Below are 57671 nucleotides of genomic sequence, written 5' to 3'. Positions count from 1 at the left end.
TTCATTTGAACTTTAAACTTTGAACTTCTTAAGTGATGATTATCACCCCACCCGGTGGAGGCGAAGAAGATTCGTCCCGCCGACCTCCATAGACGAGCCGGCCATAACCACTAAGTGGTCACCTCTGTTTATCAACCCTTCGACTAAGAGTTTGTTTTCCATTTCTCGAATGGCCTCCTGGGTATCGCGGGCGAAATCCATCAGGATAGGAATGGTCCCCCAGTAAAGAGAACCCCGCCGGCACGTCTCCTCGTGCGGAGTGAGGGCTATAATCGGGCATCCGGGCCTGTATTTGGAGATAAGGCGGGCCGTAAAACCCGTCTCGGTGAAGGCGATGATAAATTTAGCGCCGATTTCCCTGGAGCTGTGATAAGCGGCGTGGCATATAGCCTGGGCAAAGGAAATGACCGTATCTGCCGGGACATCGCGGTGTCCTAAACGAAAGTACGGCGTTTTTTCAGCCTCCTCAATGATGCGGGCCATCATCTCCACGGCCTGGACCGGATACTTCCCAAAGGCGGTTTCCCCGGAGAGCATGACGGCGTCGCTTCCGTCAAAAATAGCGTTGGCCACATCCGATGCCTCGGCGCGGGTCGGTGTGGGGTGCACCATCATGGAATCAAGCATCTGGGTGGCCGTTATGGCCGGTACACCCTGCTGGTGACACTTTTCGATGATACGCTTCTGGAGGGCAGGGACTTTGGCCGGCGAGATTTCGACCCCCAGATCGCCACGGGCCACCATAATGCCGTCCGCCAGGGCTATTATGGCATCGAGCTTTTCCAGGGCCTCCGGCTTTTCCAGCTTGGCTATGACCGGAACCCGTTTGCCGCCTATCACTTCTTTTATTTCAATTATATCCCGTGGATCACGGACAAAGGAAAGGGCTATATAATCCACCCCGTTTTCCAGCCCAAAGCGCAGGTCTTCTCTATCTTTAGGCGTAAGCGACGGCTCTGAGATGCGTACTCCAGGGAGGTTGATCCCCTTGCGATCGTAAAGCACGCCGCCGTTTACTACCTCGCAGGTTACGTCTTCAGTATCCGTTTCCAGGACACGGAGTTTGATTAAGCCGTCGTCAATGAGGATAAAATCGCCGGGATGAACATCCCGGGCCAGCTTGCCATAAGGAGTAAAAACACCGGCCTCGTCCCCCGGCCTGGGCCTTGTGGATATGATAAAACGGCTGCCCGGTACGAGGTTTGCCGGACCGCGGGCAAAAGTTCCGATGCGTATCTTGGGCCCCTGGAGATCTTGCAATATGGCGATGGGCTTTTTTAATCTGGCGGAGACCTGCCGGATTAGGGTAATATTCCGTAAGTGGTCATCATGCGTGCCATGCGAAAAATTAAGACGGGCCACGTTCATACCGGCCTGAGCCAGTTGAGAGATGACCTCCTCGGATTGCGAGGCCGGGCCGATGGTGCAGACGATCTTTGCCTTGCGTTTCATATCGGCCATGATAGCCCAGACTATGACAAAAGTCAAAGATGGAGAAATTCCTGAGATATTTTTCTGAGGTTTCCTGAGTTCTCAGGGAACCTCAGTGTTTCGAGCGAAACTCGCTGTGCAAGCCGTGAAGCGAAGAAACCAGGATTCCCCAAAGAGCCATAAAATTATAAATGATAGCATTATGAGAATGTTTATTAAAAACCTCAGGAAACTTCACGATGTTTTTTACGATGTTTTTTATTGGCAATTTTTTGGGGGTGTGTTAGGTTTTATCCCTCTTATTTCTATCTGGAGGCTAATTAAATGAAGGAACAAGTGCAAAGCGTATTGGACAAAATCAGGCCGGTTTTACAGAAAGACGGCGGCGATGTCGAATTGGTGGATGTCAAGGATGGGGTAGTTTCAGTCCGCCTTACCGGCGCCTGTAAGGGCTGTCCCATGTCTCAGATGACCCTTAAAAACGGCATCGAAAAATACCTCAAGAAAGAGATACCGGAAGTAGTCAGCGTCGAGTCTGTTTAGCCGGTTATTTGTGGTACTTCTCGCCGGCCTTTATAGTGTAAGCCCGATAAACCTGCTCGAAGAGTATGAGGCGGCACATCTCATGTGTAAGGGTAAGTTTTGAGAGTGAAAGGATAAAGTGGCACTCCTTGAGCAGGGTGGGTGAAAGTCCCAAAGGGCCACCGGTTATGAAGACAATCTCTTCCCGGCCCTGCCTTTCGAGGTCAGTCAAAAATCGGGCCAGATCGACGGACGAAAGCTGTTTCCCTGTGCTGTCAAGGGCTATGCGATAGTCAGCAGGGCTTACTCTAGTCAGGATATCTCTACTTTCAGCCTCAATAACCTTGTTTGTGTCCGCTTTAGGTCCAATCTTCCCGGCTTTCACAACCCTGACCTCAGTAGAAACGTAGCGTCTCAGGCGATGCAGGTACTCATCTATCCCCATCTGGATAAATCGCTCTTTTGTCTTGCCCACAAAAAAGAAGCTTAGCTTCGTGGCCATAATCTATTGCCTCTCTGCCATATATAAATGCCCCCTCTCCCCTTTTGAACATGCATAGCGAGCGCATTCCCCGCAGCTTGCTGCGGGGAGCTTCAAAAAGAAGGGCACAGGATATTGCCAAAGAGAAAAATAATTCCACAAAAATGGAAAAAAAGTGCCCTTATTAAGGGAAAAATGTTTCTTAGGGTATAATATAGATAATCAAAAATTTATGCTAACCTATTGTATTTACATTATTTATTAATTAGGGCTGATTATCTGGCATTGAATTTGCGTTCAATATATACATCTATCTGATAAGGAAGTAAGGATTATGCGTAAAAGTTACATTTTTGTTATATTACTGGCCCTATTCTCTGTAGGGGCTACCCTATCATACACAGACGGCGAATCACAGGGATATTACTATAAGGTTTACTCTTCGGCCCAAGTCAAAAAGATGATGCGATATCACGGTACCTTAGCCGCTAAATTTGACGGACAGGCATGGTGGTTCCAGAAAAACGGGCGATGGATGCGGCTGGATACGGACGATGCCAAGAGAAGATGTATATAGTGTTCATCCGGAAAACCCAAGATTTCCGGCCTACGGTCGGCCTACGGCCGGATGGAGCAGTCAGCATGAAGCCGGTTCACCGTTCACTGTTGACCGTTTACCGAAAGAAAATGTCGGACAACGGTTAACGGATAACAAACATGTTGAACACTATCTAAGCCTTTTTCCGGTAATAAATCGGGATAGGCGAGCGCTTGTGCTCCGAGGTCGTCATCATGGTGTTAATTTTGTTTTTCACCTGCGAAGTAAGGTCAGATGTGGTTTTCCCACCAAGTCCTTTCAGATAATTATCTATCTCCTCATAGGTCACGCCCATCTCCGACTCATCTGTCTGCCCGGCCCAGAGTCCGGCTGAGGGCGGTTTGTCGATAATAACCTGGGGAACCTTCAGACTGCGGGCCAGCCCCCTTACTTCACGTTTCAAAAAATCTCCCAGGGGTAATATATCTACCCCGCCGTCACCATACTTCGTAAAGTACCCGACGCTGATCTCGCTCTTATTGCCGGTGCCGACCACCAGATAATGATTAAGGTTTGCAAAATAATAAAGCGTCATCATGCGCAGGCGTGGTTTAAGGTTGGCGTAGGCCAGTTGAGTCCCTTCGGGCAACATGGCCTTAAGGCTATCAAAAACGAGGCTGAGATCAACCGTCAGCGTTTTAATCTGAACAGCGTCTGCCACCAGCCGGGCATGGGCGATGTCCTCATCCAGACTGTGGCAGGGCATAATGAGGCCGAGGGCATCTTTACCCGTCGCCTCCTTGCAGAGGGCAGCCACCACCGCCGAGTCAACCCCGCCGCTCAATCCAAAAACAGTGCCCCTTCCCCCTGCCCTTCCGACTTGTTCCCTTATCCAGTTAGAAGCGGCCAGGGCCTGATTCTGACTCATAGCGCATAACCTCTCTTTTTAAGATGAATGTGAAGGATGGAAACAGCCGCCGGCGTGATGCCCGAAATGCGCGCGGCCTGTCCGAGGGAGCGGGGACGGATACGATCCAGCTTCTCCTGTACCTCCCGCGATATACCCGGAAGAGTTCTGAAATCTATATCTTCCGGGACCAGACAACCTTCCAGCTTCTTGAAACGCTCTACCTGCTCAGCCTGTCTCCGCACATAGCCTTCGTACTTAATCGTGACTTCCAGTTCGCCGGCCGCTTGAGGCGGCAGATCGGCTAAAACAGGATACAATGGAATAATATCCTTCAGGGACAACTCGGGGCGGCGCAGAAGATCAGCCAGCGAAGTGATATTTTTAAGCGGGGCGCTGTTACAGCCCCTCAGCCAATCGCTGTTGGCGGTATTAGGCGGGAGCTTAATCCCATGTAATCCGGCTAATGCCTCTTCTATCTTTTTCTTTTTTGCCTGGCAGATGGCATAGGCATCGTCTGTAACCAGGCCGACAGCACGGCCAAGCTCTGTAAGCCGTAGATCGGCGTTATCTTCACGTAAGAGGAGACGATATTCGGCCCGGGAGGTGAACATACGGTAAGGTTCATTGGTGCCTTTGGTAACCAAATCATCGATAAGCACGCCGATATAGGCCTGCGAACGATCCAGGATAACCGGCTCCCTGCCCTCCACATAACAAACCGCATTTATGCCCGCCATCAGGCCTTGGGCGGCTGCCTCTTCATAACCGCTGGTCCCGTTTATTTGACCGGCATGGAACAGCCCGCATACCAGCTTGGTTTCCAGAGACGGTTTTAGCTGTTGAGGATCAACATAGTCATACTCTATGGCATAGCCGGGCCGTATAACCTCCACCTTCTCCAGTCCCGGAATAGTCCGGAGCATGGCCAGTTGTATATCCACCGGCAGACTGGTGGCGGTGCCGTTAGGGTAAATCTCTGTAGTATCAAGTCCCTCAGGCTCAAGAAATATCTGATGGCGTTCCTTATCCGCAAAACGCACCACCTTATCCTCGATAGACGGGCAATAGCGCGCCCCCACGCCTTCTATAATGCCGGTAAAGAGCGGAGAACGGTCCAGCCCCTGCCGGATAACCTCATGGGTGCGCTCGTTGGTATAAGTTATATAGCAGGGCGCCTGTTTCTGTATGGCCCCCTTGCTTCGAAAAGAAAAGAGGTGCGGCGGGTCGTCTCCATGCTGGGCTTCCAGCTTACTGAAGTCGATGGTCTTACCATCTAAACGGGGAGTGGTTCCGGTCTTTAGTCTCCCGATAGTAAATCCCATAGCCTTCAGACACCGGGAAAGCCGCTGGGAGGGGGGATCGCCCATCCGCCCGGCCGCAAACTGTTTGAGACCGATATGGATGAGGCCGTTCAAAAAGGTGCCCGTAGTCAGAATAACCGCCTTCCCCCCGATCCTTTCGCCCACGGAGGTCTCAAGCCCCCTGACTGCGCCGTTCTCTACTATGAGGCTATCCGCCATGGCCTGCTTGATGTCCAGGTTGACCTGGTTTTCCAGGACCGACTTCATGCGCAGCCGATAGAGGAGCCGGTCCACCTGGGCCCGCGAGGACCAGACGGCCGGGCCCTTCTTGGTATTCAGACGCCGGAACTGGATGGCGGTCTCATCGGTATTTATGGCCATCTCCCCACCCAGGGCGTCAATTTCCTTGACCAGATGGCCCTTGGCCAGGCCGCCGATAGCCGGATTGCAGGACATAGCCCCGATGGTATCGATATTTATAGTAATGAGCAGGGTGGGATGCCCTAAACGGGCCGCGGCCAGGGCCGCCTCGCAACCGGCGTGCCCGGCGCCAACGACGATGACATCATAAACCCTGGGATACGTAGTGGACATGGGACGAAATTAAACAAAAAGTGGTGTTCTGTCAACTTTACATCAGTCTCGCCAGATGTCTTTAAAGGTCAGCGCCACTGCCGTGAGAAATCCGGCTATGCCCCCAATGAATAGAACACCTTTTTGATGCTGCCAGAGGTCATTGAAGGTATTCCATTCAAATACCGGATAGAGACGGTTTACATAAAAAAGAATAACGGGGTACACGGCTATCCCCAGGATGAGCACTACGGCTTCTAATATTAATACTCGTTTTCCGAACTGCCGCAGGTTCCGGAAAAGATTCTCCATTAGTTCCATCTTATGCACAACAGAAACCATTTCCTTCAGTTCCGATGCCATCTCATCCACGAGGGTTCGAGCCCGCTTAAACAGACTGGCCTCATCTCGTCTGGCCAGCGCCGCCGCATAATTTAACTTCTCCCGGATCTGCTGCAACCGGGGCTCTACGCCTTTGAAAAGCCCCTTAAGCGGGTATCCCTTCCAGTAGAGTTCATATCCTTTTATCTGATGACCATATAATAAGATTATCTTGTGAAGGCCCGCCCTCATATTGATAAGAACCTGACGACAACGGCTGGCAAGCGAACGGGCGATATCTTCAGCCTCTGTATAGCCCAAATAGCTGTTTTGTGCCATGAGTTGCCTCATCTTATCTGCCAGCGTCCTGTTTTCCTTGTAGGCCTCTTCTTCTTTTTCCAGCCAGTCATCAAGGACATTAATCGCGGTCTCGGCCCGTTGAACGGCATCGGTGGCGCTGAGTCGTGACTCTTCGAGCATCCCGGCCAGGAGCGGCTCCAGGATTCTCTGCATCGAAAGCAATTGAGGATCAATGAGGGCGGGCAGGAAAAAGTCTTTTTGTTGCAATATAATGTTTTTTAACCTGCTCATGGCCGAGTCGTAAAGGCCCATCTTAGTGAGCAGCGCCACCTTACGATAATGGGCCTCTACGCACTGGGGTTCAAGAAATATAATACTGTTTATCAGCTCCTCTGCCTTGCCATAATCTTCAAGTATCTCATGGATACGGGCAACCAAAAAAAGTGTATAAATGCGTTGTAAGGGATTATTTGAAAGTTCCCGCGCCCTTTCAAACTGGTAAAGGGCCTCATAATGGTTTTCCTTTTCCAGATGGAGAAATCCCTTGAGCATGTAAAGCCTGTAGTCTCTGCCGCTTTTATCCTCACCTGCTTTTAAAAAATACTCGGTTTTTTCCAGTTGGCCTACGCGGAGGCAATCCATGGCCAGCCACAACGTCCCGCCTTCTTCTTTCTGCCCGCTCTCGGCGCCCAGAAACCTATTCCAGCCGGTGGCCTCTGCACGCCAGACGCGCCGTACAAATCTCAGTTGATAGATCTCCATAAGATCAAAAAAGGCGTGATAAGCTATCTGCGCCTCATTCTGTTCGGAAATAGACTGCAGGTCACTCTCTTTAAGGTTAGCCAGACCTTCGTTGTATTGTTCCGGGTTATTGAATGCCCGGGAAAAACACCGGCTCACCCTATCAAGGGATAAGTGGCCTATTTGCGTGAGGGCCTTGGCTGGAAGTTGCAGATTTTTTGAGGGGCAGGCGCTTAAGTGGTGGCGGCGCGAGCCACAGTAAAAACACTCCCTTCTATTGCCCAGGGCCATGATCTCACGATGCGGGAAAAGCACTCTATCTTCTATAAGGTCCGCGCCATCTGTCTCCACACGGTAAATGTCCTTGCCGTGCGGAACCAGCTTAAAATCGCAGTCTCCCGGCCTGTTTTCCAGCCAGGAATCATAGGCCGGCTTTGTCAGGTAAACAACATCCGGTTTTAAGTTTTCCCATCCTATGGACAACGCTCCAACAAAGGAGTCATCTTTACAGTTAGTTGTATCTTTATGCAGAATAATCTGAAGGGGGAGGCTCTCCAGGGGTGTTTCCATTAAATACTTGCCCCGCAGGGCAACCAACAGATCAAGAAGGCGCGATAACGTCTCGGGCAGATCGTCATAGCAAGAAAAGATCATCTTATTTCCCAGGATCCTGGTTTCAGTGGCCCCTTCATTCAGGTAGCTATATACGGCCTGGAGAAAAAACAGCCACTTTTTGCCAAAAGCCTTCTCGCCAAGAAATGGGACCGGATTGACCAGAACGATAATGTTGGTTACGGGCAATAGATCTAAATCGTCTTCCCATAATACCCGATAGACCCCCTGGCCCGGCAAATCGGAGTCGTCACCCGGAGACACCTCTTCATAACGAAGCGGCAGCCCGTTGCCAATAACTAATGTTACCTCCTCACTCACATAGATAGTGCCTGATTCCGCCAGAGGTAGTATCTTGGCGGCGACATTGACTACATCCCCAAAAATATCTTCCTTTTCGATAAGGCCGTCACCGTAATGGATGGCTATACGGATACGTATTTTATGGTCTTCCTCCTGGCTTAAATTAAATTGGGCCAGTCTCTTCTGCATCTTTATCGCCGATTTTACGGCCTCAGCAGGATTTAAAAAGTAGGCCATGATAGAGTCGCCGACCGTCTTGACTACAAGCCCGCTGTGTTCCTTAATAATTGGGATGAGCATCTTATTATGCTCTTCGAGCATCCGGCGTCCGGCCATGTTGCCGTACGTCTTGAAAAAGAGGCTGGAGGCGACTATATCTGTAAAAACAACCGCTATCTTATGGGTAATCGGCGGTATTTTGGGGTCTGCAATGGCCATTTAAGACATCCTGTTTAAAGACAGTCCACTCCGGTGGAATGTATTCATCTGTTTTTATCGGCATCCTGGGCTAAGATTTTAAATTCCCTTACAAATTTATACCTTTTTGGTTGTATTCCTGACCCCAAAACTGATACAATTATTTTGCTGCGTCCGTCCATGGCGGCAAAATAGCCACAGGTTTCACGGAGAAAATTAAAGATTTTCCAAGGAACAAAAAAACGGTAGTGTCAGTTGATTATTGAACTTTGGGATTTGTCATTGATTTGAACTTTAAACTTATTAATACCTTTTTGTTTCTCTGTGTGCTCTGTGGTTAATCTGACAACACAAACAGCGCTCCCGGGAGATGATTATGAAGCCTGAAGACCTGGCTGCATCAATGAAGATCGACTTTCAAGCCGGACATATCCATCTGGGTAAAAATCGTTTTCTGCTCTTTTCCACGGATGGGCTGGGTTTTTTAAGAAAGGATCTTATTAATACCCTGGGCGACGAGATAACCAAGGGGGTCCTCTTCCGGTTAGGATACCAGGCTGGTTATGTAGAGGCTATCAATCTGGCCAAGGATTTTTCCTGGGAAAACGACCGGGAACGGCTGCAGGCAGTCTGCGATTTACACACTATAAAGGGCCTGGCCCAGCCGGTTGACATCAAAATAGAGGTTGCCCCTGACAAAAAACATCTCTATATGGAAGGAAAGTGGCTGGATTCCTTTGAGGTCGAACAACACCTCAAACATTTCGGGCTGGAAAAACATAGCGTATGCTGGACCCTGGAAGGTTTGGTATCGGGCTATGTCAGCGCCGTTATCGGCCATACCGCCCTCTGTTTAGAAACAGCCTGTCGCGGCAAAGGCGACCCTGCCTGTTCCTGGCAGGTAAAGCCGGCTGCGGAGTGGGGAAGGACAGGCAAGGAAATGTCCGATTTTCTCCGTTCCATTGATATCAGAGGACGTATAGACCTCTTGGAACAGATCGTTGATGAAAAAACCAGGGCCCTTAAAGAGACCCACGAATATCTGCTTAGGGCGGAAAAGTTGGTCGCCATCGGACAGATCTCCGCCAAAATTGCCCATGAGATACGCAATCCGCTGACCGTTGTCGGCGGTTTTGCCAATCTGATCCAGCGCCGGACCAGGCTAAAAATGCCGGAAAAAAAATATGTGGAGATTATCATAAGCGAGGTCGGCCGCCTGGAACGCTTTTTAAATGATGTACTGACTTACTCTACGGAATTTCCTATAGAACGGCGTCAGTTAAATATCAACAAGTTGATTATAGATGTGTTGCTCCTCTTTGAAGATACACTTGCCAAGAGCGGCATTGCCGTGCATCAATACCTTGAAGAAAACATGCCCATGGTATTAGGCGATAAGAAAAAGCTGGAGGAGGTTTTCATCCACCTGTTTTCCAATGCCGTAAGTGCTATGCCCAAGGGAGGACACCTCCGCATCATAACCAGCCACGTGTCGGATCCCCCGCCATCCCGCATGCGCATTGAGATAGCCGATTCAGGAGTGGGCATACCCGCCGATGTCCTGGACAAAATATTTGAACCGTTCTTTACTACCAAGACCATAAGCAGTGGCCTGGGGCTTACTGTTTCCCGAGAGATATTAAAAAGGCATAACGGTACTATAAAGATATTGAGTGAGGTAGGCAAAGGCACTACTGTATTTGTTGAGCTCATACTCTGACCTTACTCCCCCTTTACTAAAACGGGGGCATTCCTTAAGCCCCCCTTTGGGGAAAGACGGGGTCCCATCAATTCCCCCTTTGGAAAAGGGGGATACAGGGAGATTTTCAGATGAAAATATCCTTTTGGTTTAAGCTGGTTATCGCTACCGTCTGTGTGATTTCTGCATCTGTTTCCTTCGCCCAAGGTACGATATATAAATGGACAGACGAGAAGGGCGTAGTACATTACACAGATAATCCAGGAAATGTACCTTCCAAATTTAAAGGCCGCGCAGAGCAAAAAACCATAGATAGGCGGCTATCCCCGCCACCCGCACCGGAGAAATCAGTAGCGCCGTCCGTATTACCTGCGCTGCCGCATGTATCATCGGAGGAAAAGCCGGATACCCGCACCGATGTCAGGGGACAGAATAAAGAATGGTGGCTGGGGCAAAAGAAAAAGTGGCAGGATGAGGTCAAGCGGTTAACCGAGCAAGTTAAAAAAAATAATGAGGATATAGCGACCTTACGCCGGGGAAGGGTAAGGCAGGGAACACGCACAGAAGAGGGTATCATCCTTAACCAGGGCCCGCTCATTGATGACTACCGGGAATTAAAACGGTTGCAGGAGATCACGCCGGGACTGGAAGAAAAACTTCAAAAGGCCAAGTACATGCTTGAAGAGAACCTCATCCGGGATGCCTACCGCGCCGGCGCCCCGCCGGAATGGATTGAGGAACTGAAGAGTAAGTAACCAAGGGACGAGTCACATCGGACTTGCGTTCAACCAACTCATAACAGCAACAATACCTGTCACTGACGTAGTTGTTGCCCTTTGCTCACCCATAGAAACAAATACAGGTCCACTCACCTTTTGCGGTCTAGTTTTAGGAAAAAGCGCAAATGGAAGTCTATTATCCAATAGTGTGAAAAGTTTTTCTCAACCGAGGGAAATACTCTTCCACAAGACCGTGTTTTTTTACTTGTAATTCATAACATTTTAGAATATTAGATCAAAATCCTTGCAAGATCGCGCGGATAAACAATTTCCCTCACAGCAATAAATTTGGCATATATATTGCGTAAGCTTTCGGCATGCGTCTGACTTCTTCAAAAAACCATGTTTGTATGATCCTGCTTCTCTTATCGGCCCTTTTGCTGTTTATTCCTGCAGCAAGTTGGGCGTCTGTAAAAGGCGCCTGTGCGAATTGCCACACCATGCACAATTCGCAAAACGGTGCGGAAATATACACGGAAAGTGCAAAGCGCGGGGGTCCGGGCTACAACTTGCTGAACACAACGTGCATTGGCTGCCACTCCTCAACCGGCGGTTCCCCGACAAAGCCACTTGGGGAGAGTACGATCCCTATTGTTTACAATACGGTTGAACCCGCGCAGATGACGGCTGGGGGAAACTTCTACTACGTTCAACATAACGGCGACAATTACGGGCACAATGTGATAAGCGTGGATCAAACCCTATCTTCGGCGCCGGGTTCCTCGGAAACAGGCGTCGGCTGCGGATTCGGCGGATGCCACGCATCTCTCGCCAGCATCCGGCTTGGCCCCGGATACGACTGGTTCCATTATCCTATCCAGGGCAATGGGTGTATAGGTTGCCATGTGCCCAGACATCACGCCCCGGACCAGACTCCGGGCGGCGTGGTAAAAGAAGAAAACGGGTGTTATCGCTTCCTGGGCAGGCCGAGCTGGGTATGGGATATCCCGCCGCATTCCAGCCGACCGGGAGTGGAAGGGATTGAAGACCCTGACTGGGAACTGACGGTGGGCCAGGCAGATCACAATGAGTACCGGGACGCGGATAAACCCGCTGCTCCATGCTCTCCGGGCTCTGCAAATCCTATGGGTATCAGCGACTTCTGCGCCGGGTGTCACCGGGACTATCACAGTTGGGACCTGCAGAACCGCAACCGGGATGCGGCCGGAAGCTGGCTGAGACATCCGGCCGGAGATACCGAGATACCCAACGGGGGCGAATATGCCGCCTACACCGCCTATAATCCCCAGACGCCGGTCTCCCGTCCGGTTGTAAGTATCGTTTCCGGCACCGTAACCCCGGGAGTGGACAGGGTCATGTGCCTCTCCTGTCACCGGGCCCATGGCAGCCCTTATCCTGACATGCTAAGGTGGAATTACGAAAACATGGCAAAGGAAACCGGGTGCTACGTCTGCCATACCGCAAAGGACGATCAGCTCTAGCCCGGGACAAGGCTTAATCCTTGCTGCAATATTGCCGATAAGTAATTAAAGATGTTCCCGTCATAACTTCCTGTCTTCAGTGAGGGTTATAGTGCCGCGTCGTAAGAAACTATGGTTGAGCCTCCCGGTCTGTGCCCTTTCTCTTTGTCTCAGCATATTCCTGTGCAAGTCCCTTCCACTTTTTGCCGGTACCTACCTTAACTCGGCCCATGGAAATACTAGTTATGGGGTCAACCGGAGCGCGACCGCTACCATTGGTTACACCCAAGGCCATTGTGGCCACTGCCACGAACAGCATGGCAGTATTGATGGAGAAGAGCCTAATCCAGCCGGAGGAAGCGCCTCAAAATATGCCATCTTCGCGGATAATTTTACCAGTCAGACAGAGGGCTTTTGCTACTATTGCCATAAAGGGGCGGGTTCGGTGCAGGTATCCTTCGACCGGACAAATTATAGCTATAGTTACTGGTTTGGGGGAAATACGACACTCGCCACACCTAATAATATCTATGATACCTTTAACCCCGTATCCGGCTCTTCCCACAATCTCCAGGATGTACTTGACTTTGTAAAGACAAAGTGGCCGGACACCTTCGGCAACGAATCCAATCCCTGTAACGCCTGTCACAATCCGCATCTGGCCAAACGCTGTGGTCCCATTGTAAGACCAACTGATCGAAATAACATTTGGGGAGACGAATCCGGGGAGAAAATGAGTGATTATGCCACTGCCCATGGCGGGCAGTATCATGCCCCATACCGCTATAATACCACCTCCACCTATGAACCTGATGGCTCGTCCACTACCGATGGTTCTAATCTGCCGGATTATGTGACCTTTTGCTCTGATTGTCACAATGCGACAAATGACATCTATAGTACGACACTGGGCAGGAACCTCAAAAAAGTCGATTTTGGTCAAACGCAGCGAACATGTTACCTGCCCGGTGATTATCACGGGTCCATCACCCGCTGTTTTGGTGTGGATGGGAACACTACCGACCAAGGATGCGGATGTGCAGAGCCGGGCTGTTCCAACTGGGGCAGCCTGAAAGACCCTTACCATGCGGCCAATTACATTAATTTCATCCTCTGTTGTACCGACTGTCATGAACCGCATGGGTCGCCCAGTCCCTATCTTCTCCGAAAATCCGTCAACGGGGTCACTGTAGCGAGTTGGAGCGCTCCACATTCCAGATCCCTTTGCCTCGCCTGCCATAACCACAATTCCCATTGTGGCGGCACAGGGTCTTGCCTTAACTGCCATTATCACACCGCCTACGTCAGGTGTTGGGCCTGCACCTGGTGCGTAGGAGCGGGCGGAGTTCACGGACATTCATTTTAGCACCTCCAACTGATTTAGCTTGTACCTCACCAATTCCTTTTAAGGTAAAATTACGATCATAAGAGCCGTTGCGATGATTAACCTCTCCTTGGCCACGCTCGTAATGCTCTCCTGCCAAGAAAATGGGTAAGTCCCGCATGCATAAGCCCGGACAAAAGGGCTTACTAAACTTTTATCCATTAGTTTACAAAAGCCGAAAAACAGATATGACAGGCTTTAAGATGTCGATGAACTTTACTTATTGCTGATACCTTATGTCCGGCAGAGAATGGATTAGACGGGCGGTATACGTATTGTTTTTTCTTTCCGGGACCTGCGCCCTCATCTATGAAGTATTGTGGGTGAAGATACTGGCGCGGATTCTGGGAAATACTACTTTTGCCGCCAGTATTATCCTGGCCGCATTCATGGCAGGGCTGGCTATAGGCAGCTATAAATTAGGCAAGCTTATCGACCGGAAAAACAGACCGCTTCTGACCTATGCCATTATCGAAGCAGCTATCGCCTTCCTGGCCCTTAGCCTGCCTTTTCTCTTCTCAGCCCTTATCCCGGTCTATATATGGATCTGCCGCTTCATGGGAAACACTCCCTTTTCGTTCCGGCTGGCTCAAATTGTTTTCTGTTTCATTTTGATCCTTGCTCCTACTACTTTAATGGGAGGGACACTTCCCATCCTGTGCCGGTTCGCTGCAACCAGTAATGATAAGATTGGCCGCATCACGGGTGAACTCTATGCGGCAAATACCTTGGGCGCAGTTGTTGGTTGCTTCATAGGTGGTTTCTTTCTCATAGAGGTCTTTGGTATCCAAGGCACGACGCATCTCACAGTCGGCATGAATTTTGGAGTAGCCGCAATAGCCGGACTACTCTCGTTTGGTCTCCATAGATACAGCAACGTCGAAATCCCATTGGCGACCGCTTCTTCAAATAGAACCGGGCGCATGAGCTATGGTAACCAGAAAAGCAAATTCGGACCGGACAACATGATAGTCTGGGCTATAGGGCTTTCGGGTTTTACCGGCCTGGCTTACGAAATAGTCTGGACCAGGGTACTGGTCTTTTTCTCGCCAGGGGTACTGGTATATACCTTTTCAACCATGCTTACGCTTTTTTTGCTGGGGTTTGCCGTGGGGAGTTATATCGGGAGTTTCCTGGCCGACAAGATCAGACCCCTCAGGCAAACTCTCGCCGGACTGCAAATTACGCTCGCCTTCATCTCTGTCCTTTCGATTCCTTTAGTCGTGAGATTGAATTCTCTCCAGGAATTCGCCAAAGATTATGTTGAACTTATTCCTGATCCATACTGGCGCAGTATGACCTATTTTGCCCTCGCCTGTCTGTCATTGGTTTTCGCACCCTCCGTTTTTCTCGGTGCCACCTTCCCCATGGCAAGCCGTATCTATACCGACAATCTAAAGGAAATAGGGCACAAAATCGGGACAATTTACTCGGCAAATACGATCGGGGCCATCCTTGGTGCCATCATGGCCGGTCTGATTTTCTTGCCTGTTATAGGTACAAGGCGGAGTCTGATTTTCATAGCTTTGCTCAACATCATCGTAGCGGCTTTGATTCTAATGCGGTGCCTGGATCGCAGAGTAAGGGTAATTTTTGCACAAGTCACCGCAGCCTTCTTGTTTCTGGGCGGCTACTTCTGGATGGATCAAGACGCTTTTATCTCTATATTTTCTAAAGGGAATGAAGAAATCAGGACTGTCTTCGCAAGGGAGGGGGTCGGCGGAACCGTTACCGTGCACCGGTTGCCTGACTACTCTCTGCAACTGGCCATAAATGGAGCAAATGTCTCTGGGACGGACTTCAAGTTCAGGACATCTCAAAAGCTGCAGGCTCATATTCCGCTCCTGATACATAGCCAGGCCCGGGAAATCCTGCAAATCGGGTTTGGAAGCGGTGAGACAGCCTGTTCCGTAACCCGGCACAATATAGGCCACGTAGATAGTGTGGAAATTTCCCCGGAAGTGATAGACGCCGTTGGTTTTTTTACGGATGTGAATCAGAAGGTCCTCGATAAGTCCAAACTGAACTTGGTCATAGATGATGTGCGAAGTTTTTTAGTGAGAGGAACCCGAAGATACGATGTTATACTCTCTGATTCCATTCATCCAACTATCGCCGGCAACGGGTCGCTTTATACCGTAGAATACTTTCGCCTTTGCAAAGAGAAACTCAGAACTGGTGGAATATTCTCTACCTGGGCACCTCTCTACGAGCTTACTCCGGAGGATTTCAAGGTGATTCTCCGATCTATGAAAACGGTTTTCCCCCACGTGTATCTCTGGCATACACCGGCTGGCCGCAACGAATGGTGCATCCTTATGGGAATGATGCAGCCTCTCTCCATAGACTTGCGCAAACTGGAACAGCATTTCAACCGGAAAGCGATTCGGGAGGACCTGGCTGCCATCTCAGTCCTCGATTGTCGGCAGTTGCTAAGTTTCTTTTTGTTAGACAATGAAGGTATTTTGCAGCTCATCGGGCAGAAGGGACTATGCAACACGGATGATAATTCCTATCTGGAATACGCAGCAGCCAAGAAATACTTTGGCCCTGTGGAACGACATCGGGGAGTGAAAAGAATCTTGCAAGAGCTTCTGGTCAGGCGGGGCGATATAGTTCGATATCTAAAGACCGGTCCCGGTGATCTCGCCTTGAAACGCTATATTATGGAGAGGGATTATATACTGGCTGGACGACTCCTCGAACTCGACGGTCAGTTTCACCTGGCAAATATGATGTACCGGCGAGTACTGGAACTGAATCCGGTGTCTGAAGTAGCCCGTGATATGCTCGGCTGTTCGCATAATTCAAAGGCCATCCTGCTCAGGGCCTTAACGGAAAATCCCAAAGACTATACCATCTACCAGAATCTGGGCTTCTCCTGCTTGAACGCTGAAGATTTTTCCGCAGCAACAGGTTGGTTTAAGAAGACCCTCGAAACAGAACCCAAATCCATTGATGCCCATTTCGGACTGGCAAAGGCCTATTTCGGTTTGAATAAGTTTGACGAAGCAGTAGAGCAGTTGGATATTGCAACTAAACTTGGGCCTGTACCCTGGCTTTCTGAAAAGATTAGAAAGGGGCTCAACCTGATCTATGTCAAAAGGATGGTAAACTATCTGCCCAATAGTCCGGAAGCCAGACAAAGGCTGGGGCTCGCCTACCTGGAAAGGGGAAGCTTTGATTTAGCCCTGGCCGAATTGGAAGGAGTGGTAAGGCTTCAGCCCAATTCCATAATGAATCATCTCAACATGGCTACCTGTTATGAAAATGCCTTACAATTCGCTAAGGCAAAAAAGGGCTTTCTAAAAGTGTTGGAATTAGACCGGGCAAACCGAGTAGCCCCAAAATGTCTGGACCGGTTAAGCGGGCGTACGAGTGCTGAAGACATCATAGCCTATGCTACCGCCCGATTGAAGGAGCCAAGGAATCTGAGACCTCCGCCTTACCGGAGCATCCATAATTATAGCAGCGCTCTGGATTTTTGGAAGCAAAGGCGGTTTATAGAAGCCACGCGGGAACTTGAGAAAGCAGTGGGATACTGTGAAGACCATCTCCCGGACCTGGTCAGTTTGTATAAGATTCAGGGATTGTATGATCATGCCATAGAGGGACTTCAGACCATGGCCAAAAGCAATCCCGAAGACCGCGCATTAAAAAGAGAGCTAATGGAACTTAATCTTCTGAAAGAGCTAAAAAAAATTCAGAAAGGCCCGGACGCGAACCAGAAATACTGTCAGATCCTGAGTGTATTGGCAAATCTATACTGGCAGGGCGGAGATTTCGAAGAGGCCGAAGAGGCCCTGCTGAGGATTCTGGCTCTTGATCCGAATGCAGCAGTCATCCATCTTAATCTGGGCATGTGTTACGAGGCCACGGGACAATTGGCTAAGGCTTTGGATTTTTATAAAATGGCGCTAAAGCTGGATCCGCATCTGGGACCCGCCAGGAATACCTTACTCCGACTGATGGATACAATAAGAAAATACGGCGGGAGTTCCATCAAGACTTCTTTACATCAGAGGACTCTTTATGAGCTCTAGACGAACTCTCACAAATCCTTTACATTTTATTGGGCCCTTACCCCGGTAATAACCGGCTCTTATCCTGATAAAACACGTTACGATTGCTCCGCAGTTAAAATCTATTTTCTATTTCCTTGCGTATTCTCTCATCTTCCGGAATGCTCTCATCGAGTATCAATATCTGATGGCTGACTTGCTTGATTCCACCGCCTGGAGTCACGATTACGTCAAAGCGGCCCAACCAGTGGCCTTCCTGCTTAGGAGAACATATGTAGGCATCTTCTATCTTCCATGGTTTGCATAAGGCGCCGCTTCCGCTTTCAATAATGATGTCCAGGCCGTCAATCTCTTTAGCGATGTCCGTATCCACCTTGGTTCCCAGATTAGACAGCATCACCACAAGGGAACACTCCTTCTTCAGCCTGGAAACAATGTCCCTAATCACGATCCCGGCATCACTTACTATAATATCTGGATGTCCCTCAACGTGTCCTCTTCGATCGTTCATAAGGCCTAGGACACCTACCCTACACCCACAAACATCTATGACAACGAAGGATGGAGGCAAAGTTAGAGCCGGATCGGTGCCTTTTAAATTTGCGGCTACAAAAGGGTACTTTTTCCCCTTTATCCTGGCCATGAGAAAATCGCCATCCGCCCAGTCTTCCAGGCCAATATTTATGGCCTGGTAACCCATGTCCAGATAGCTTTCTAAGATGAATTCCGCCCTTTCCCCGGCCAGCGGCAACTCACCCGGGGAATACTTGCACCGTCCAAAGAGGCTGTCGCCGGCATCGAGCAATAAAACACAATTACTGCGCTCCCTTATCTGCCTGATAGCCCCTGCCCGCCGGGCCAGACCGCCCAGCATACGATCGCCTCAACCCGGACAGGGTTTGACATGCCCCCATGTATTGCCCGAGTACAGTATGGTCAGGTGGCACTCATTACCACCTGCATTTTGATCAAAAGCGAGACACGGGGCGCTGTAACAGCATAGAACCAAAAGAAAAAAGAAAGACACAATGCCAGACTTCATAACGCCTCCTACGGTGACAGACAGCCCGTTCAATCAGGGATGTATATTCATCCATACTTTACGGCGCAAGCCTGCAAGAACTTGACCCCAGCGCAACTATTTTCCACTGATCACATATGAAATATTCTTTATTCACTTTTTTATTGACTTTCAGCCAACATGCCGATAAGTAAAACAACGCTTATATCAAGAAAGTTTTCCAGACTAACATCAATGCACTGCTCCGTGCGTCTTAAATTGTTCCCAGGTGGTTGCCGCGTCATACTCCTATGTCTCGGCCTGTTGTTATCCGGGGCCGAAGCGCTCTTTGCCGGTACCTACTTTAACTCGGCCCATGGGAATACCGGCTGCGGAGTCAACCGGAGCGCTACCGCTGCCATTGGTTACACCAAAGGCCATTGTGGCCACTGCCATGAACAGCATGCCAGTATTGATGGAGAAGAACCTAATCCAGCCGGAGGAAGCGCCTCAAAATATGCCATCTTCGCGGATAATTTTACCAGTCAGACAGAGGGCTTTTGCTACTATTGCCATAAAGGGGCGGGTTCAGTCCAGGTATCCTTTGAACGAACAAACTATAACTATAGTTACTGGTTTGGGGGTAATATAACTCTCGCAACACCCAATAATATCTATGATGCCTTTAACCCCGTATCCGGCTCTTCCCACAATCTCCAGGATGTACTTGACTTTGTAAAGACAAAATGGCCGGACACCTTCGGCAACGAATCAAACCCGTGTAACGCCTGCCATAATCCCCACCTTTCCACGCGCGGCTACCCGATCGTAAGGCCCACAGACCGCAACAATATTTGGGGCGACTCGGCCGGAGAGAAAATGAGCGACTATGCCGCGGCCCACGGTGGGCAATACCAGGCTCCCTACCGCTACAACTCGACAAATACATATGAGCCGGATGCTTCTGCTACGACCGACGGCTCCAATCTCCCCGATTACGTGACATTCTGCTCCGACTGTCACAACGCGACTAACGTTATTTACAGCTCGAATCTAATTAGAAATGTGAATGGGATAGGCTGGTCCGAAACAGCGCGGACCTACAACTTGAAAGCGGATTACCATGGATCGGTTACGCGCTGCTGGGGCGTGGATGGGATGGTTGACGCAACGTGCGGCACAAGCGGAGATCCGCCTGTGCCTACGCTTAGAAACTGGGGATCTATAAAAGACCCCTACCTTACAGCCAATTACATTAATTTCATCCTCTGCTGTACCGACTGCCATGAGCCCCATGGCTCACCCAATCCGTTCCTCATTCGCAAGTCGGTAAACGGAGCCGATCCTGCAATCTGGAGCAGCATAAACTCCAGAGCATTTTGCCAGTGTTGCCACGTTCATAACGCGCACTGCGGTAATCTTGGAAGCTGTCTAAACTGTCACGCTCACAACGCCTATGCCAGATGTTGGGCCTGTACTTGGTGTGTCGGAGGAGTGGGAGGGGCCTCTGGCCACTCTTTCTAACACTGGAAGTTGGAGTCTTTGACCGACACTGATTGTCCGTTGTTCTTAGAGATCAGTTCTACATGCAAGGAAATTCCGTCGATATTATTAGGTATGATTTTTTGATGGGGTATGTTCAGGTTTCTTAGGGTCCTGATCTGTGAAGCAGCCATTTTAGCGGCCTTCGGTTTCGTGAACTGTGACTCAATGTCATTAACTTAACGAACGGATTTGTAGCATGGATAAAAGCCTTGTTTTTTGATGCCCTTTTTCCTCGAGAATTTTCTGTCGGGCCTGATTGGCTCAATGGTTTTAATGAATAAATCAAGGAGATCTGAAATCAGCCCCAAAATACTCGAGCGGTTGAAAAACAGGACCACTGTATCTTTCATTTTAGACAAAGCCTGAGTCAGATTGACCTGATATGAGTACTGCCTTTCCTGGGTCTGTTGCTCAACCACAAGCATATCGTACACTGCAACAACATATGGAATTGTACGCCTTGTCATTATCATAGCTCCAGTGCCCCTTGCTGGGGTGCGCCGCCTTGCAGCACTTTTGGTATTGGCCACTCATTCTAAACGGGCAAGGTGATTGTCAGCATCCTTTTGTGAAAATCAGAATGCGATCCAATCAGTCAGTCGCCGGTCATGTGATGGTATTGAATATGATGAAAACGTGTTATGGGTATCATTCACAATCCCACAACTGAAGGCCGCCTTCCAGGGCAGAAAAACCTGTGAATGACTACCGGGAATTAAAACGGTTGCAGGAAATCACGCCAGGGCTGGAAGAAAAACTCAAAAAGGCCCAATTCATGCTTGACCAGGGCCTCATCCGGGATGCCTACCGCGCCGGAGCCCCGCCCGAAGGGATCGAGGAGTTAAAGGGCAAGTAAGCGAAAAAGCATGGACTAAAAAAAAGTGGGCGGGATTTCTTCTGAACTGATAAATCCTTTTAGCTCTTCATCGTTGTAAAAGGCACGCTCAAAGAAGAGGCCGTGGGCTGGGGCAGTAAAACGGCTCAAGTTCACCGGCTCCACAAAAAAACGCCGTACCTCATCAACACTGAGGCTGCCATTCCCCACGGCAACCAGCACGCCGACGATCCGGCGGATCATCTTCCAGAGGAAATGGGAGCCGACAATACGGAAAAGGATGATGTCGTCAGTTTCGTGCAGCAACGTATTGTTGACCATAACCAAGGGAGACTTCTTCTTGATGGCCTGGTGGTCGGTAAAGGAGGAAAAGTCATTCATCCCGGTCAGTAAGGTTGACGCCTCCCGCATGACCGGCACCTTGAGGGGGTCTTTCACCCACCAGGCGTAATGCCTGCAGAAGACGGTTTTACGCTTGGCAATCTGATACAGGTAACTGCGTCCCACGCAATCATGACGGGCATGGAACTGGGATCCCGCCCTTTCCACTTTCAGGACATTTATATCCTGGGGTAGAATGTCATTGAGCCGCCGACCGATCTCCTGCGGGCTGAGATCGGTCGCTGCCTCCAGGTGGGCAACGTACTCCAGGGCATGGACGCCGGCATCGGTACGCCCGTTGCCCTGAATATCCACCTGCTCCCCGAAAAGTTCGCCTGCGCACCGCAAGAGACTCCCCTGGATGGTTTTTGCATCCTTCTGCTTCTGCCAGCCACTGTAACGGCTGCCATCGTACTCCAGAATGAGTTTAAATCGTTTGTGTTTCGTGGGCATACAAATATTACCGCCTTTTCCTTAATGAGCAGGGGGGGAAACTTTTAATCTGGAACTCAGAAAATCAGGAAAAGATAGACCATGTTTATTTGGGTTTGCACTTCCCTGAGTTCCTGATTTCCAGATTTGATATGTTTCTTTGCACTTTTTATCATGCATTTTCAAAACGCTAATTTGTTACGTTCAATCTGCCCGGAGGAAGAATGGATTTCGTTAAGGACTACAAATATAATCGAGCGGCTCAATAAAGAATTTAAACGTAGAACGCGGTCTATGGAGATACTGGCCGGTGAGTCTTCCTGCTATCGGCTTCTGGCATTTATATGTCTGAAGATGGAACTACAATGGAGGTCTAATCCCATAGGAAAAGTGCGTAACAACCTGCCGTTCTTGTCATGCCATAGGCAGATTCGCCGGGGCGAAAAAGAATTGGCTAATAAGAATTTTACACAAAAATCTTGACAGTACCGACCGAGGAACTGAATAGTAAGTGAGCGAAAATGCCTTAAAGTTATAAAGCAATGGACAACCCTTCTCCTTTTCAGAGATTCAGTGCAAATGCGATGGCACGTCCGGCTTCAATCATCTTGTTTGCCGGGAGAGTTGTGATGAGTGAGCCTATCTTGCCTCTCGATACAGTTTGGATATGATCACAGTTCACAACACAATCGTGAGGCAGCCCGTCTTGTCGAGAAAGAAAGACCTCGCTTGGGATGTCCCTGATGGTGGTAGTAATAGGCGCTATGGTGACTTCACCGAGATAGTCAAGAATGGAATCTCGCGTCAGTATGAGCACGGGACGCTTTTTATCAGGATGGAGGAACTTGTACCAGCGAACTTCTCCCCGTTTCATTCACCCCCCCACGCCTGTTCATCTTCCCACAAGCTGAACTCGCCCTTCTTGACGGGTTGCGCCTTGTATCCCCGGCGGTGCTTCTGCTCGAGACTTGCTACACTGTAGCGCGTGAGCGCATCACGCAACGCATCCCTGGTAAAAGCCGATCGTGATGTGTGAAGCCGTTTCGCAGCACGGTCTACCGCCTCTACCAGATCGTCATCGAGTGTCATCTGCACAGTTCTCATAGTAACTATCGGCCCTCCCTGTATGTGGATTACCATAGCTATGGTAATCCACATAAATAACCATGTCAAGAAAATCTTTAACGTCTTAACCTAAGGGTCAATGCGCTTTGCCATTTTGTGTTTCAGCACACCCCGCACCGCTTGCATATTCCCACCTGGCAGGGGATGGTCTTTTCCGCCTTGAGGGCCTTTTGGTATTCTTCCCACAGGTAGTCTTTATTTATGCCGTGATCGATAAAATCCCAGGGAAAGAGTTCATCCCGATCCCGCTCGCGTGAGACAAAGAAATCAGGATTTAAGTCCGCCTCTTTATAAGCCTTCTTCCAACTACCTGTCTTTAGTGCCGCCTCCAGGAAGGACCCGACCCGGCGATCTCCCCTGGCCAGGAGGGCCTGCACGTAAGCCCACTTGGGCACATCAAACGTGGTTCGAACGTTTCCCTCATGGCTTAATCCATTCTTAATAATCTTGACTTTATCCTGTAACGACTCCAGTTCATCCATAACCACCCACTGGAAAGGCGTCCAGGGCTTGGGCACAAAACAGTTAACACTGAGCGTTATGGCGCCCATGCGCCTTTTATCCCGACCCACTTTAAGGACATGATGTTTTATCTTCTTGGTCAGATGGACGATGGCCTCCACATCCCCTCTTTCTTCGGTCGGCAGACCGATCATAAAATAGAGCTTGAGATTCAGGATGTCCCACTGCGACAGTCTCTCGGCGGCCTCCAATATAGTGTCTTCATCCAGTCCCTTATTAATTACACGCCGCAGGCGCTCCGATCCGGCGTCCGGCGCTATGGTAACCGTCTTTAACCCGGCGGTTTTAAGGGTAGCCAGGAGTTCCGGCGTCAGGCAGTCCGCCCGCAGAGACGAAAACGAGACCTCCTTACCGTGCGCGATAAGATGCCCGCAAATACGCTCTATGGCCCCGGCATCGGCAATCTCTACCCCTACCAGACCCACCTTATCAATATCTCCGGCCCCGGCAATTACGCTGTCTATGACCTCTTCAGGCCAGGGCCGGGGCGGACGATAGATAAACCCCGCTGCGCAGAAACGACATCCCCTCGAACATCCGCTCCCTATCTCGATGAGAAATTTGTCTCCAAATTCGGTGTTGGGGGTAAGGATAATAGTGTGTCTTTCGGCGGCCTTTCCTGTAGGGACACTCATCCTCTTTACTCTCCGCGGCAGTCCTATGTCCGGCTCAAAGGATATTAACCGTCCCCTTTTATCGTAGCCCGGATGATAAAATTGCGGGACATAGAGGCCGTCAAGGCGGGAGGCCAGTTCCCGGAGCGCCTTCCGGCGACCCCGCCCGGCGAACTGCGTTTCTATCAACAGATCGAGAAAAGGCGGTATGGTCTCTTCCCCCTCGCCCAGTAAAAAGCAGTCTATATATCCGGCCAATGGCTCCGGGTTGAGGAAGGTTGCTACCCCCCCGGCCATGACCAGGGGATGGTTATCGCTGCGATCTTCCGTCCGTATGGGGATGCCCGCGGCCCGGAGAATCTTGAGGACATTCAGATAATCGTTTTCAAAAGAGAGGGAAAATGCCAGGACCTTAAAATCGGCCAGGGGCCGGCGGGACTCTATGGAAACAGGAGGCTCGCCCTCCTCCGGCAGGAAGACGCGTTCACAGACCACGTATGGATTCCGATTAAAAAGGGCATAAACAACCTGATAGCCCAGGCTGGACATGCCCACATGGTAATGGTTGGGATAAATGAGGGCTACGGGTAATTTACCGTGCCATTTCTTCCTGATTACTCCCTCTTCGGCGGCGAGAAGTTCCTTGCTTAAAATCTGCTTTTTGTACAATGATTTCCTTTAAGAAATTCAAGGTTCGTAACAAGTTAGCGTTTTGAGAATGCATGATAAGAAGTGCAAAGAAACATATCAAATCTGGAACTCAGAAACTCAGGGAAGTGCAAACCCAAATAAAGAGGGTCTATCTTTTCCTGATTTTCTGAGTTCCAGATTAATAGCCTTTTCTGAATGTAGGACGGTTTCAAACACCTAAGGTGTTACCGCCTTCGCTTTTTTGCCTCTGTGTTCTCTGTGGCAATCGTCAAAATCAGTCCGCCTGCCGGCGCAAAAATGTCGGCACATCCAGTTCTTCTTCATCCATGGCCGCGGCATCGGAGAAACTACGTTTTCGCTGTAAGTTAGTATTTCCGGGCAGTACAGCCCTGGGCTGAAAACGCTCCACGGTCTGGCCTTCCGGAGACGAAGACGGCCCTCTGCTCCCGAGCCAAGGCCGGGCCGGAGCATCCTGTTTTCTGGGCTGAAGCCGCGGCAGAACGGTCTGAGGCGGGGATGCCTCCTTCTCGCTTTCTTCCTCTGTATGGATGCCGGTGGCGATGACCGTGACGCGGAGTTCATCACCCAAGGCATCATCCAGAACCGAACCGAATATGATATTGGCATCTTCATGCGCCTCTTTCTGGATAAGGGAAGAGGCGGCATATACCTCATCCATGGTCAGACTCTGGTTACAGGAGATGTTGATCAAGACTCCACGCGCTCCGCTTATGGATATATCTTCCAGGAGGGGGCTGGAAATAGCCTTCTGAGCGGCCTCAATGGCCCGGTTTTCGCCGGAGGCAATGCCGGTGCCCATGAGGGCCAGGCCCATTTCCGACATAATGGTTCTGACATCGGCAAAATCCACGTTGATGAGACCGGGCACGGTAATTACATCTGAGATCCCTCTTACGGCATAAAGAAGCACATCGTCGGCCTTTTTCAGCATTTCGAGGAAAGTAGCATTCTTTTCTGCAAGACTCAGGAGGCGGTCATTAGGGATAGTGATGAGGGTATCCACATGTTTTTTTAATTCGCGGATGCCGTCTTCGGCCTGCCGCATGCGTTTTTTCCCCTCAAAATGAAATGGCTTGGTAACTACAGCTACGGTGAGGGCGCCCAGCTCCTTACCGATCTGGGCCACAATCGGCGCGCCGCCGGTGCCGGTCCCGCCGCCCATACCGGCGGTAACGAAGACCATGTCACTGCCGGCCAGGGCTTCGCGTATCTTGTCTATACTCTCCAGGGCGGCCTGGCGGCCCTTGTCCGGATCGGCCCCGGCCCCCAGCCCCCGGGTTACTTCCGTGCCAAGCTGGATCTTAATGTCTGCGCTGGCCACTTCCAGGGCCTGGGCGTCTGTGTTGGCGGCTACAAAACAAACGCCCTTTAAGTCGGACCTGATCATATTTCTGACCGCGTTTGTGCCGCCGCCGCCAATGCCGAAGACCTTGATTTTCGCCGCGTAATCATCTTCTGCAAACGTAAAGAGCATAACCCCCTACCCCCTTTATATATGAATGCTATAATATCTTATCTTTGAACCATCTTTTCATCCGGTTTGTGACCCGGTTAAAGATATGCTCGTCCCGGATGCGGAATTTTCTTTCCGGTTCATTATTGAGTCCGTATATGAGAAGACCCACAGCCGTCGCATACATGGGACTGTTTATTACATCCACCAGCCCGGTAACGCCCTTGGGATAACCAACGCGTGTCGGTAAGTTGAAGATCTGTTCGGCCATCTCCGGTATGCCTTCCAGCAAGGCTGAGCCGCCGGTAACTATCAGACCCGCGGCAACAAGCTCCTTAAAACCGGAACGGATTATCTCCTGATCAATCAGGCTAAAAACTTCTTCTACCCGCGGCTCCAGTATCTCACTCAATATATAGCGCGAGACGATGCGCGGTTTCCTGCCGCCTACGCTGGGGACTTCGATGGTCTGATCTTTCTGGATCATGGTATTCAGACAACAACCGTGTTTGACCTTGATTTTTTCCGCCTCGGCCATGGGTGTGCGCAGGCCCACGGCAATATCATTGGTCAGGTTGTTGCCGCCCAGACCCAGCACCGAGGTGTGCCTTATACTGCCGCCGGTAAAAACAGCTAAATCGGTGGTGCCGCCGCCAAAATCGATCAGCGCCACCCCCAGGTCTTTTTCTTCATTGCTCAAAACCGCTTCCGCCGAGGCCAGAGACTCCAGCACTATATCGCAGACATCCAGTCCGGCCCGGTTGCAACACTTTATTATGTTGTGCGCCGAGGTAACGGCCCCGGTTATAATGTGCACCTTGGCCTCCAGGCGAACACCGGTCATGCCTAAGGGGTCAAGTATGCCGTCCTGATCATCTACAATATATTCCTGCGGCAGGATGTGGATGACTTCGCGGTCCATTGGTATAGCTACGGCCCGGGCCGCGTCGATCACCCGGTCTATGTCATTCTGCCCTACCTCGCGCCCTTTAATGGCAATCACGCCGTGGCTGTTAAACCCTTTGATGTGGCTGCCGGCGATACCGGCATAGACGGACTTTATCTCACAGCCCGCCATCAATTCTGCTTCTTCTACGGCCTTCTGGATAGAGTTGACGGTGCTTTCAATATTAACCACCACACCCTTGCGCAGGCCGATAGACGGATGGGATCCGACTCCCACGATCTTTATCGTATTTTCTTTTACTTCTCCTACTACCGCACAGATCTTGGTCGTGCCGATATCCAAGCCGACAATAATATCCCCTTGATCTTTATCCATAATTAAATTCCCCTAGGATAGGTTGATGGTCTTCCGGATCATAATTTTTCCATTATAATACTCGCAATCCACATAGCTGACCGAATTATAGGCCTCCTTCAAATAAAGGTCGTAAAGGACCATTTCCAGTCGCCTGAATTTTTTTGCCATATCTCCCATCCCCATTCTTATGGGAAAGCGGCCGTCTACTGTATGTAGAACCAGGCCCATCCTGGGGTCTATGTGGATTTCGGAGATATTTCTGGCCGGCAGCACATCTTCAACGTTCTTTTTGGCATAGAGAAGCGGCAAAAGCTCCCGCAGATGCCCGACCTTTTCCGAATCAGAGAGCAGATCTCCCTTCTTTAAGCCGGTTATAATCGGATAATCCATATTCTCAGCCAGATTTGTCCGCGCGATTATTACGCCCTCTTTATCAACGTAATAAAGCCCGTTATCCTGCAGCAGCGCTACCGGCTGTTTTTCCACGATGCGGATATAAAGGCGGTCGGGCAGTTCCTTGCGCACGACGGCCTGTTTGACCCAGGGGTGCGTCTCCAGTGTCCGGCCGATTTTATCCGCATCAATAGCCAGTATATTGCTGTGTATATCCACATTGGCCAGATTACGCATCTCTTCCTTGGAAATGCGCTGGCATCCGGTAATGTGCACTGAATTAATACGAAAGAGGCTGGATTGATACATCCAGCGGCAACAGGTCCTTGTCAAAAAGATGCCGCCCGCGGACAAAGACAGCAGCAGCGCCAGGCCAAGCAATAAGATTATGCGCCTTTTACGGCGGCTGTCCGCCCTTTGAGGCATCCTTTTATAGCTACGCACCAATGATCTCTACCTCCGGCTCCAATTTCACTCCAAAGCGGGCCTGGACCTGATCGCGAACCAGGCCCAGCAGGCCGAGGATATCCGAGGCCGTGGCCCCGCCGGTATTGACTATGAAATTGGCGTGCTTCCGTGATACCAAGGCCCCTCCACAACGCATACCCTTTAATCCGGCCATCTCGATCAATTTACCGGCGGCCAGACCGGCCGGGTTTTTAAAAATAGAACCGGCGCTGGGCTGACGAAGGGGCTGGGTGGCGCGTTTACGCGCCAGATTAGAGGTAACCATATCCTGAACCTGCCCGGGATTGCTCCTCTCCAGGCAAAAAGTTCCGGAAAGGATGGCGCCCCTTTTAGGGGCTAAAAGAGTGCGATAGCCAAAGGAGAGCCGGCTCCTCTCCCATCGCCTGACTTTTCCTTCCTCATCCAGGACGCTGATCTCTTGCAACCGGTCTTTTATCTCACCGCCCCAGGAGCCGGCGTTCATGGATATGGCTCCACCTGTTGAGCCGGGGATACCGGCAGCAAACTCCAGGCCGGAAAATCCGGCCTTGGCCGTAAACCGAACCAGTTGCGGGAGATAAACCCCTCCCTCCACGGTAACCAAAACGGTAGGCCTGTCCTTTGAGTCCGTGACCGTCATCTTTTTGAATCCCATCTTCAGGGAGATAACTACACCGTGAAATCCACGGTCTTTAACTACCAGATTTGTCCCCCGGCCGATAACAAAATAAGGTACGCCTTCCTGGCGCGCAAATGCCAGGATTTGTCCCAGGGCGTTGAGACTGCGGGGCATAACCAGGGCGCCGGCCGGTCCGCCCACTTTAAGGGATGTCCACCGCGCCAGCGGCTCATCAAACAGTACCGCGCCGTCACATAACTTCTCTAATTGCTTTTTTACCCTTTTGTTCATTTTCCAAGCCGCAGCAGCAGCTCTTCTCCTACCTGCCAGATATTGCCGGCTCCCAGGGTCAAGACCACATCCCCGGGACGGACTATCGACTCGAGATGAGAGGCTATAGCCGCTCTGTCCGGTATAAATTGCACGTCCTTATGCCCCTGCCGGCGGATACTCTCACACAGATCTTTTGCCTCCACACCCGGGATCGGCTTCTCGCCGGCCGCATAAATCTCGGTCAGTATGAGCACGTCTGTCTGGTAAAAGGCCTTCACAAAATCCTCGAAAAGGGCCTGCGTCCGCGTGTAACGGTGAGGCTGGAAAATGACGATGAGCCGCTTCTCTTCCCAGCATTGTCGCATCGCGGTAAGGGTGGCCTTAATTTCCGTGGGATGATGACCGTAATCATCTACGAATATAATACCGTTGATTTCCCCTTTGATCTGAAAACGTCGCTGGACGCCGCTGAATTGTTGCAGGGCGGCCTGTATGTCGGCGAATGGTATATCGAGTTCCAGACCGCAGGCCACCGCCGCCAGGGAATTATAGACATTATGTATGCCGGGGACGTTCAGGTTGATCTCTCCAAGTTCCTGCCCCAGATGATAAGCAATATAGCGTCCTCCCAACCCTGCCCAGCGGACATCCCGCGCCTGAAAATCGGCCTGAGCGCTGAGGCCATAGGTAGCATGGCGTTTTTTAATATAGGGGATAAAAGATGGAATATGGTTATCGTCCAGGCAGACGATGGCTATCCCATAAAAGGGCACTTTATTTATAAATTCGAGGAAGGTAGTTTTAATGCACTCCAGGTTGCCGTAGTAGTCGAGGTGTTCGACATCGACATTGGTTACCACCACAATGCTTGGAGAAAGCTGCATGAAGGAACCGTCGCTCTCATCGGCCTCGGCCACCAGAAATTTGCCCTGTCCCAGCTTGGCGTTGCTTCCCAGGCTGTTGAGCTTGCCGCCGATAACCACCGTGGGATCAAGACCGCCCTGAGCCAGTACCGTGGCTACCATGGAAGTGGTGGTGGTCTTGCCGTGTGCGCCGGCCACGGCAATGCCGTACTTCAGACGCATCAACTCCGCCAGCATCTCCGCTCGCGGGATGACCGGGATTATAGCCTCCCGGGCATACTGCACCTCAGGGTTGTCCCTGGTTACGGCCGAAGAAGTAACCAGGACATCGGCCCCATGCACGTTTTTGGGATCATGTCCTTTATGTACGGCGCAACCCAGTCTGCTGAGGCGGCGGGTAATATCCGTCTCGGCCAGATCAGAGCCGCTGACCTTATAGCCCAGGTTGATTAGAACCTCGGCTATGCCGCTCATGCCGATGCCGCCTATGCCTACAAAATGTACATGTTGACCGGTCTTATACATTTACTGGCCACCTATCATCTTAAGACACTCTTCCGCAATAAGCGCAGCGGCGTTTGACTTGCCCAGCGCCAATGACCGGCCCGCCATATTCTTAAGGGCGCTCTGATCTTCATACAGCGATTTAATCTCCCCGGCCAGAATATCCGGCCTGAGGTCGGCCTGTAGATATACCTTGGCAGCGCCGGCCCTTTCCAGACAGCGAGCATTTACCTCCTGATGGTTATTGGCCGCATAAGGATAAGGGATTAACAGGGCAGGCCTCCCGATAGCGGTCAATTCAGCCAGAGTACCGGCCCCGGCCCTGCATACCACAACGCTTGCCCGGCCATAGGCCCATCCCATGTCATTAATAAATGCGGAGACTGTGGCCTCAAACCCGGCCTGCCGATAAGCATCTCTTACCCAGACCTCGTCTTTCTCGCCGGTCTGGTGAATAAAGTAAAGTCGTTCCTTCAGGTCATTCAGACCGGCCAGTCCAGCGGTTATAATCTCATTTATGCGGTGTGCGCCCTGACTGCCGCCCAGGATAAGGACGGTGAACCGGTCGTTCACCCCCTTATTTTTGCCGACTGAATCCAGTAAATCTTTCCGTACCGGATTCCCGGTAAGCATGGCCTTTCGTCCGGGGAAATAATCTCCGCTTTCCGGATAAGAGATAAATACCCGGTCTGCAATACGACCTAAGATACGATTAGTCAGACCCGGGATGGAGTTCTGTTCCTGTATCGCGGTCTTTATTCCCATAAGCCAACCTCCAAGGGTTACCGGCCCGGAGACATAACCGCCGACGCCCAGGATTAAATGAGGCCGGAAGTCTCTCAAAATAGCCAGTGTCTGTAATATCGCTAAAGGGACCATGGCCAGAGCCCGAACCGTACCAACCACGCCACGCCCCTTGATACCCTCGGCCCGTATCGTCTTGAACGAAAACCCGTACCTGCGCAGGGCCTCTACGTTTATTTTCCTGTCCGTACCTACAAACAGGATGCTCACGTCTCCTTTGCTCATCAGTTCCCTGGCCACAGCAATCCCCGGGAAAAGATGCCCGCCGGTTCCACCCCCGGCTACAATGATGCGTATTCTCTTTGCTTCATACATGTCAAGCGTTCGAAGGTTCGAACGGATCTATCATATCGCGGCGGCCTGCTGTTTTGGCAAGCTCCGGGCTGCTTCCTGAAAAATATCTCCCCTCTCCGCATAACTACGAAACATATCAAAACTCGCGCAGGCCGGGGAGAGGAGTACCACATCCCCCGGCGCAGACTCCGCATAGGCCATGCGCACGGCCTCCGGCAGCGTCCCGGCCTCCATAGTCCGGGTCAGATGTCCCAGGGTCTGACGTATCTTTTCTCCGGCCTCGCCGATAAGGATAAGCGCCTTCACTTTATTGCGCACCATATCTTCCAATACCGCATAACTGCCGCCCTTGTCCCGGCCGCCGGCAATCAGTATGACCGGCCGGTTGAACCCGGCCAGGGACTTGACCACCGAACCCACGTTGGTTCCCTTGGAATCATCATAAAAGCTCACGCCGCCAATCTCACAGACAAATTCCGTACGGTGATGCAGACCCTCAAACGTCTCCAAGGCCTCCTGTATGGCGGATGGCGTACAGCCGCACACCCGGGCCGCAAGCACGGCGGCCATGATGTTTTCCAGGTTATGTTCGCCCGTCAGTTTGACCTTCTCCAATGAATATGTCTCCCCGGCTTCCTGATCCAGGCGGCAGGTCAGCCCGTTCCCCTCCGTGTAGGCCCCTTTGCCGTGCGGCTTATGGCTGAAGGTGAGTATGCGGGAGGGTATGTTACTTACGTACTGCGTCACCACAGGGTCATCATCGTTAATAACGGCAAAGTCACCGGCTGTCTGGTTGGCAAAAATCCTGAACTTGGAGAGGATATAGGCATTAAAAGATGGATAACGATCCAGATGATCCTCGGTTATGTTCAAAAGGAGCCCCAGCCAGGGTCGAAAGAATTCGGTAGTATCCAGCTGAAAACTGCTTATCTCCGCCACCACAAAATCCCTGTCCTGTTTCTGCCCCGCATAGCCGATCAAGGGGCGGCCGATGTTGCCGCCCACGAATATCTTTTTGCCCGCATGCGCCAGGATGTGCCCGATTAATTCCGTAGTCGTGCTCTTGCCGTTAGTGCCGGTTACCGCGATGACAGGCGTATCTATGAAACGGGCAGCCAGCTCTATCTCCCCGATGACCGGAATACCGGCGCGCCTTGCCGCCTGAAGGGGTTCAATCTCCAGGGGCACCCCCGGGCTGACCACGATCAACCCGGCCGCAAGGAAGGTCTTCATGTTATGTCCACCGGCCTCCAAGGGAATCCTGTTCTCTTCAATCCAGGCCAGCTTATCTGCAGGGATATCCTTAAGGGCCGCCGATTCGGATACGGAGACCTTAGCGCCGCGCTCCAGCAAAAACGCGGCAGATTCCTTACCGCTTGCACCCAGCCCTACTACCAAAACCTTTTTATATTTCAAGTCCATACCCGATGTATCCTCTGATTACCTTAGCTTCAGGGTGCTTATGGCTACCAATCCCAGAAGAATAGCAATAATCCAGAAGCGCACGATGACCTTGGACTCCGGCCATCCTTTAAGCTCAAAGTGGTGGTGGAGCGGGGCCATTCGGAAAATACGTCTGCCGTTGGTGGCCTTAAAATATCCCACCTGAAAGATGACGGACAGGGCCTCGACCACGAATATACCGCCCACAATGGCCAGCAAAATTTCGTGCTTGGTTATCACGGCCACCGTCCCTAATGCTCCCCCCAAGGCCAGCGAACCGACATCACCCATAAAGACCTGAGCCGGATAGCTGTTAAACCATAAGAACCCCAGACCGGCGCCTACTAATGCCCCGCAAAATACGGCTATCTCTCCGACGCCCGGCACGTAAGCAATCTGCAGATAATTAGCTATCTTAATATGCCCGGTTAAGTAAGCAAAAATGAGGTAGGTGGCAGCGGCGATGATGGTCGGGCCGATGGCCAACCCATCCAGCCCATCGGTCAGATTGACGGCATTGGATGCCCCAACAATAACTATTATGGCCAGGGGGATATAGGCCCAGCCGATATCAGGCCTGATGGTCTTGAAAAACGGGATGCTGAGGCGGGTATCGAAATTATGATGCGTATAGAGATAGACACCGATAAACAGGGTGATGGCTAATTGTCCGGCCAGCTTGTAACGACCGCCCAGGCCTTTATTGTTCTTCTTGATTACCTTGCGATAGTCGTCCAGAAACCCGATGCTGCCAAAGCCGACGGTGACCAGTAAGACCAACCAGATATAATGACTACTTAAATCCGCCCACAGGAGCGTGGACGCAGCCACGGCAAAGATGATCATGAGGCCGCCCATAGTGGGCGTCCCCTGCTTCGAGAAGTGGGACTGAGGGCCTTCTTCACGAATATACTGCCCTACCTGAAGTTCGCTGAGCCGCCTGATCAAATAAGGCCCGACTATGAAAGACAACAAAAGGGCCGTCAACGTGGCGTAGATAGTGCGAAAGGTAATATACCGGAAGACATTGAAAACAGTATGATATACATGCAGGGGATACAGTAAGTAATATAACATTTATGCCTCTCCCCGGAGCCCCTTTACAATCTCTTCCATCCGCATGCGACGCGATCCTTTGACCAGCACAAAATCGTGGCCGGAGGTTTTTTGCCTGATTATTCTGACTGCTTCTTCATGGCTGGACGCGGTAAGGATGCGGCCTTTATCCATACCGCCTGAGACAGCCCCTTCTGCAATAAACGCCGGAGCAAACTCGCCCATAACGATAAGATATTCTATCCCCAGCCCGGCAATATATCTTCCAATGGAGCGATGGGCCTCTGCCGTCTGCTCACCCAATTCCAGCATGTCCCCCAAAACCGCTATTCCGGGGCTGCTCCCTTTGATCTCTTTAAGGGTTTCCAGAGCGGCCCGCATAGAGCCCGGATTGGCGTTATACGTGTCATTTATTACGGTCATTCCCTGGGGAAGTTTGATAAGCTCTAACCGGTTCGTTGCCGGACGGAATTCTTCCAGGGCTTCTTTGATAGTCTTGATATCCACGCCCATAGCCAATGCCACAGCGCTTGCGGCAAGTGCATTTGTGATGTTGTGCCTCGCCGGCGTCTGTAGGGTTACTTGGGCAGCCCCTTCATGTGACACCAAAGAGAAACTTAGCGTCCCTTCCGGTCGGGATATAATCTCCCGGGCGGTAACCTCCGCCCCGGGACCAAACCCAAAACCTAGCTTACGCGCCCTGCATTTTTGAGCCAGATTCAAAACATGGGGGTCATCCACATTAAATACGGCCATATCCTCCTCATCCAGAGCGGCATAAAGTTCGCCTTTGGCCCTGGCTACCCCTTCTATAGTTTTAAGACCCTCCAGGTGAGCCATCTGCACATTGGTAATTACCCCTATATCCGGCCTCGCAATCTGAGCCAGCCGTTCTATTTCCCCGAGTCTGTTCATGCCCATCTCCAGGACGGCTACTTTATCCGTGGGCTTGACCGCCAGGAGTGACAGAGGCAATCCGACAAGGTTGTTAAAGTTACCCATGGTCTTGGCCACATTAAGGCATTTAGCCAGGATACCGGCGGTCATCTCCTTGGTGGTGGTCTTGCCGCTGGATCCGGTAATGGCTACCACCTGCACAGGATTGGCGCGGCGCCAGAAAGAGGCGATGTCGCCTAAGGCGGTTAAGGTATCATCCGCCTCAATGACCACGGCCGGAGTAAAAAGGTTCCGGCCGGCCTGCTCAGACCACCAGCCTTTACGGACTAAAATACCGCTTACCCCTTTAGCTAACGCTTCCGGCACAAAGTCATGGCCGTCAAAACGTTCCCCCTTCAGGCACAGAAAAAGATCTCCTTCTTTTGCCGTGCGGGAATCTATGGCCGTACGGTTAAAAGAAACGGCCGTGCCACCCTGGAGCAGCATCCCTTTTGTAGCATACAATACATCTAAGGCCGTCAGCCTTCTCATATCCCGCCCGGTATCAAGACAGACTGCCAAAGGCATGCCTCACCTCCGTCCGATCGTCAAAGGATAAAATATTCCCCCTTACGATCTGATAGTCTTCATGGCCTTTGCCGGCAATGACGATGGCATCTCCCGGCCGGGCCAGGCGCGAGGCCAGTCTGATAGCCTCACGTCGTTCAGGCATAATGACATAGCCCGTCTCAAGCGGGCCGGCCAGGATGCTATCCGGCTCAACCCGCCGCAAAGGAGATCCCTTTATCCCTTCTTCAATATGCCTGATAATCTCCAGAGGATCTTCATCCCGGGGGTTGTCTGAAGTTATTATTACTATCCGGCTGAATTGGGCGGCTATCCGCCCCATAATGGGCCTTTTGCCCTGGTCGCGATTGCCGCCGCAACCAAATACACTGATAAGCCTTTTAGGATTAAGGGCCTGTACGGCGCTTAAGACCTTTTCCAGGGCATCCGGGGTATGGGCATAGTCTACCAGGACCGTGGCCTTACAGTCATTATCAATGCGATCCATACGCCCCGGCACAGCGCTCAATGCCTCTATCCCTTTTTTTATAACTCCGCGTGAAAGGCCCAGGGCCAACCCTACCCCTGTGGCCGCCAGCATATTGTAAAGGTTGTACTCACCCAGGAGTTTTGAATGCAGGTTGAAGGTCCCCTTGGGGGTAATTATCTCGGCCTCGATCCCATCCAGGGTAAAAGACATGTTCCGTGCCGTTATATCTGACCCATGCTCTCTTAATCCATAGGTCAAAAGAAGGTCCCGCTGGGTCTTGAGCAACTCCCTGCCCCAGGGATCGTCGATATTGATAACTGAGCAAGGTCGCTTCGCCCCTCTGCTCTCCTCCAAAACTGTGGTAAAAAGCCTTTCCTTACAGTGGAAATAATCTTCCAGGTCGTGATGATAATCCAGGTGATCCCGCGATAAATTGGTATAGACCGCCACATCAAACCGGCAGGACGTAACCCTCTCCTGATCCAGGGCGTGAGATGACACCTCCATAACCACGTGCGTTATCTTCTGATCAGCCATCCGGCGGAGGAGCTTTTGCAACTCCAGGGACTCAGGTGTGGTAAAAGGCGCCTTCAGCACCTCACATCCAAAGCGATAATTGACCGTTCCGATAACCCCGGTAGAAAAACCAGCGGCTCTTAAAACAGATTCTACCAGGTAAGATGTGGTCGTCTTTCCATTAGTGCCGGTAATACCCACAAGGCACAATCTCTTTGTTATGTCTCCATAGTAGGCGCCGGCGATGCAGGCCAGGGCCTGGCGGGTATTGGGAACCCTGATTATGCTTAAGCCGGCAGGAGTGGAATTCAGTTTAAAACCGTTTTGCACTACCACGGCCTTAGCCCCGCGACTGATAGCGTCATGGATATAGGCGTGCCCATCGGTCTTTGCCCCGGAAATAGCCACAAAAAGGCTCCCCTGGCTTACCTTCCGGGAGTCATAGGCGACATCGGCAATCTCAATATCCGGCAGGCCTTCCGTGAGCTTTTTGTCGATCGATCCTATTAATTGGGTCAGTAGCATATCCAAAAATCCTGTCTTCTATGAAGACGGCTTGAATTCTATTACACAACGAGAATTCTTTCTTAGCTTTGTTCCCGGCGCCGGTGATTGACAAACCGCAACTCCGGAACCGGTGACTACCAGAGAGACGTCATATCCCTGAAGCATATACAGGGCTTCCCGCATGGATTTGCCCCGTACGTTCGGCATAACCATGGCCTTTGCAGCCGGGGCCGCGGCCTGCCTGCAGCTATTCTGAGCCTTATTCTCTCTTCCGGCGTACCTCCGGTCTCTTTTTTCTCTATATGAACCAGGCGCTTTTGCCCGGGGACGGCTTAATACTCTAAGAGAGGCATAGGCTATATCTTTTATCCGGTGTTCTATTTTTGTCCTTACTTCCTCTTCCCCAGGGGCTCCTTCGATTATCATCAGTATAGCTACCTTAGGATTATGAGCCGGCACGCCCCCCAATAAGTATTTAATATAATCAACCCGGGACGAATTGTCGAGAGAGGGATCGTCCGGGGATGAAATACCGGCGGGGGGCCGGACATAATTGCAAGCTGTAAGCAAGATAAAGTTTTTATCCTCTTTGCCTTGCTGAGTTCTAAGGATGGCGCTTATTTTTTCAGATGTCTCCGGCGTGCATGCCTGCCTTACCGGAGCGCACTGATATTCTTTTATTAACTTACCTTCGCTGTCGGTTACCTTTGAGACCACGTGAGGCGGCATAAACACGCCGCGGTTTAAGATAGCCCCGAAGGCAGTAATGAGCTGAAGGGGAGTTGCCGTAATCCCTTCACCCCGGTAAAATGCGGATATATCGCCCTGATATTGGCTATAAGGCGGCAAAGTGCCGCTATTTTCGGCAGGCAGACAGATACCCGTCTTATTGCCGAATCCGAGCTTGAGAAGAAAATTATATAGAAACTCCGGCGAAGGGGTGTGGGGGGATTCAGAGAGATCTTTTTCATTGTCCTTTGTATCGCCATGCGACACGTGTGTTGCATTATCAAGCCCCTGTATGGCCGGAACACCGGATTTTTCTCTTAAAGTCTGCTCTTCAATTGCCGCCGCCGTTCCAAAAAAACCGGCCAGTTCACCCAGCTCATATATATCAGTGACGGCCCGATTCCTGCGCAGCGAGGCATCAGCCTCCCAGAAGGTGTTAAGATTGTAAGATGGATAATTGGCCATAGCCAATACGGCCCCGCTCTTAATATCCATGACAATAATGGCCCCTGCTTTAACTATATTATCTTTGGCCGGAACCGGACAAAACCCCCTCTCCGCCATGGCCTGAATGTTGCTATCCACAGTCAGAATAATATTATTGCCCTTGCCGGCATTAACCTCTGTTACCCCGCCATTGAATGTCAAGCGGGTTGACTCGTCGCACTTCTTCTGAAGCGACAAAGGGGTGCTGCACAGGAGATCATCATAGGCTGACTCTAATCCCTCTATGCCGTGACCATCCGTATCGGCAAAGCCTATAATCTGAGCGGCCAGGCTGTTCCGGGGATAAAGGCGGCAGTTTTCATTAATAAAATGGATACCCTTGAGCTTGAGATTCTTTATCATCTCTGCCTGATGGGAGGCCACACGACGGGCTATCCATACAAAGGCCTTCTCACACTCGAGCATCTTAAGTAGATCTTCTTCATTGATTCTGAGTGTGTTGGAAAGGGCGGCCGCCGTCTGGGCCGGATCGTCAACATCCAGAGGATAGGCATAAACGGAGTAGGCGCTAGCGGTTACAGCCAGCTCTCTGTAGCTCCGGTCGAAAATGCCGCCTCGATAAGGAGCAAGGGATACGGCAGGTTCCGGGGTGTGGCCATGCCCCGGAATTTTCTTATCCTGTTCGCCTGCATGAAAGGCACGGGCTAATAGAATGCCCGACCCTGATATAAGGATCGCCAGAATAATAATATAGGGGACATAATTCTTACGCTTACCGGTTTCCCTTTTCATCTAATAATCACAAGTTGTTCTTTGGATGGACGTTGCAATCCCAGTTCACATTTTGCCGATTGTTCTATCCGTGCCGGAGATTTTAGATATTTCCATTCCTGCTGTAATCTGTGATTTTCGCTTAGAAGTTTCTTATTTTGTCTCTCGGCAACGATTCCCTGTGACTCGCTTTCTGTAATCGTGCTTCCTAATGCCACAAGTGACAGGAGACATATCGCCAGGCTGCACGCCAGGGCAATTTTCCCGCCGGGCAAGGATAACCTGGCGGTCTTGTGTTTAGCCTTCTTTCCGACGGTCAGGTTTCCGATAAATGCCCTTTTGGGCAGGCGAATGGTGGAAACATTAGACATGCTTACTCCTCCTTTAAGCCGCGAGTCGCTCCGCCACCCTTAACTTAGCGCTGCGGGCCCGCGGGTTAGCGGCACATTCCTCAGGTGACGGAATAATGGGTTTACGTGTAATCCGACGCAACACAGGCCGTTCACCCATGAGTCCGGTCTGTTCCATCTCCTGGAATTTTCTTTTGACAATTCTATCTTCGAGGGAGTGAAAGGAAATAATGCAGACCCGCCCCCCCGGCTTGAGGAGACTGACAACACCCTGTATCGCACGGGCCAGATTCTCTAATTCCCGGTTGACCGCGATCCGCAAGGCCTGAAACGTACGTGTGGCCGGATGAATATTGACAGGATGGAACTTGCGCGGTATGGCCGAAGCAACCAGCGAAGCCAGTTGTACGGCGGTGTTAAGCGGCTCTCTTTCCCGCTGTCGGCCGATTACCTTGGCAATCCTCCGCGCCCACCTTTCTTCTCCGAATTCCTTTATAATCTTCTCCAGTTCTCTCTCAGGGAAACGGTTGACAATATGCCGGGCGGTCAATGGATTTTGTTTGTCTATGCGCATATCAAGTATTTCATCCTGTTTAAAGCTGAACCCACGGCCGCTCTGCTCCAGATGATAAGAAGAAATGCCCAGATCCAGCAATACCCCGTCAACCTTTTCAATCTTCAGCTCTTGCGCTATAAGCGGCAAGTCGGCAAAATTCCCTTTTACCAGGATAACACGGTTGCCGAAGGGGGTTAAATGCTCACGCGCTATATGCAGAGAGTCCTCATCCCAGTCAATACCGACCAGGATCCCATCAGGTTTGATTCTTTCCAATATAGCCGCGGAGTGACCTCCCATGCCTACGGTTCCATCCACATATATGCCGCCAGGATGACAGTCCAGATGATGAAGGACTTCCTCACGCATAACGGGTACATGCCATCCGGTCACGGGTTTTCCAGGGTCAAAATTAAATCCCAATCTGGGCTAATGTTGCACTCAGTTGCGGATAATTCTCCCGGGATTTACTGATCTCCTCATCCCATAGGGCCTTATCCCATATCTCAAAGTTTTTAAGCATCCCGGCTAATACAATCTCTTTATTCAGGTCTGCATATTCACGAAGGCTGGGAGGAATGAGGACCCTCCCCTGCCGGTCCAGCGGACATTCCACAGCGCCGGAGATAAACAACCTTAAAAAGGCCTTGACATTCTCATCTATGGCAGATAGAGAAGCCGTTTTATTCTCAATCAGCCGCCACTCTTCAAAAGGGTAGGCTACTAAGCAACGGTGGAGATTGGTTATAATAAGGCGGTCATCGTACCCGGCCCTGAGAACCTCGCGAAACCGCGCCGGGATAATTAAGCGGCCCTTACTATCCAGGGTATGTGTTGACCTGCCACGAAACACCCTATTTCTGCCTCCGAAATAGATTTTGCCCCACTTTAATCCACTTTACTCCCCTTTTCGCCACTATATGGCCAGGGCTTTAATTTGTCAAGAAAAAATGCCCCAATAATAGCTACAGCGAGGTTTGAACAAAATACAGCGAGGTTTGATAATAGCTACAGCGAGGTTTGAACAAAATACAGCGAGGTTTGAACAAAACTCGGGCTTCGTTTTTGGGGTAATTTGGCGTCAAAATGGAATCAAAAAAGGGGCTTTGGAAAGGTCAATTAATTGCCGTTTAAACCCAGTTTCAACCAGCTCATTTTTCTCAAACTAAGTGCAACTTTTTCTAAGGTGGGGTTATGCTGTAGAACCCATCCCGTCCAGACAGGTCTTAAGCATATAAATAACCTGGAGTTCAACCGGCCTTATTTGCTGTTCAGCCAGCTTTTCGATCTCTCTTAGGACGTGGACATGTTTGCCAAAATCGACTTTAAGGGCTGTATCGGCCTCTGTAAGCGATTCCCTTGGCTGGGGTAGGCATTTGTCCCGTGGAGCCAGTTTCGCTTTAGTTGCGCCCTTCTGGGGTTCTCGTCTGGGCGTCTCTGTGCCGCCTCTCTGGGACTTCCGGGCCTTATGTGCCCTCCTGGACATGCAGCCTGGGCAATATGGGCAGCCAGGAGACATTGTGGGCTTCTTTTGACAATCTTCACATAGTCTTACATCTACCTGCCCTTCTGACCTTGGATTTTCTAACATATTGCCCCCTGGTTGTGCCATAAGCTGAATTTTAGCCCCCTGGCTGCATCCCTCACACACCGGGAAGGAAACCGGCCCTTGTTGGTTATCCTCTTGTCTTTTAATGCAGATCGCGATTCGCAACCGGCATCGTGTCCTCTCACATTTAAAATACTCAGGGCTGTTAAGGATGTTAAGGATTTCATCTTCTCTCTTCATTCACAAAACAAGGCCCTTTAAACACTTCCGGGATCGCTCTTTTATGCATTTAAGACAAAGGATTTCTTCTTCTTTTACCCTTCCCTGGTTATCCATAATACCCATTTGATTAAAGGCCCAATTATCGGCTTGTTCCTCATGGTTAGAATGGTTTCCTTTATAAAATCTATAGCCAAGGTGGTAAAGCTCTATGTGCCCTATTTCATGAAAAAGGATAAAAAGCACCTGATAGGGACAAATTAACTTGTTTCTATCTATCAGAATCTTATATTCTTCTATCGCACGAGGCCTTCCGGCTTCTCCTAACTGTCTGCCTGGTAAGTCACAAAAAGCCACATATTCGACTTTGGGATTGTAGGACTTAGCTATATCGGTCAAAAAAGGGCTGATTTGCATGATCTTCTATCAATTCCCAGATACCAGGGCGATTAAGCGGCCGGCGAAATCGCCCTGGTTTGGGCGGCCAGGGAAAGGAGGGAAACCTGGCTCTGGGACCCCGTTATGCTACGACAGATTTATATCCACCCGGATAATCGGCCAGGGTGCCGCCATATTCATGTCGGATCTTGTAACCAATCTTGTCCGCCCTGAAGACATGCTCTTCCGTGGGGCCTTCTTCAATAATAAACTCGGGCTCTTCATGTCCCGCGTAATAGGACATTTCAACGATGGGTACGTCTTCCCGGTCCCTGATAACGCCCCAGTCGTTTGTATCCGTCATAAACGGGCAGGTAACGATCCTCTCGTTGCGATCGCCAAATAGCCGTTGACAAGGATTAGGGACTTTTGTGGTCAGATCATTGGACGTGTAGTAATCCCGGCTTTGATTTTTCTTTACCGCAAGATCCCACAAATCAATAGGCACAACCAGGTGCCAATTAAAAGTACCGAGATCCAGACCCAGCTTTTCAGCGCTTGGTCCGGGTTCTGTCATGTTTGCCAGTGCGGTTATAGCAGTCACCAAAGGGGCTAGATCGAGGGCATTGTTGCCAAGGTTTCCATGCTCAGCGGTGAACCAGGCCGTCCCATCCGGGCATGTAGCGTTATTAATATAAAAATTCCAGACATATCTGGCATGGGTCTTTCGGGCGCTGCGGGCCATCCTTTTGACCATGCCTTTTACCAGACCGATACTGTCATTCAGGATATGTTTCCTGGTAACCCATAGAATGGTTCCTTTATGGTTCAGATCGTATTGCGACTCCGTATCGGTATATTGTTCTGCGCTCTGATAGTCGCCAGTCTCCGGGTCGACATCGGGGAGATCCCCCAAATAGCCCAATTGGACTGAATGGATTTTTCTAAAGTCCGCGGCCTTCTTCTTTTCCGAGATAAGGATCTCTTCATGATAAGGAAAAGCCTTGTACATCTTGGACAGATACATGCTTAGCGCATTTTGCAAGCCATAAGCAAAGGAATTGGAGGCGAAATCAGCACAGGCCCGCAAATCCTTTGACGCCTTGTGAGGGTAAAACATGCCGTTTATGTCATTGTCACCTGTAAAGTGGACATAGGCATCACGAAGACTATTGAAGGCCCCCACGCCCCTGGTGTCATATTCGGGCACGAAAAGCTTGATTAGGGCGGCTTCAAGCTTTTCGACCGGGTTCAGTCCTACCTGCAGATCACTATAAAAAAGAGTCCTTTCTATATCTTTCAATACCTTTTCTCTGTTCATAGTCTCTTGTCTCTCCTTTGTTTGGATTTTATTTTTTGATTCTGTTTAAGATGCTCTTAACGCTGATTCTTTGGTTAAGCTTTTCGTTCCATACCATTTCATCTTGGGGCAACTCCCCGGTGATCTCCGTCTGGGACAGCTCAAACTCCGCCTCTTCACCCCTACGGTGCCGAATCCTCTTGCCTCCATTCGTCACAATAACAACCTGGCCGATCTCATCATAGACGCGGCTTGCGAAAACGTACTCCGGCGGGACCTTATAGACCCTCAAGGCCTCATCAAGTAAGCTTTTTTCTTCCTTCTGCATGGTATTGTCTCCTTTAAAAATAAAGGGGGCTGCACAGTATTTATGCAACCCCCTCTTAGTTGCTGTCCCTCATTTTAAAACCCTGGAGGGGCGGCGAGGGAGCCGCCCTTTCGGTAGCTAGCCTATCCAGGGCTTATTTATAATAGTCTGTTATCGATTACATCCGTTGGGGCAATGCCAATAGCCTCTTGGAAGTCTTCCTCCAGACAATAGGTTTGGGTTCCAAACCTGTCCACATTTCATACATTCAAAGTGAATGGAATTTTTACTCCCGACTCTTTTTATTCCAACCCTTTCCAGTTCCGGTCCTGAAAGCCGCCGTGGGCCTTTTCTGTCCATCTATTACCCTCCTTTACTTAGGCCGCTGTCACCGCGCCTACGGTGGCAGGGGCTTCCTTTTGCTTATTCTCCTCTATTCTTTTGATAATGGCTCGCCTCAATTGTTCATAGCTGACTTCCAACTCAATGACCGGGTCAGCCACCTCTTTAATAAAAGAATTGAGTTCCTTAATCTCTCTATTGACAACCTCCAGAGCCTTTTCGGGATAATAAGCGCCTTGTCGAATCATCTCGTAAGAGTCTTTATGGTCTGAAATAGAAAAATATACCCCGTGTTGAGCCCTCCAAAAGACATTTCCAGCTTCATGTACAGATAGATTGATTGCCTTTGCGTAGTCACTAATAATATAGCCGAGATATTCACCAGATGTAATCAACTCGTCGCTTTCTTCAAACGACGCCAAAGAGCTCATAAGAGCGCCGAGCGCATCAAGTCTAGAAGCCCAGCCAATTAAATCCTCATAAATATTACCCGTAGAAAATGGCTTTTTTTCTATTTTTTCTTCTTGCTCTACATCGTCCCGTGTTTCTTGACTTTTATCCTTTGCCATGCTATTTGTACCTCCAGATTGGGTTAACACCCAAGTTTCGTTAAGGAGCCTTTACCCGGCTGCAACCTTCGGTAAAGGCTCCCGTTTATTGAGCAGCTCAGTAAGCCGATTGATTTCACGTTGATTTTTCCTATCGTTTTCTGATATTCCATCGCTTACATGCTTCAAATCCTCTTCGATGTCTCTAAGAACCAAGTAAAGCCCATAAAGACCACTGTCTGAGAACTGAAAGGTTGTGATTCCATCTTGGGCAAAAAAGTCGATGATAAAATTAACCTTGGCATAACAGACATTGAGCATGTGTGCTAAGTCAGAAAGCGACTCTGGGGTCATTTCCTTTCCCTGACCAGGCTCGTTAGTTTCCTGACATTTCGTTGGCTCCATCCATTCCACCTCCTTTATTCCTGCTAACCATGCTTTTTAACCCCTGAATAACCTTGCTCCCCTCCTGTTTGGTCCTTACCACCTCCCTTTTTATTATTCTCCTGACAAAGGCCTTTAGACGTTGCGGGTTATCCTGCCAGCCGAGTCTTCCCTCTAAAAACCTGATAAATTCTAGCTGTTCACCGGTTACCATTTCCACCACATTGGGCGGCAACTTTCGCCTGGGCTTCCTCTTTTTCTTCACCTTGCCCCCGGCCCGGATCATGGTATTAACAACCTCTATGCCTTCCCCGACTGAAAGGGCCTTAATTGAGTCTTTACCGGTGATCCCGGCGACCACTTCGTGGAGTTCATCGCTATTCAGATCCAGTTGCCGGGCCAGTACCCAGATTAATTTGATTTGGTCCTTACTAATCACGGCACCCCCTCCTTTGCCCCTTATTTGGCGTTAGTTTCATCAGCTCCTTTCCCAAAGGCTTTATTAAGGGCAAATAAAAGTTGTTTATATAGGGCCTCCAGGTTTATCCTGGATCTGGCTAGCCCCCGTTTTCTGCTATATGGCCGGTCGTTTACCGGGTAAGCCCTTCTTTTTACGATGTAATGAACCCCGTTTCGGCTTAAGCCCGTTATTTCGGCCAGGGTTTCTATCATAACCCCTCGTTTACTGAGTCCATAGATGGCGTTGTCACGCTCGTTTCGGAAGGGATTATCCTTTTGAATGGTCCTTTTTTCCTCTTCAGAGAGGCTCTCCAGGACCATTTGTGCCTCAGGAGATAAACCACTTATTTCGATCATATAACCCCCCTTTCAGACCATTAGAAACCGACTCGCCTCTCGTAAGATGGTCAAATTTATGGGCTTTTTGGATACTCCACTCATCTGCCTTGCCAGCGTCAAAATATTGTTTAATGTCCTAAATTTGCCATCGCCAGTCGTCTTCTCATAAAGAAAATCAAGACTTTTTCTATCTAACCCCTCAGAAAAAACCGCCCCCGAGATTAACTCAACATCTCCTTTTGAAATGCTTCCCCCCACCTGCCGTCGAATGGCCAATCTGCTCAATATCTGATCAAAAAGGTATGCGCTCCTTCGACCTCTCATTTCGCTCAAAAGTCGCTGCTGGCCGATGAAAACCATCCCCGTTTTTGTATTATCCCATATCTGCCTCAGAGCCTCCCAGGCGTCCCAGGATAAAAATGGGGCTTCGTCGAAGATCAACACCCTAGGCCGCTCCTGTAGACACTCAATAATCCTTTTTAGGTAAAAAGAATTTGACTTACTATAAAGTCGCCGGTCCCCCAGGTTGTCGGATACGCCTTCAAGGACGGCGCGAACACACTTCACTGTAATCCCGCAGGTCATAACAACCGTAGTTTCGCCATGTTTCTTTAGATATTTCCGGATCGCCGTGGTTTTACCGCAACCCGCATCACCGGTAATGCTCCCCATTTTTCCAAACTCATCGCACCATCGAATAGATTCCAAAACATCCTTCACGACCGTAGTAGATAAAATCAGGTCTTCGAGTGAGGGCTTCGATTTCTCCTGGCGATCTAAATAATCTAGAACTGCCCCTTGGATCACCATCTTTCCATAAGGATCCAGGCCACCACTGAGATACTGAACTAGCATCCCTGGCGGCTTTCCCATCCGGTGTGCTATTGCCTCAATTTTGTCGCCAGACTGTTCCTTGTGACGGAAAAATCGAGCCTTGGTCTCCCGATAAATAAAATCCTCCTGCTGGATATCCGGATTCTCCCCTAAAGCCGCTAGCTCCATAAATAACCCCCCCTAATCATCATCGAAATAATTATCATTGTAGAGCCTATATTTCGGCTCTTCCTGCTCGACTGCTTCCCTCTCCCGCTCAAGACCATCCAGCATCTGGCTAATCAGACTATCGCCGCCTCCAGCGGCCGTTTTCTTCTGTCGTTCCTGCTTTTCCCCTTCTTTTATGGCCTTCCCGACCTCCCTTGCCAACCTGCTTTTCCTGTTCAAACTCACAACTTTGAAATCGGCCGGGCGAATATCCCGTGGTTGTAGGCTTCCTTCTTTACTCATCTTGGCAGCAGCTTCAATTGGATCGTCCAGAACGTCCTTATGTTCAATAAGGTTTTCCCGCCATTTACGTGCCTTTTTACGGATATTTTGACATTTCTGGGCTGATTCAAGAGTTATAGGCGATCGATAATGGCCAGCCTCTTCCAGGAAGGCACTACCAAAAACCTTGTTCTTGTGTATAATTACGGCGCGGGTAATATCTTTAAAATCTCTTCTGGCCTCGACCCTTTCGCCGGAAAGCTCCCATAACTGCTCGCCACGATAAAACATGCCATCGATGACAACTCCACTATTTTTGACCGTCTTGATATGCACATCCTGAAGTAAGAAATCCCGGAACGCAGGCCATTGAGCGGGGATATTGGGGACATAACCATCATAAAAAGACTTAGGGGAGCGCTTGGTTGTGGTGTGTACGCGAGTATTTCGGCCTTCCATAGCTTGATCAAATAGTTTTGAAAATTCCTCGAAACTCAACAACTTCTTGTTTTTGATCTCCCGAGCCAGCCGTTTTGAGTCCCGAACCTTTGAATTATGCCCACAAAAACCGGGTAGATTCCTAAATATGTAAGTAAGAAACCGAAAATTGGGCTCAATGGCCTTCTCGCGGGCATTATAAGGACTGGCATAAAAAATCCTAATATTTAAGTCTTGGCAAACACCGGTAATATATATTTTACCAGACTCTTTATCCTCATTTTTTTCGCCCGCGATTCTCTTCGACTTGTAGGGCTTGCCTCTGTCGAAATACAAGGTCTGCGGCACCCCATATTTATCTATAGCGTAGCAAAGGCTCTGGGCAACAGCCTGAGAATCAGGAACCGGTGTCAGCACCCAACCGACAAACATTCTCGATTTCCAATCGAGAACCGCCGTGAGCCAAGGCCTTAAATTTTTCCCGCGAAACTTCACAAATATATCGAGTTGCTTGGCATCCCCGATCCAGCATTCATTAAGCGCCAGGGCGTCCGCATCCCTGAGGACATAAGGGCCATATTCACGGTCCCATCGCCTCTTGTCTCTGATCAGGACTTGCTGTGCGGGCGGCCAGGTGCTGTTAATATAAGCTACAAGCGTCTGGTACGATGGACAAGGTAGGTTTTGGTCTTTACACCGAAGTTTGATTTTTCTAAAGGTCTCTATTTTAGTCGGACCGTTGGGAACCATGTAGATTCCGGTGAGGAATTCCTTCATCTCTTTGGTAAGGATTGGCTCTCGTTTTCCGCAATTGTATTTTGGAATCAAGCCCCAAAGCCCGTCGCTTTCATGATCCGCCATCCACCGCCTTAGTGTGCTAAAAGAGATATTGTGTTGGCGGGCAAAATCTTTATAAAAGGGGGTCTTTTTACGTTTGGGTATGCTTACGCGAACCTCAAATAACTCTCGGAGTAAATCGTCTCTCTCATTTAATTTCTTTTTTTGCCAGTCTTTGAGACCATTAAAGCTCTTTTCTTCACCGGGTTCCAGCGCTGGCTTTTCGTTTTCGGGTTCAAGTAAACCCCGGTCTTGTAGAAAAGCTTCCTGGGTCTCGGGGTTGCTTAGTAGGGTGTAGTGGAGGCGATTTTCAAGGTGGTTCTTCCTATAGCCACTCTCACCTTTAACCTTTACGACGGAGAGGATGTTGCTCTTGATCTTTCTCTTTACCGTCCTAACGGTAACCCCCTCATAACGAGCAAATTCGACGATTTTTAATAAGTATTTTTTATTTGAGAACATCTTAAATCCGTGCTAATAAGGCTAATTAATATGGGACTCGGGCCAAAGATAAACTTCGGGTTTACATAAAATCTCGGCTATTTTTTCTCGGGTTTTGGGGGACTTGTAACGACCAGCGAAGACATTGGATATATAAACTGGATGTAAGTCGAGTAAGAATCCTATGTCTTTTACCTTAAGATTTTTTTCGGCCATTGCTATTTTTTGATTTTTGTTCATTTTTCGCCTTTTTATGTGTTAACCACAGTAAATATTAAACGTTTCATACTTTTTATAGTCGTATAATACGAGTATGTCAACAAAAATTTATTCTTTTTCGGAAAAAATAAAAGAAATACGGGCTAAGAATAAACTTTCGCAGGAGAAGTTTGCAAAGGCAATTGGTTATTCAAAAGGATATCTTGCAGATGTGGAAAGTGGAAGGACAAAGCCATCGAGAGGTATGTTGGAGGCTATTCAACGGGTTTATGGTACATCAATAGATTGGTTGCTCTCAGAAAACCAAATTTTTTATCTAATAGAAGAGAATAAAAATCCTGAAGTTCCACAACACATCATCTTTGTTTATGCTTTTACACAGCAAGGAATAGATCGCAGTGAAGAAATCTTGAGAGATGTCCTTGCGAATACAAAATACATATTCGTTGACGCTTCAGGTATTAAGAGCGGTTACCAGTTTCTTAAAAAAATTTTTAATGTAGAAGGAACAACCCAACAGCTTTGGGACGAACAATTAGAGCCCATGATGTTAAACGAAGAGGGCGTCTTAATAATCAAAAATATGTCTTTATCCAAGATCCCCGATAGTGGCGGGCTAATTAGGTCTATTTTTAAAATAATGGATGATGCAAGGGAAAAGCGACACGAAGGGACCCGTCTTATTATGGTACGCAAAAAAACGAAATTTTCCTTAATAATTCTAGATTACCCGAGTTACGTGGAAAAGAATATGATTTTTGGTAACTACGCAATTCCTGTATACTTATTATCAAAGTTCGATGCTGCAAGATAATTTAGTGCGGAAGAGGCGGCTTATGTGGTGCCAAATTGGAACCAGTTCAGAAGGGCTACGGAATCGGTCACAATTAGAGATAAGATAGCTGTCCCTCTGTGTCCCCCAGCTAAGTTTATCGAAGTTTAAGGCCATAAGACATAAACACTAATAATTACAAAGGGTTTAATAGATGTCCCTCAGATATCTTCTTTTAAATTCAAAATGTCCCTCAGCTCGGCCAAAAGTGCAAAGAGGTTTGAACAAAATACAAAGAGGTTTGAATAAAACACTCAAAACTCATGCGCCAAATCAAACCTATATGAAATCACTGAGGGACATAGCCGAGTGTCATCTGTAGGACAGTTCAGACCCTCACCTGGCGATTTATATTCAAACCTCGATTCCCCGCCGCCGCGTCAAAATTGTCAATATATCCGACGACATGTCGGTTTAACCCGGGAAATCCCGCGTTTCTCTTTGTGTCATACCTTCCTTTATCTAATACCCAAAAATAGACATAAGAAGCATATAGCCATCCGAGGCGCATGCTATTACCAGACTCGGGCTTAGAAGGCTATGCCGGGAAAAATATCCTTTACACTAAGCCATTATTAAGGTAGTTTTTGCGGATAAATAGTCTTTTAAAAGGTGGATATATGGAAGAGCAAAAAACAGGACAAACTTCTTCAGAAAAATCTATGATAGAACCGACCAGATATAACCTTGACAGCCGGTTTAGATTCCGGTGCCATAAGGGCGTAAAATGTTTTACCCTTTGCTGCCGTGGCATCAATATAATCTTGCCGCCCTACGACATCATGCGTATCAAGAACCGGCTCAAGATATCTTCAGAAGAGTTTCTCCAAAAGTACACCAAACTTGATTTCCTCGGCCATACCCAGCTTCCGGTAATTACCTTAAAGATGCTTGATGGGAAAGACGAACGCTGTCCGTTTGTAACCCCGGAGGGTTGTACGATATATTCCGATCGCCCTTCAACTTGCAGATACTATCCCGTAGGTAGGACTACGTTTAAAGAGAAGAACAAGGAGAAAGTCAGGGAAGAGGACTTTTATTTCATGGTTCGGGAGAACCACTGCCTCGGCTTTCAGGAAGATACGGAATGGACCATAGAAGAATGGAGAAAAGATCAGGGTGTGGATATATATGATGAAATGAACAGGGGCTGGATGGAGATTATCCTCAGGAAAAAATCCTATGGTCCGACCGCTGAGCTTAGCCAACAGGCCTTACAGATGTTCTTTATGGTCTATTCGGATATTGATAAATTCAAGCGGTTTGTTTTTGAAAGCTCATTCCTGGAAAAATATAATATAAGCGATGAAACTATAGCAAAAATAAAAAAGGATGACTTAGATCTGATGAAATTTGGGTTTGACTGGCTGAAGTCCGCCCTTTTCGGGGCAGAGGCAGTCAAACTCAAGGACGAGGTATTGCAGGCCAAAGTCCGGGAAATGAGAGAAAAAGCCGGACAAGCCGCTGTGAAGGCCACATCATAGATATGAAAATCACCTCAACCCCAATTTTGCAATTCAATTTTTTACAAAAACATTTATTCTTCTGAATGTTTCAAAATATCCGCCGTCCCTTTGGAATGTATCTTTAAGCATATGTTCAATAACATAATTCCTAAAATTTTCTTTTTTAGATCCTTCAATATATTTCAGAAAAGGAACAATACTTGGTTGATTTATCCAGCCAATTATTGATTCTTCATCAGGGAAGAGTCGATCAGCATTTTCACCCAATATTTTTATTTCCGAAAAAGATAACTTAAAATAGGGACTAAACTGTTACCATCCCCAGCCGTATAGTTCGGTGAGAAGCTTGACCAGTTGACTGGGCGAGAGCACCCAGATACCGAAAGACCGCAACGTCTCTTGGCGACCTCGGGTAATGAAATCATTCGGATTCAGTGTGACGAAGACGTCTCCACCGGTTCGCACGTGGAGGCGAAGATGCTCCACGTCATAACGTTGATTCTCACTCAAAGAGTTCGCCGTGGGAAAGAGGATCTGCTGCAACTCGTCGGGCAAGTCCGGTCCAGCGAGGATATCCGGGCCACCGAGGGCGCTACTTCCAAGAGTGAACAATTCCGGGTGTGGTGCCAAGGATCGGGCCTTTTCCACACGAGCCTTTCCAGCGAGTTCGTCGAGCATTACCTCCGATCGATATAACTCGAGGTGGCCCGCCGCCGCCCATCGTTCTAGAGTGTTGAGGTCAGGATCGCGGCCCTTGGCGTTCACGCAGCCGGTGTCCAGGGTCACATGACGAATGCGCAGCTTCGACGTCTCCCAGGCGTCACGACTGAACGGCCACGTGCATCGGGCGCAGGCAGCAGCACCCGCAGGGTTCCGATAGCCACATTTTACGCATTCGCCCAACGTGGCCTCCCAGCCGCCAATCCGGTCCTTGCCGTGTAATGCGGGGCTGAGCCCCGCCGCGAAGCGGTCGGTTTCGTGCCCCTGGTTCTCCCGGCGCTTCGCCGGGAAGGGGCTCAGCGGCTGTAAGTCCGCTGAAGCGAAAGGTTACACATTATGAAATTTAACGACGATACATATTTTTTGTTCATATACATTTGGGCTACTTTATTTATTTTTGGCCTGCTTTTTCTAAAAGATATTGTAGATATGCTAAATAAAGTCCTGTCGTTGTTAGAATAGTAAAAATGACTGTGCCTATTATCCATTTCCAATGTCTTATCCAAAATTGCCCAATAGGGTTTAAGATTCTGGCTATCAGTGGAGGTTTAAATCTGTCGGGAATAGGTTCTCCTTTTTCAAGGTATCTTGGCCTTTGGAGTTCAAACATTTCTTCCATTGAATATGGGATGTGTTTACCACGATACCAGTTTTTAAATTTGTAATATTTTTTCATTTTGAGTGTAACATTATAAATTATATCGACTCGACCTTTTTCATCGAGACCTGCGGTTAGGGGTAATCGTATAAGAATTTGCGAAATAACACAAGTGGAAGATTTGAAGGCTTATCTGCTGGTTAAGCATATAGTTTCTAGAAGATTACACCCCCTCTCCGCCAGGTTTACTTAAAGTCTTTATTAAGTCTTTGCAGTTGCATTTAGTAGCACTAAATGCAAATATTATTGCAAAAGGTATCAAGGTAAAAGTCTCTGCAGGAGTATCTTAAAAATAAAAAAGCCCCGTGGGATATGTCCCACGGGGCTTTTTTATTTGATTCAGTCGGCAACCTGTTACCTGACAGGCTCCGATTTTGTCTCTATATGTCTTTTGTAAGCCAGAGCTACCGTACGGTACACCATATGCGCCAGCTTGGAATATGGTAAGTATCCTATGATATAGAAGACAAACATCAGGTGAAGAACGTACATTGGATAGGCCAGATTGGCAATGTCCGCCAGCCGTAAAAGTTCCGTAAGTATCCCGGATACCGTTACGCCTAATATCATGAGGATAAGCGCCCAGTCAAAATAAGAACTACTTTGATCCGGGTTCGCCAGCCTGTTCCTTATAATCAGGGAAATACCGATAAAGAGGATAATCGCGCTGATATTTCCGATGATCTTGGCCGGATCATATAACGGCAGGGGTGTCTCCCGGTGGAGGATATATTCGTAAAACACCACGATATTTGTAGTTATAAAGAGACCGACAAACCCGTAAAACACGGCCAGATGGGCGGTAAGGCGCCCCACGTTTGTCCCGCACTTTCTGAAGCGCACATGCCCCAGCACCTCGACAATGGTCTCCACCAGTGACTTTAAAAAGTTTCGCCCGACCAGATACCTGTAACGGCTGGGGCTTATGTCATTCCAGAAATTTCTTAATCCCAGCCCAAGGGAAATTATGGCCAGACCGGCAAAGGGCAAAAATATGGAATCCACAAACTTGATCGGCAAAAATTTCGAATAAACAATCTCGCCCGCCGGGATCTTTAAGTTCCCCAAGGCGGCAAGGACCAGCAGGATTATCACCAGGGGGATAGCCAGAATCACCGGCAAGTACTTACCCTCGCCGACCAGGTTGCCCATGAATCTTGGGAAGGCATATTCCCTGATAGCGTAAGCGCGCGCCGCCGCTATGACATCGCCCGGCCTGGCCCCGCGCGGGCAATAGGTCGAACAATCACCGCACTGGTGGCACGCCCAGATATCGCCATTTTTGACCAGTTTGTCCTTCAGCCCCCACTGCGCCCAGATCATCTCTTTTCGTGGGAAAGGCTTTTCGTCTGAAGACAGGGGACAAATGACCGAGCATGTCGCGCACTGGAAGCACTTCTTCAGAGACTCTCCACCTAATTTCTGAATCTCCTTAACAAACTTAACATCGGGATCAACTGAATAACCTGCCATTTCACATACCTCCTAAAAGCCTTTCATGGGGCTGGGGCCCATGGCCTCCATCTGCTCCATAAATTCATTGAAAATCTGTGGTATCTTATCATATTCGTCGATGGCCACCTGTACCAGTTTAACACGTTCTGATTCAAGGGCCAGAGATTTTAATGTCTCGCCCACGTTATCCATACGTCTGTTGGCCAGCTCACTGCCCTTGGCAAAGTGGCATTGATAATCATCGCCATACTTGCAACCCAGAAGGATAACGCCATCGATGCCTCTGGACATGGCATCTTTAATCCAGACCATATTCATAGAACCCAGGCAACGCACCGGGATAACCCTTATGCCCGCCGGGAACTTAAGCCCCTTCATGGCGGCCATGTCCATAGCCGGATAGGCATCATTCTCGCAGACAAAGGCGACAACCCTGTATATACCTTCGTCTTCCGGCACTTCAAAGGACTTCACCATGGAGCCGATCATGTCAATGTTATAATTTTTGAACCCGATGATCCTCTCCGGGCAGGCCCCCATACAGGTGCCGCAGCGCCGGCACCGGGTGGGATTGGGCTTGGGCGTTCCTCTCTCATCGTCATCCAATGCCCCAAACGGACATTCTTCGGTGCACCTCTTACACTGTGTGCATCTGGCGAAGAAGAACTCCGGATAACTCATATCCCCGGAACGCGGATGAACCGATACGCCCCTATAGGCCGACTCTATGCACTGAATGGCCTTGAGGGCCGCGCCGGCCGCATCGTCTTCACACATAGGTATGGTCATCGGCTGCCGGACCGTGCCCGCCGCATAGACGCCGGTTCGCCTGGTCTCGTAAGGAAAACAGATAAAGTTGGAATCCGCAAAACCATTAAATAACTCCAGGTCTATAAGGCTAGGCCCCTGGCGGTAGGCCAGATTAATAATGGCCTCATCCTGGGTCGTGGGAACCATGCCGGTGGCCAAGACCACCATGTCCACGTTCACCTCAATTTTTTCTCCGATAAGGGTATTATCAACCTCTACGGTCAAACCTTTCCTGGTATCCTCGGTAATGGATACCACATCCCCCTTGGTCAGAAAAACCCCCGGATCCTGCTGCATGCTCTTATAGAAATTCTCATACTGGCCCGGGGTGCGCATATCCTTGTAGAAAATAAACGCCTTGGCGTCTTCACCCTGTTCCCGCACATATTTAGCCTGCTTGAGGGAGGTGATACAGCACGTCGCGGAACAGTACGGAAGATGTTTTTCATCCCGCTGGCCGGCGCACTGAATAAAGGCCACACTCTTTAGCGGCTTTCCATCCGAAGGCCGCACCAAAGAACCTTTCGCCGCCATCTCCTCCATCATCACGTTGGTAATCACATTTGGATACTTGCCAAAGCCCAAGGCATCCAGTTTTTTGGCATCGTAAGGCCTCCACCCGGTAGCCAATATTACCGCGCCGTAGCGTTCTGCACTCTCGTCCTGGAGCAAGATATCCTTGTATGCCCGGCCACTCGCCTCAGCGGCTTCTCCGCCCTCGGCCGGTTTGGCCTCCTCTGTTGCTGGAGCGGCTGCCTTAGGAGGCACATCCCACTCACCTTCAGTCCCCGCCGGTTTAAACGAGACATGATATAGCCCCGGCGCACCGGCTATACGGGACACCTCCGTCTCTGTGCGTACATTGATCTTCGCATGGCTATTAACCGCGCTGATCTTGGACTGGATGTCCGGTGTCTCTATATCGGTATATGGGTAGGTCCTGGCCGCCTGTTTATAGAGCTTGGCCGCAAACCCGCCCAGTTCCTTCTCTTTTTCCACGAGAGTGACCTCATAGCCGACACTGGCCGCATCAAGGGCTGCGCTCATACCCGTCACACCCCCGCCAATAACCAGGATCTTCTTATTAATCTCCTCTTCCGGTTTATAGGGCTCAGGTAGCTCACCTTTTTGGGTCTTTACAATCCCCATACGCAGGTAATCCTCGGCCAGCATCTGAAACTCCGGATCAATGGCCGCCTCTTCTCCTTCGCCTCCTGCTTTTTTTGCCTCATGGCTCCAGACCACGCCTTCCCGCAGATTTACCCTCTCCACCAGTACAGGGCCGAATTCAAAAACATCATACATGACCCTTGGTGAACAGGCAGCGATGATCACGGTATTGACCCCCTCCCCTGCGATATCTTGTTTTATCAAGTCAACACCGGCCGGACTGCACAGGAAAGGGTGGGTTTTACAAAGTGGAACCTTGGAACTGGCAGCTACCGCAGACAGCTTTTCTATATCAAGTGATTTACCGATATCACAGCCGGTACAGATGTATACTCCGTATTTCTTTTCCATCTACCTACCTCCTCACCAAAGTTTGAATAGCCTTCATCGCTGCTCCGGTAGCAGTCTCAGCGCAGGAAACAACATCCAGGGGTTCTTTGGCACAGCCACAGGCAGAAATTCCCCTCTGTGGATCGGCCAGAACAAAGCTGCTCTCGTTCAATGGAACATTAAGAGAAATATTTGTCCCGGCCATGGCGGGCTGCATCCCCGTGGCCAGGACAGCCATATCCACCTTTTCATGGACTTTTGCCCCGGTTGCCGTATTCTCAGCAACCACCGTCACATCCTTTGTAGCGGGATCTTCCTCGATTTGCGCCACCTTACCTTTAATTAATGTGATATTGGGATTGGCAGCGACCTTACGGTAGAAATTTTCATATCGGCCGGGGGTTCGAATATCGATGTAGTATATAGAGATTTTCGCTTCCGGATACTGTTCAGCCACATAAGTTGCCTGTTTCAATGAGGCCAAACAGCAAATATATGAACAATATGGCAGATGGTTTTCATCTCTGGAGCCGGCGCACTGGACAAAAGCGATCTTTTTTATCTCCTTCCCATCAGAAGGCCGTAAAATCTTGCCCGCAGTCGGTCCATTAGGCGCGGCTAATCTCTCCATCATCATATTGGTAATGACATTTTTATATTTTCCGAATCCGAGGTTATCCATCTTAGCAGCATCATAAGGCTTCCAACCTGTAGCCCAGACTATGCTGCCAACCTTCAGTTCCAGGGTCTTCGGTTCCATCTTCAGATCGATAGCATCGTATTTACAAACCTCAACGCACCTGGCACAACTTGCCTTCTGGCATACGTTACCATCGATAACATATTGCATCGGGAAAGCCATGTCATGCGGCTTATATGCCGCCTTATTCGTATCCATACCGAAGTTAAAGTCATTTTCGCGTGTAACCGGGCACACCTCAGCGCAGGCATTACAGGCCACACAGTTCTCATTTACGTATCGAGGGGTTATTTTCACAGACACATCATAGTTGCCGGGACTCCCTGAAACCTTATCCACTTCGGCCAGGGTATAAAACTTGATATGGGGGTTGGTTTTGATTCTTTTGAAGTTAATCTCCAAGC

53 protein-coding genes (1 of these 53 only partly in view) are annotated in these 57671 nt (G+C 49.6%); 12 read left to right on the top strand and 41 right to left on the bottom strand.

Annotated features, from left to right (window positions below):
- Window positions 1-42: 42 nt before the first annotated feature.
- Window positions 43-1488 (bottom strand): pyruvate kinase, encoded by a 1446-nt coding sequence (gene pyk / locus PHT49_06575; protein ID MDD5451546.1) that lies wholly within the window; start codon window positions 1486-1488, stop codon window positions 43-45.
- 267 nt (window positions 1489-1755) lie between these two features.
- Between pyk and PHT49_06570 the strand changes: the two genes are divergently transcribed.
- Entirely contained in the window at window positions 1756-1974 is a 219-nt protein-coding gene (locus PHT49_06570) for a NifU family protein (GenBank protein ID MDD5451545.1), read from the top strand.
- A 4-nt stretch (window positions 1975-1978) separates the two neighbouring features.
- Here the strand turns inward: PHT49_06570 and PHT49_06565 are convergent, their stop codons facing one another.
- Window positions 1979-2455 carry a 23S rRNA (pseudouridine(1915)-N(3))-methyltransferase RlmH gene (locus PHT49_06565; GenBank protein MDD5451544.1) on the bottom strand — a complete coding sequence of 159 codons (477 nt, stop codon included), beginning with the start codon at window positions 2453-2455 and terminating at the stop codon, window positions 1979-1981.
- A 313-nt stretch (window positions 2456-2768) separates the two neighbouring features.
- On the opposite strand from PHT49_06565, the gene PHT49_06560 reads away from it, so the two are divergent.
- Window positions 2769-3011 (top strand): hypothetical protein, encoded by a 243-nt coding sequence (locus tag PHT49_06560; protein ID MDD5451543.1) that lies wholly within the window; start codon window positions 2769-2771, stop codon window positions 3009-3011.
- A gap of 154 nt (window positions 3012-3165) precedes the next feature.
- On the opposite strand, the gene nadE is transcribed toward PHT49_06560, so the two are convergent.
- Genes nadE through PHT49_06545 form a run of 3 tightly spaced genes read right to left on the bottom strand, consistent with a single transcriptional unit; the run spans window position 3166 to window position 8471 of the window.
- On the bottom strand, window positions 3166-3900 hold the full coding sequence (gene nadE / locus PHT49_06555) for an NAD(+) synthase (GenBank protein ID MDD5451542.1): 735 nt from the start codon (window positions 3898-3900) through the stop codon (window positions 3166-3168).
- Complete coding sequence (gene mnmG, locus PHT49_06550; GenBank protein MDD5451541.1) at window positions 3897-5777, bottom strand: tRNA uridine-5-carboxymethylaminomethyl(34) synthesis enzyme MnmG; 1881 nt, start codon at window positions 5775-5777, stop codon at window positions 3897-3899. Before mnmG ends, nadE begins: the two co-directional genes overlap by 4 nt.
- Window positions 5778-5819: 42 nt before the next feature.
- Window positions 5820-8471: an adenylate/guanylate cyclase domain-containing protein gene (locus PHT49_06545; protein ID MDD5451540.1), complete on the bottom strand. Its 2652-nt coding sequence runs from the start codon at window positions 8469-8471 to the stop codon at window positions 5820-5822.
- A gap of 355 nt (window positions 8472-8826) precedes the next feature.
- On the opposite strand from PHT49_06545, the gene PHT49_06540 reads away from it, so the two are divergent.
- The 5 genes from PHT49_06540 (at window position 8827) to PHT49_06520 (ending at window position 17776) form a co-directional block, all read left to right on the top strand.
- Window positions 8827-10170, top strand: coding sequence for a XylR N-terminal domain-containing protein (locus PHT49_06540; protein MDD5451539.1), 1344 nt, complete (start codon window positions 8827-8829; stop codon window positions 10168-10170).
- Between the two features lie 110 nt (window positions 10171-10280).
- Complete coding sequence (locus PHT49_06535; protein MDD5451538.1) at window positions 10281-10904, top strand: DUF4124 domain-containing protein; 624 nt, start codon at window positions 10281-10283, stop codon at window positions 10902-10904.
- A gap of 341 nt (window positions 10905-11245) precedes the next feature.
- Window positions 11246-12370 carry a cytochrome c3 family protein gene (locus PHT49_06530; protein ID MDD5451537.1) on the top strand — a complete coding sequence of 375 codons (1125 nt, stop codon included), beginning with the start codon at window positions 11246-11248 and terminating at the stop codon, window positions 12368-12370.
- A gap of 91 nt (window positions 12371-12461) precedes the next feature.
- On the top strand, window positions 12462-13715 hold the full coding sequence (locus tag PHT49_06525) for a cytochrome c3 family protein (GenBank protein MDD5451536.1): 1254 nt from the start codon (window positions 12462-12464) through the stop codon (window positions 13713-13715).
- Window positions 13716-13969: 254 nt separating this feature from the next.
- Window positions 13970-17776, top strand: a complete 3807-nt coding sequence (locus PHT49_06520) for a fused MFS/spermidine synthase (protein ID MDD5451535.1) — start codon at window positions 13970-13972, stop codon at window positions 17774-17776.
- Window positions 17777-17870: 94 nt separating this feature from the next.
- Here PHT49_06520 and PHT49_06515 read toward each other — a convergent pair whose 3' ends face one another.
- Complete coding sequence (locus tag PHT49_06515; GenBank protein MDD5451534.1) at window positions 17871-18629, bottom strand: hypothetical protein; 759 nt, start codon at window positions 18627-18629, stop codon at window positions 17871-17873.
- Window positions 18630-19022: 393 nt separating this feature from the next.
- Here PHT49_06515 and PHT49_06510 point away from each other — a divergent pair, with 393 nt between their 5' ends.
- Window positions 19023-20279 carry a cytochrome c3 family protein gene (locus PHT49_06510; protein MDD5451533.1) on the top strand — a complete coding sequence of 419 codons (1257 nt, stop codon included), beginning with the start codon at window positions 19023-19025 and terminating at the stop codon, window positions 20277-20279.
- Between the two features lie 197 nt (window positions 20280-20476).
- Here PHT49_06510 and PHT49_06505 read toward each other — a convergent pair whose 3' ends face one another.
- Window positions 20477-20830 carry a hypothetical protein gene (locus tag PHT49_06505; GenBank protein ID MDD5451532.1) on the bottom strand — a complete coding sequence of 118 codons (354 nt, stop codon included), beginning with the start codon at window positions 20828-20830 and terminating at the stop codon, window positions 20477-20479.
- Window positions 20831-20997: 167 nt separating this feature from the next.
- On the opposite strand from PHT49_06505, the gene PHT49_06500 reads away from it, so the two are divergent.
- Complete coding sequence (locus PHT49_06500; protein ID MDD5451531.1) at window positions 20998-21156, top strand: hypothetical protein; 159 nt, start codon at window positions 20998-21000, stop codon at window positions 21154-21156.
- Window positions 21157-21171: 15 nt separating this feature from the next.
- Here PHT49_06500 and truA read toward each other — a convergent pair whose 3' ends face one another.
- Window positions 21172-21969, bottom strand: a complete 798-nt coding sequence (truA, locus tag PHT49_06495; protein ID MDD5451530.1) for a tRNA pseudouridine(38-40) synthase TruA — start codon at window positions 21967-21969, stop codon at window positions 21172-21174.
- A gap of 153 nt (window positions 21970-22122) precedes the next feature.
- Between truA and PHT49_06490 the strand changes: the two genes are divergently transcribed.
- A complete protein-coding gene (locus PHT49_06490; protein MDD5451529.1) occupies window positions 22123-22431 on the top strand; it encodes a transposase in 309 nt (102 codons plus the stop codon).
- A 79-nt stretch (window positions 22432-22510) separates the two neighbouring features.
- Here PHT49_06490 and PHT49_06485 read toward each other — a convergent pair whose 3' ends face one another.
- The 27 genes from PHT49_06485 to PHT49_06355 all read right to left on the bottom strand — a co-directional run bounded on the left by PHT49_06485 (window position 22511) and on the right by PHT49_06355 (window position 48928).
- The gene (locus tag PHT49_06485; protein MDD5451528.1) at window positions 22511-22822 is read right to left on the bottom strand and encodes a type II toxin-antitoxin system PemK/MazF family toxin; all 312 of its coding nucleotides are present in this window, start codon (window positions 22820-22822) and stop codon (window positions 22511-22513) included.
- Window positions 22819-23106: a ribbon-helix-helix domain-containing protein gene (locus tag PHT49_06480; GenBank protein MDD5451527.1), complete on the bottom strand. Its 288-nt coding sequence runs from the start codon at window positions 23104-23106 to the stop codon at window positions 22819-22821. The genes PHT49_06485 and PHT49_06480 overlap by 4 nt, the downstream gene beginning before the upstream one ends.
- 68 nt (window positions 23107-23174) lie before the next feature.
- Entirely contained in the window at window positions 23175-24878 is a 1704-nt protein-coding gene (locus tag PHT49_06475) for a radical SAM protein (GenBank protein ID MDD5451526.1), read from the bottom strand.
- A gap of 256 nt (window positions 24879-25134) precedes the next feature.
- Window positions 25135-26355 carry a cell division protein FtsZ gene (ftsZ, locus tag PHT49_06470; protein MDD5451525.1) on the bottom strand — a complete coding sequence of 407 codons (1221 nt, stop codon included), beginning with the start codon at window positions 26353-26355 and terminating at the stop codon, window positions 25135-25137.
- A gap of 28 nt (window positions 26356-26383) precedes the next feature.
- The gene (ftsA, locus tag PHT49_06465; GenBank protein MDD5451524.1) at window positions 26384-27616 is read right to left on the bottom strand and encodes a cell division protein FtsA; all 1233 of its coding nucleotides are present in this window, start codon (window positions 27614-27616) and stop codon (window positions 26384-26386) included.
- 12 nt (window positions 27617-27628) lie between these two features.
- Window positions 27629-28435 carry an FtsQ-type POTRA domain-containing protein gene (locus PHT49_06460; protein ID MDD5451523.1) on the bottom strand — a complete coding sequence of 269 codons (807 nt, stop codon included), beginning with the start codon at window positions 28433-28435 and terminating at the stop codon, window positions 27629-27631.
- On the bottom strand, window positions 28428-29348 hold the full coding sequence (gene murB, locus PHT49_06455; GenBank protein ID MDD5451522.1) for a UDP-N-acetylmuramate dehydrogenase: 921 nt from the start codon (window positions 29346-29348) through the stop codon (window positions 28428-28430). Before murB ends, PHT49_06460 begins: the two co-directional genes overlap by 8 nt.
- Window positions 29345-30718, bottom strand: a complete 1374-nt coding sequence (gene murC, locus PHT49_06450; GenBank protein ID MDD5451521.1) for a UDP-N-acetylmuramate--L-alanine ligase — start codon at window positions 30716-30718, stop codon at window positions 29345-29347. The genes murB and murC overlap by 4 nt, the downstream gene beginning before the upstream one ends.
- Window positions 30719-31816, bottom strand: coding sequence for an undecaprenyldiphospho-muramoylpentapeptide beta-N-acetylglucosaminyltransferase (gene murG / locus PHT49_06445; GenBank protein ID MDD5451520.1), 1098 nt, complete (start codon window positions 31814-31816; stop codon window positions 30719-30721).
- A 30-nt stretch (window positions 31817-31846) separates the two neighbouring features.
- Window positions 31847-33217 carry a UDP-N-acetylmuramoyl-L-alanine--D-glutamate ligase gene (gene murD, locus PHT49_06440; protein ID MDD5451519.1) on the bottom strand — a complete coding sequence of 457 codons (1371 nt, stop codon included), beginning with the start codon at window positions 33215-33217 and terminating at the stop codon, window positions 31847-31849.
- 18 nt (window positions 33218-33235) lie between these two features.
- Complete coding sequence (gene mraY, locus PHT49_06435) at window positions 33236-34315, bottom strand: phospho-N-acetylmuramoyl-pentapeptide-transferase (protein MDD5451518.1); 1080 nt, start codon at window positions 34313-34315, stop codon at window positions 33236-33238.
- Window positions 34316-35758, bottom strand: a complete 1443-nt coding sequence (locus tag PHT49_06430; GenBank protein MDD5451517.1) for a UDP-N-acetylmuramoyl-tripeptide--D-alanyl-D-alanine ligase — start codon at window positions 35756-35758, stop codon at window positions 34316-34318.
- Window positions 35736-37268 carry a UDP-N-acetylmuramoyl-L-alanyl-D-glutamate--2,6-diaminopimelate ligase gene (locus PHT49_06425; protein MDD5451516.1) on the bottom strand — a complete coding sequence of 511 codons (1533 nt, stop codon included), beginning with the start codon at window positions 37266-37268 and terminating at the stop codon, window positions 35736-35738. Before PHT49_06425 ends, PHT49_06430 begins: the two co-directional genes overlap by 23 nt.
- 18 nt (window positions 37269-37286) lie before the next feature.
- A complete protein-coding gene (locus tag PHT49_06420; GenBank protein MDD5451515.1) occupies window positions 37287-39218 on the bottom strand; it encodes a penicillin-binding transpeptidase domain-containing protein in 1932 nt (643 codons plus the stop codon).
- Window positions 39215-39568, bottom strand: a complete 354-nt coding sequence (locus PHT49_06415; GenBank protein MDD5451514.1) for a cell division protein FtsL — start codon at window positions 39566-39568, stop codon at window positions 39215-39217. Before PHT49_06415 ends, PHT49_06420 begins: the two co-directional genes overlap by 4 nt.
- A gap of 13 nt (window positions 39569-39581) precedes the next feature.
- Window positions 39582-40472 (bottom strand): 16S rRNA (cytosine(1402)-N(4))-methyltransferase RsmH, encoded by an 891-nt coding sequence (gene rsmH / locus PHT49_06410; GenBank protein MDD5451513.1) that lies wholly within the window; start codon window positions 40470-40472, stop codon window positions 39582-39584.
- Between the two features lie 43 nt (window positions 40473-40515).
- The gene (gene mraZ / locus PHT49_06405) at window positions 40516-40956 is read right to left on the bottom strand and encodes a division/cell wall cluster transcriptional repressor MraZ (protein ID MDD5451512.1); all 441 of its coding nucleotides are present in this window, start codon (window positions 40954-40956) and stop codon (window positions 40516-40518) included.
- Window positions 40957-41295: 339 nt separating this feature from the next.
- Window positions 41296-41589, bottom strand: a complete 294-nt coding sequence (locus PHT49_06400; protein ID MDD5451511.1) for a hypothetical protein — start codon at window positions 41587-41589, stop codon at window positions 41296-41298.
- 303 nt (window positions 41590-41892) lie between these two features.
- Entirely contained in the window at window positions 41893-42288 is a 396-nt protein-coding gene (locus PHT49_06395; GenBank protein MDD5451510.1) for a hypothetical protein, read from the bottom strand.
- Between the two features lie 103 nt (window positions 42289-42391).
- A complete protein-coding gene (locus PHT49_06390) occupies window positions 42392-43570 on the bottom strand; it encodes a Mu-like prophage major head subunit gpT family protein (GenBank protein MDD5451509.1) in 1179 nt (392 codons plus the stop codon).
- Window positions 43571-43598: 28 nt separating this feature from the next.
- Window positions 43599-43877 carry a hypothetical protein gene (locus tag PHT49_06385; protein MDD5451508.1) on the bottom strand — a complete coding sequence of 93 codons (279 nt, stop codon included), beginning with the start codon at window positions 43875-43877 and terminating at the stop codon, window positions 43599-43601.
- Window positions 43878-44233: 356 nt separating this feature from the next.
- Window positions 44234-44767: a hypothetical protein gene (locus PHT49_06380; protein ID MDD5451507.1), complete on the bottom strand. Its 534-nt coding sequence runs from the start codon at window positions 44765-44767 to the stop codon at window positions 44234-44236.
- A 51-nt stretch (window positions 44768-44818) separates the two neighbouring features.
- A complete protein-coding gene (locus tag PHT49_06375; protein MDD5451506.1) occupies window positions 44819-45151 on the bottom strand; it encodes a hypothetical protein in 333 nt (110 codons plus the stop codon).
- Complete coding sequence (locus PHT49_06370) at window positions 45123-45569, bottom strand: DUF1018 domain-containing protein (protein MDD5451505.1); 447 nt, start codon at window positions 45567-45569, stop codon at window positions 45123-45125. The genes PHT49_06375 and PHT49_06370 overlap by 29 nt, the downstream gene beginning before the upstream one ends.
- 20 nt (window positions 45570-45589) lie before the next feature.
- Window positions 45590-45946: a hypothetical protein gene (locus PHT49_06365; protein ID MDD5451504.1), complete on the bottom strand. Its 357-nt coding sequence runs from the start codon at window positions 45944-45946 to the stop codon at window positions 45590-45592.
- Window positions 45947-45958: 12 nt separating this feature from the next.
- Window positions 45959-46930, bottom strand: a complete 972-nt coding sequence (locus PHT49_06360; GenBank protein ID MDD5451503.1) for an AAA family ATPase — start codon at window positions 46928-46930, stop codon at window positions 45959-45961.
- Window positions 46931-46942: 12 nt separating this feature from the next.
- On the bottom strand, window positions 46943-48928 hold the full coding sequence (locus PHT49_06355) for a DDE-type integrase/transposase/recombinase (protein ID MDD5451502.1): 1986 nt from the start codon (window positions 48926-48928) through the stop codon (window positions 46943-46945).
- A gap of 292 nt (window positions 48929-49220) precedes the next feature.
- Between PHT49_06355 and PHT49_06350 the strand changes: the two genes are divergently transcribed.
- A complete protein-coding gene (locus PHT49_06350; GenBank protein MDD5451501.1) occupies window positions 49221-49940 on the top strand; it encodes a helix-turn-helix transcriptional regulator in 720 nt (239 codons plus the stop codon).
- 680 nt (window positions 49941-50620) lie between these two features.
- Window positions 50621-51442, top strand: a complete 822-nt coding sequence (locus PHT49_06345; GenBank protein ID MDD5451500.1) for a YkgJ family cysteine cluster protein — start codon at window positions 50621-50623, stop codon at window positions 51440-51442.
- A 33-nt stretch (window positions 51443-51475) separates the two neighbouring features.
- On the opposite strand, the gene PHT49_06340 is transcribed toward PHT49_06345, so the two are convergent.
- The 6 genes from PHT49_06340 to PHT49_06315 form a co-directional block, all read right to left on the bottom strand.
- A complete protein-coding gene (locus PHT49_06340) occupies window positions 51476-51691 on the bottom strand; it encodes a hypothetical protein (GenBank protein MDD5451499.1) in 216 nt (71 codons plus the stop codon).
- A gap of 45 nt (window positions 51692-51736) precedes the next feature.
- Window positions 51737-52327 carry a hypothetical protein gene (locus PHT49_06335; GenBank protein ID MDD5451498.1) on the bottom strand — a complete coding sequence of 197 codons (591 nt, stop codon included), beginning with the start codon at window positions 52325-52327 and terminating at the stop codon, window positions 51737-51739.
- Between the two features lie 208 nt (window positions 52328-52535).
- Window positions 52536-52820 carry a hypothetical protein gene (locus PHT49_06330; GenBank protein ID MDD5451497.1) on the bottom strand — a complete coding sequence of 95 codons (285 nt, stop codon included), beginning with the start codon at window positions 52818-52820 and terminating at the stop codon, window positions 52536-52538.
- 336 nt (window positions 52821-53156) lie between these two features.
- On the bottom strand, window positions 53157-54275 hold the full coding sequence (gene qmoC / locus PHT49_06325; protein MDD5451496.1) for a quinone-interacting membrane-bound oxidoreductase complex subunit QmoC: 1119 nt from the start codon (window positions 54273-54275) through the stop codon (window positions 53157-53159).
- 12 nt (window positions 54276-54287) lie between these two features.
- On the bottom strand, window positions 54288-56588 hold the full coding sequence (locus PHT49_06320) for an FAD-dependent oxidoreductase (GenBank protein MDD5451495.1): 2301 nt from the start codon (window positions 56586-56588) through the stop codon (window positions 54288-54290).
- A gap of 4 nt (window positions 56589-56592) precedes the next feature.
- On the bottom strand, window positions 56593-57671 hold the 3' portion of the coding sequence (locus PHT49_06315; GenBank protein ID MDD5451494.1) for a CoB--CoM heterodisulfide reductase iron-sulfur subunit A family protein. Its footprint extends 190 nt past the window's final position; only the last 1079 of its 1269 coding nucleotides appear in the window; the start codon falls outside the window, past its right edge — the gene reads right to left on this strand; its stop codon occupies window positions 56593-56595.

It is taken from the genome of Desulfovibrionales bacterium, assembly GCA_028715605.1.
Taxonomy (GTDB): Bacteria; Desulfobacterota; QYQD01; order QYQD01; family QYQD01; genus QYQD01.
This window is presented reverse-complemented; position numbering and strand designations above follow the sequence as displayed.

Coding starts and splice junctions, on each gene's coding strand:
- PHT49_06380 (MDD5451507.1), bottom strand. CDS start 44,767: ATGGCAAAGGATAAAAGTCAAGAAACACGGGACGATGTAGAGCAAGAA.
- PHT49_06480 (MDD5451527.1), bottom strand. CDS start 23,106: ATGTGGATTACCATAGCTATGGTAATCCACATACAGGGAGGGCCGATA.
- PHT49_06565 (MDD5451544.1), bottom strand. CDS start 2,455: ATGGCCACGAAGCTAAGCTTCTTTTTTGTGGGCAAGACAAAAGAGCGA.
- murD (MDD5451519.1), bottom strand. CDS start 33,217: ATGGACTTGAAATATAAAAAGGTTTTGGTAGTAGGGCTGGGTGCAAGC.
- PHT49_06395 (MDD5451510.1), bottom strand. CDS start 42,288: ATGCAAATCAGCCCTTTTTTGACCGATATAGCTAAGTCCTACAATCCC.
- PHT49_06515 (MDD5451534.1), bottom strand. CDS start 18,629: ATGCTGGGCGGTCTGGCCCGGCGGGCAGGGGCTATCAGGCAGATAAGG.
- PHT49_06560 (MDD5451543.1), top strand. CDS start 2,769: ATGCGTAAAAGTTACATTTTTGTTATATTACTGGCCCTATTCTCTGTA.
- mraY (MDD5451518.1), bottom strand. CDS start 34,315: ATGTTATATTACTTACTGTATCCCCTGCATGTATATCATACTGTTTTC.
- PHT49_06320 (MDD5451495.1), bottom strand. CDS start 56,588: ATGGAAAAGAAATACGGAGTATACATCTGTACCGGCTGTGATATCGGT.
- PHT49_06430 (MDD5451517.1), bottom strand. CDS start 35,758: ATGCCTTTGGCAGTCTGTCTTGATACCGGGCGGGATATGAGAAGGCTG.
- ftsA (MDD5451524.1), bottom strand. CDS start 27,616: ATGGATAAAGATCAAGGGGATATTATTGTCGGCTTGGATATCGGCACG.
- PHT49_06355 (MDD5451502.1), bottom strand. CDS start 48,928: ATGTTCTCAAATAAAAAATACTTATTAAAAATCGTCGAATTTGCTCGT.
- PHT49_06485 (MDD5451528.1), bottom strand. CDS start 22,822: ATGAAACGGGGAGAAGTTCGCTGGTACAAGTTCCTCCATCCTGATAAA.
- PHT49_06425 (MDD5451516.1), bottom strand. CDS start 37,268: ATGCTACTGACCCAATTAATAGGATCGATCGACAAAAAGCTCACGGAA.
- PHT49_06545 (MDD5451540.1), bottom strand. CDS start 8,471: ATGGCCATTGCAGACCCCAAAATACCGCCGATTACCCATAAGATAGCG.
- qmoC (MDD5451496.1), bottom strand. CDS start 54,275: ATGGCAGGTTATTCAGTTGATCCCGATGTTAAGTTTGTTAAGGAGATT.
- PHT49_06540 (MDD5451539.1), top strand. CDS start 8,827: ATGAAGCCTGAAGACCTGGCTGCATCAATGAAGATCGACTTTCAAGCC.
- PHT49_06375 (MDD5451506.1), bottom strand. CDS start 45,151: ATGGAGCCAACGAAATGTCAGGAAACTAACGAGCCTGGTCAGGGAAAG.
- PHT49_06570 (MDD5451545.1), top strand. CDS start 1,756: ATGAAGGAACAAGTGCAAAGCGTATTGGACAAAATCAGGCCGGTTTTA.
- PHT49_06330 (MDD5451497.1), bottom strand. CDS start 52,820: ATGAAAAAATATTACAAATTTAAAAACTGGTATCGTGGTAAACACATC.
- PHT49_06490 (MDD5451529.1), top strand. CDS start 22,123: ATGCATTTTCAAAACGCTAATTTGTTACGTTCAATCTGCCCGGAGGAA.
- PHT49_06520 (MDD5451535.1), top strand. CDS start 13,970: ATGTCCGGCAGAGAATGGATTAGACGGGCGGTATACGTATTGTTTTTT.
- rsmH (MDD5451513.1), bottom strand. CDS start 40,472: ATGCGTGAGGAAGTCCTTCATCATCTGGACTGTCATCCTGGCGGCATA.
- murC (MDD5451521.1), bottom strand. CDS start 30,718: ATGTATAAGACCGGTCAACATGTACATTTTGTAGGCATAGGCGGCATC.
- truA (MDD5451530.1), bottom strand. CDS start 21,969: ATGCCCACGAAACACAAACGATTTAAACTCATTCTGGAGTACGATGGC.
- murB (MDD5451522.1), bottom strand. CDS start 29,348: ATGAACAAAAGGGTAAAAAAGCAATTAGAGAAGTTATGTGACGGCGCG.
- murG (MDD5451520.1), bottom strand. CDS start 31,816: ATGTATGAAGCAAAGAGAATACGCATCATTGTAGCCGGGGGTGGAACC.
- PHT49_06535 (MDD5451538.1), top strand. CDS start 10,281: ATGAAAATATCCTTTTGGTTTAAGCTGGTTATCGCTACCGTCTGTGTG.
- PHT49_06390 (MDD5451509.1), bottom strand. CDS start 43,570: ATGAACAGAGAAAAGGTATTGAAAGATATAGAAAGGACTCTTTTTTAT.
- PHT49_06350 (MDD5451501.1), top strand. CDS start 49,221: ATGTCAACAAAAATTTATTCTTTTTCGGAAAAAATAAAAGAAATACGG.
- PHT49_06415 (MDD5451514.1), bottom strand. CDS start 39,568: ATGTCTAATGTTTCCACCATTCGCCTGCCCAAAAGGGCATTTATCGGA.
- ftsZ (MDD5451525.1), bottom strand. CDS start 26,355: ATGCTCTTTACGTTTGCAGAAGATGATTACGCGGCGAAAATCAAGGTC.
- PHT49_06530 (MDD5451537.1), top strand. CDS start 11,246: ATGCGTCTGACTTCTTCAAAAAACCATGTTTGTATGATCCTGCTTCTC.
- PHT49_06365 (MDD5451504.1), bottom strand. CDS start 45,946: ATGATCGAAATAAGTGGTTTATCTCCTGAGGCACAAATGGTCCTGGAG.
- PHT49_06420 (MDD5451515.1), bottom strand. CDS start 39,218: ATGAAAAGGGAAACCGGTAAGCGTAAGAATTATGTCCCCTATATTATT.
- PHT49_06360 (MDD5451503.1), bottom strand. CDS start 46,930: ATGGAGCTAGCGGCTTTAGGGGAGAATCCGGATATCCAGCAGGAGGAT.
- PHT49_06400 (MDD5451511.1), bottom strand. CDS start 41,589: ATGTCCAGGAGGGCACATAAGGCCCGGAAGTCCCAGAGAGGCGGCACA.
- PHT49_06385 (MDD5451508.1), bottom strand. CDS start 43,877: ATGCAGAAGGAAGAAAAAAGCTTACTTGATGAGGCCTTGAGGGTCTAT.
- nadE (MDD5451542.1), bottom strand. CDS start 3,900: ATGAGTCAGAATCAGGCCCTGGCCGCTTCTAACTGGATAAGGGAACAA.
- PHT49_06345 (MDD5451500.1), top strand. CDS start 50,621: ATGATAGAACCGACCAGATATAACCTTGACAGCCGGTTTAGATTCCGG.
- mnmG (MDD5451541.1), bottom strand. CDS start 5,777: ATGTCCACTACGTATCCCAGGGTTTATGATGTCATCGTCGTTGGCGCC.